Source organism: uncultured Turicibacter sp., assembly GCF_938044715.1.
GTDB lineage: Bacteria > Bacillota_I > Bacilli_A > MOL361 > Turicibacteraceae > Turicibacter > Turicibacter sanguinis.
Genome location: NZ_CALIOS010000079.1, coordinates 1 through 42,754 on the forward strand (window position 1 = coordinate 1; position 42,754 = coordinate 42,754).

Annotated in this window: 37 protein-coding genes and 1 pseudogene; 35 read left to right on the forward strand and 3 right to left on the reverse strand. The window is 33.7% G+C overall.

All coding sequences use genetic code 11. The features are described 5' to 3' along the window. The first annotated feature begins 301 nt into the window (after positions 1 to 301). The 15 genes from QWC74_RS08370 (at position 302) to QWC74_RS08440 (ending at position 17,792) form a co-directional block, all read left to right on the forward strand. Positions 302 to 1,912, forward strand: a complete 1,611-nt coding sequence (locus tag QWC74_RS08370; RefSeq protein WP_006783645.1) for a CTP synthase — start codon at positions 302 to 304, stop codon at positions 1,910 to 1,912. 8 nt (positions 1,913 to 1,920) lie between these two features. Next, positions 1,921 to 2,373, forward strand: coding sequence for a hypothetical protein (locus QWC74_RS08375; RefSeq protein WP_006783646.1), 453 nt, complete (start codon positions 1,921 to 1,923; stop codon positions 2,371 to 2,373). Positions 2,374 to 2,459: 86 nt separating this feature from the next. Next, entirely contained in the window at positions 2,460 to 4,517 is a 2,058-nt protein-coding gene (locus QWC74_RS08380) for a GGDEF domain-containing protein (RefSeq protein ID WP_006783647.1), read from the forward strand. 197 nt (positions 4,518 to 4,714) lie between these two features. After that, a complete protein-coding gene (locus QWC74_RS08385; RefSeq protein ID WP_006783648.1) occupies positions 4,715 to 6,127 on the forward strand; it encodes an NAD(P)/FAD-dependent oxidoreductase in 1,413 nt (470 codons plus the stop codon). Between the two features lie 19 nt (positions 6,128 to 6,146). Beyond that, on the forward strand, positions 6,147 to 7,430 hold the full coding sequence (locus QWC74_RS08390) for an adenylosuccinate synthase (protein ID WP_006783649.1): 1,284 nt from the start codon (positions 6,147 to 6,149) through the stop codon (positions 7,428 to 7,430). 367 nt (positions 7,431 to 7,797) lie between these two features. Continuing rightward, positions 7,798 to 8,076, forward strand: a complete 279-nt coding sequence (locus QWC74_RS08395; RefSeq protein ID WP_229040041.1) for a hypothetical protein — start codon at positions 7,798 to 7,800, stop codon at positions 8,074 to 8,076. A gap of 99 nt (positions 8,077 to 8,175) precedes the next feature. Beyond that, the gene (locus tag QWC74_RS08400; protein WP_006783651.1) at positions 8,176 to 8,760 is read left to right on the forward strand and encodes a thioredoxin domain-containing protein; all 585 of its coding nucleotides are present in this window, start codon (positions 8,176 to 8,178) and stop codon (positions 8,758 to 8,760) included. 69 nt (positions 8,761 to 8,829) lie between these two features. Next, the gene (locus tag QWC74_RS08405) at positions 8,830 to 9,522 is read left to right on the forward strand and encodes a response regulator transcription factor (protein WP_006783652.1); all 693 of its coding nucleotides are present in this window, start codon (positions 8,830 to 8,832) and stop codon (positions 9,520 to 9,522) included. 10 nt (positions 9,523 to 9,532) lie between these two features. Continuing rightward, on the forward strand, positions 9,533 to 10,876 hold the full coding sequence (locus QWC74_RS08410; protein WP_006783653.1) for a cell wall metabolism sensor histidine kinase WalK: 1,344 nt from the start codon (positions 9,533 to 9,535) through the stop codon (positions 10,874 to 10,876). Positions 10,877 to 10,995: 119 nt separating this feature from the next. Continuing rightward, positions 10,996 to 12,288 (forward strand): adenylosuccinate lyase, encoded by a 1,293-nt coding sequence (purB, locus tag QWC74_RS08415; protein WP_009606277.1) that lies wholly within the window; start codon positions 10,996 to 10,998, stop codon positions 12,286 to 12,288. Positions 12,289 to 13,818: 1,530 nt separating this feature from the next. Next, on the forward strand, positions 13,819 to 14,346 hold the full coding sequence (locus QWC74_RS08420; protein ID WP_006785882.1) for a dihydrofolate reductase family protein: 528 nt from the start codon (positions 13,819 to 13,821) through the stop codon (positions 14,344 to 14,346). Between the two features lie 352 nt (positions 14,347 to 14,698). Next, positions 14,699 to 15,277: a helix-turn-helix transcriptional regulator gene (locus QWC74_RS08425; protein WP_006785883.1), complete on the forward strand. Its 579-nt coding sequence runs from the start codon at positions 14,699 to 14,701 to the stop codon at positions 15,275 to 15,277. 159 nt (positions 15,278 to 15,436) lie between these two features. Continuing rightward, positions 15,437 to 16,663 (forward strand): serine hydroxymethyltransferase, encoded by a 1,227-nt coding sequence (glyA, locus tag QWC74_RS08430; protein WP_006785884.1) that lies wholly within the window; start codon positions 15,437 to 15,439, stop codon positions 16,661 to 16,663. 10 nt (positions 16,664 to 16,673) lie between these two features. Beyond that, on the forward strand, positions 16,674 to 17,525 hold the full coding sequence (gene folD, locus QWC74_RS08435; protein WP_006785885.1) for a bifunctional methylenetetrahydrofolate dehydrogenase/methenyltetrahydrofolate cyclohydrolase FolD: 852 nt from the start codon (positions 16,674 to 16,676) through the stop codon (positions 17,523 to 17,525). Positions 17,526 to 17,600: 75 nt separating this feature from the next. After that, positions 17,601 to 17,792: a hypothetical protein gene (locus QWC74_RS08440; RefSeq protein ID WP_006785887.1), complete on the forward strand. Its 192-nt coding sequence runs from the start codon at positions 17,601 to 17,603 to the stop codon at positions 17,790 to 17,792. A gap of 24 nt (positions 17,793 to 17,816) precedes the next feature. Here the strand turns inward: QWC74_RS08440 and QWC74_RS08445 are convergent, their stop codons facing one another. Then, complete coding sequence (locus QWC74_RS08445; RefSeq protein ID WP_006785888.1) at positions 17,817 to 18,065, reverse strand: TIGR03905 family TSCPD domain-containing protein; 249 nt, start codon at positions 18,063 to 18,065, stop codon at positions 17,817 to 17,819. 159 nt (positions 18,066 to 18,224) lie between these two features. On the opposite strand from QWC74_RS08445, the gene QWC74_RS08450 reads away from it, so the two are divergent. The 17 genes and pseudogenes from QWC74_RS08450 to QWC74_RS08535 all read left to right on the forward strand — a co-directional run bounded on the left by QWC74_RS08450 (position 18,225) and on the right by QWC74_RS08535 (position 36,081). Beyond that, positions 18,225 to 20,624, forward strand: coding sequence for a glycoside hydrolase family 31 protein (locus tag QWC74_RS08450; protein ID WP_055164448.1), 2,400 nt, complete (start codon positions 18,225 to 18,227; stop codon positions 20,622 to 20,624). Between the two features lie 334 nt (positions 20,625 to 20,958). After that, positions 20,959 to 22,446, forward strand: coding sequence for a lysine--tRNA ligase (gene lysS, locus QWC74_RS08455; RefSeq protein ID WP_006785890.1), 1,488 nt, complete (start codon positions 20,959 to 20,961; stop codon positions 22,444 to 22,446). 426 nt (positions 22,447 to 22,872) lie between these two features. Then, positions 22,873 to 23,775: pseudogene (locus QWC74_RS14835) on the forward strand (YheC/YheD family protein). 69 nt (positions 23,776 to 23,844) lie between these two features. After that, a complete protein-coding gene (locus QWC74_RS08470) occupies positions 23,845 to 24,753 on the forward strand; it encodes an ATP-grasp domain-containing protein (RefSeq protein ID WP_006785893.1) in 909 nt (302 codons plus the stop codon). Positions 24,754 to 24,768: 15 nt separating this feature from the next. Next, positions 24,769 to 26,148 (forward strand): Mur ligase family protein, encoded by a 1,380-nt coding sequence (locus QWC74_RS08475; RefSeq protein ID WP_006785894.1) that lies wholly within the window; start codon positions 24,769 to 24,771, stop codon positions 26,146 to 26,148. 163 nt (positions 26,149 to 26,311) lie between these two features. Beyond that, positions 26,312 to 26,686, forward strand: coding sequence for a hypothetical protein (locus QWC74_RS08480; protein ID WP_006785896.1), 375 nt, complete (start codon positions 26,312 to 26,314; stop codon positions 26,684 to 26,686). A 242-nt stretch (positions 26,687 to 26,928) separates the two neighbouring features. Then, positions 26,929 to 28,230 carry an alpha-amylase family glycosyl hydrolase gene (locus QWC74_RS08485; RefSeq protein ID WP_006785897.1) on the forward strand — a complete coding sequence of 434 codons (1,302 nt, stop codon included), beginning with the start codon at positions 26,929 to 26,931 and terminating at the stop codon, positions 28,228 to 28,230. Between the two features lie 88 nt (positions 28,231 to 28,318). Continuing rightward, a complete protein-coding gene (locus QWC74_RS08490) occupies positions 28,319 to 29,107 on the forward strand; it encodes a GNAT family N-acetyltransferase (RefSeq protein ID WP_006785899.1) in 789 nt (262 codons plus the stop codon). 114 nt (positions 29,108 to 29,221) lie between these two features. Beyond that, the gene (gene thpR, locus QWC74_RS08495) at positions 29,222 to 29,761 is read left to right on the forward strand and encodes an RNA 2',3'-cyclic phosphodiesterase (RefSeq protein ID WP_006785900.1); all 540 of its coding nucleotides are present in this window, start codon (positions 29,222 to 29,224) and stop codon (positions 29,759 to 29,761) included. Between the two features lie 2 nt (positions 29,762 to 29,763). After that, complete coding sequence (locus tag QWC74_RS08500) at positions 29,764 to 30,477, forward strand: CBS domain-containing protein (protein WP_006785901.1); 714 nt, start codon at positions 29,764 to 29,766, stop codon at positions 30,475 to 30,477. Between the two features lie 123 nt (positions 30,478 to 30,600). Continuing rightward, positions 30,601 to 30,780: a hypothetical protein gene (locus QWC74_RS08505; RefSeq protein WP_229040043.1), complete on the forward strand. Its 180-nt coding sequence runs from the start codon at positions 30,601 to 30,603 to the stop codon at positions 30,778 to 30,780. 12 nt (positions 30,781 to 30,792) lie between these two features. Continuing rightward, positions 30,793 to 31,044 (forward strand): spore coat protein, encoded by a 252-nt coding sequence (locus tag QWC74_RS08510; RefSeq protein ID WP_006785905.1) that lies wholly within the window; start codon positions 30,793 to 30,795, stop codon positions 31,042 to 31,044. Positions 31,045 to 31,361: 317 nt separating this feature from the next. Further along, positions 31,362 to 32,003, forward strand: a complete 642-nt coding sequence (locus QWC74_RS08515) for a lactate utilization protein (RefSeq protein ID WP_006785906.1) — start codon at positions 31,362 to 31,364, stop codon at positions 32,001 to 32,003. 110 nt (positions 32,004 to 32,113) lie between these two features. Then, the gene (locus QWC74_RS08520; protein WP_006785907.1) at positions 32,114 to 34,357 is read left to right on the forward strand and encodes an EAL domain-containing protein; all 2,244 of its coding nucleotides are present in this window, start codon (positions 32,114 to 32,116) and stop codon (positions 34,355 to 34,357) included. Between the two features lie 68 nt (positions 34,358 to 34,425). Beyond that, the gene (locus tag QWC74_RS08525) at positions 34,426 to 34,755 is read left to right on the forward strand and encodes a hypothetical protein (protein WP_006785908.1); all 330 of its coding nucleotides are present in this window, start codon (positions 34,426 to 34,428) and stop codon (positions 34,753 to 34,755) included. A 185-nt stretch (positions 34,756 to 34,940) separates the two neighbouring features. Further along, entirely contained in the window at positions 34,941 to 35,477 is a 537-nt protein-coding gene (locus QWC74_RS08530) for an RNA polymerase sigma factor (RefSeq protein WP_006785909.1), read from the forward strand. Further along, complete coding sequence (locus QWC74_RS08535) at positions 35,467 to 36,081, forward strand: hypothetical protein (protein WP_009606281.1); 615 nt, start codon at positions 35,467 to 35,469, stop codon at positions 36,079 to 36,081. The genes QWC74_RS08530 and QWC74_RS08535 overlap by 11 nt, the downstream gene beginning before the upstream one ends. 23 nt (positions 36,082 to 36,104) lie before the next feature. On the opposite strand, the gene hflX is transcribed toward QWC74_RS08535, so the two are convergent. Continuing rightward, the gene (hflX, locus tag QWC74_RS08540) at positions 36,105 to 37,373 is read right to left on the reverse strand and encodes a GTPase HflX (RefSeq protein ID WP_006785910.1); all 1,269 of its coding nucleotides are present in this window, start codon (positions 37,371 to 37,373) and stop codon (positions 36,105 to 36,107) included. A gap of 563 nt (positions 37,374 to 37,936) precedes the next feature. Here hflX and radA point away from each other — a divergent pair. The 3 genes from radA to QWC74_RS08555 are packed head-to-tail and all read left to right on the forward strand — an operon-like array spanning position 37,937 to position 41,212. Further along, positions 37,937 to 39,325, forward strand: a complete 1,389-nt coding sequence (gene radA / locus QWC74_RS08545) for a DNA repair protein RadA (protein WP_155222972.1) — start codon at positions 37,937 to 37,939, stop codon at positions 39,323 to 39,325. 32 nt (positions 39,326 to 39,357) lie between these two features. Next, positions 39,358 to 40,170, forward strand: a complete 813-nt coding sequence (locus QWC74_RS08550; protein ID WP_006785912.1) for a DUF4349 domain-containing protein — start codon at positions 39,358 to 39,360, stop codon at positions 40,168 to 40,170. 7 nt (positions 40,171 to 40,177) lie between these two features. Further along, complete coding sequence (locus QWC74_RS08555; RefSeq protein ID WP_229059759.1) at positions 40,178 to 41,212, forward strand: DUF3221 domain-containing protein; 1,035 nt, start codon at positions 40,178 to 40,180, stop codon at positions 41,210 to 41,212. A gap of 29 nt (positions 41,213 to 41,241) precedes the next feature. Here the strand turns inward: QWC74_RS08555 and QWC74_RS08560 are convergent, their stop codons facing one another. Beyond that, on the reverse strand, positions 41,242 to 42,462 hold the full coding sequence (locus QWC74_RS08560) for a cation:proton antiporter (RefSeq protein WP_006785914.1): 1,221 nt from the start codon (positions 42,460 to 42,462) through the stop codon (positions 41,242 to 41,244). Positions 42,463 to 42,754: the final 292 nt, after the last annotated feature.

Sequence of the window (42,754 nt, forward strand, 5' to 3'; positions counted from 1 at the left end):
TCTTCACCCGCTCCAATAGCGAATAGTGCACTCGAAAGAGTGCTTTTTTTGTGCGAAAAATCAGGAAATGAAGAACAGGGATTCAGAAGAGTAATGAAGAAAAAACATTTCTTTCAATGATCTTTACGTGAATTTTTATAGTTAGAATATATTATTATTTAGATATATTTTATTTTTAATGTTGTATTATTATTTTTTTTCTGATAATATAGTCAAGAGCCTTAAAAATAGATGCATAGCTCTCCACTAGTGGAGGGCTTATTTTTTTTATGTAGGAAATTGAGTACAGGAGGATTTTAATATGACAAAATATATATTTGTTACAGGAGGAGTTGTTTCATCTTTAGGAAAAGGAATTACGGCATCTTCTCTTGGGCGTTTATTAAAAAATAGAGGTTTAAAAGTTTTTATGCAAAAATTTGATCCGTATATTAATGTTGATCCAGGAACTATGAGTCCATACCAACATGGTGAAGTATTTGTAACGGATGATGGAGCGGAGACTGATTTAGATTTAGGTCATTATGAGCGTTTTATTGATGAAAATTTATCACAAAACTCAAATATTACTACAGGGCGTGTTTATTCAAACGTAATTGAAAAGGAGCGCCGTGGTGAGTATTTAGGAGCAACTGTGCAAGTAATTCCACATATTACTAATGAAATTAAGTCTAAGCTACTTGCTGCAGCACAGGATAGTGGTGCAGATGTTATTATTACTGAGATTGGTGGAACAGTTGGTGATATTGAATCTTTACCTTTTTTAGAGGCTATTAGACAAGCCCGTAAAGATTTTGGATATCATAATACTTTATATATTCATAATACTCTAGTACCTTTCTTAAAGGTTGCAGGTGAAATTAAAACTAAGCCAACGCAACATAGTGTAAAAGAATTATTATCTTTAGGAATTCAACCTGATGTGATTGTTTTACGTACAGAAGTTGATATTGAAGATCATGTTAAAGAGAAGATTTCTTCATTCTGTAATGTTCCTAAGGAAGCTGTTGTACAGTGTATTGATGCAGAAATTTTATATGAAGTGCCAATGCACTTAAAGGCTCAAGGGTTAGATGATTATGTTTGTAAACATTTCGGAATCGAGGTTCCTGAGGCTGATATGTCTGAATGGGAAGAGTTAATTAATGTTGTGCGTTATTTAGAAGGCGATGTAAATATCGCGTTAGTTGGTAAATATGTAGCATTGCCAGATGCTTATTTATCAGTGGTTGAGGCGTTAAAACATGCCGGATATCATTATGGTAAGAAGGTTAAGATTAAATGGGTAGATTCTGAGAAAGTGACTGAGGAGTCTGTTGCTGAAATCTTTGCTGATGTTGATGGTATTTTAGTTCCTGGTGGATTTGGAAATCGCGGTGTTGAAGGTAAGATTTTAGCATGTCAGTTTGCTCGTGAAAATAATGTACCTTATTTCGGAATTTGTTTAGGGATGCAAATTGCTGCAATTGAGTATGCTCGTCATGTTGCTAAATTAGAAGGAGCTAATTCGACTGAGTTTGATGAGAAAGCTGCTTATGCTTTATTTGATTATTTACCAGATCAATATGAAGGGATTGAGATGGGAGGTACTTTACGTTTAGGGTTATATGATTGTAGAGTAACTGAAGGGACTAAGGCATTTGAGGCTTATCAGTCTGTAAATGTTAAGGAGCGTCACCGTCATCGTTATGAGTTTAATAATCAGTATAAGGCTATTTTAGAGGATGCTGGGTTAGTGTTCTCTGGTATTAATCCTCAAACTGGGTTAGTTGAGATTATTGAGATTCCTGAACATCGTTGGTTTGTTGCTGGACAATTCCATCCGGAATTCTTATCTCGTCCTCAACGTCCACAACCTTTATTCCGTGAGTTTATTAATGCGGCAATTACTTATAGTAATGAACAAAAATAGGTGATATGATGTCTGAGTTTAGCATTAAACCCAATGTAGTTAGTATTGCTAGATCGAAAAGAAAGTTTATTTATTTTGGAATTTTACTTTTAATTGTTAATTTTTATTTTGTTGCCCAGTATGTAAGGTTGATGTTAGATGAGCAGTCTTTTGGATATTATTTATTTGTTCTTGCGTTAGTAAATTTACCTATCTTTGTGGTATCTATTGTTTTGCTATTAGTTCCTACGATTCATAAGCATTATTATTGTGGGGTTTCTTATGTGTTTAAGGAGAATGCTCTAGTTATTCCAAATTGTGTGATTAATAGTTCTGATATTAGTGCTTTTGAGGATGTTGAATTTATTAGAGGTTTTTATAGGTTTTATATTTATTCTTTGGATAAATGCTATGATTTACATGGCATTTGTGAAGAAGATTTAGTGAAAATTAAAGAGTGGTTGGAAAAAAAGAAGGGATAATACCTTCTTTTTTTCATTAGGTCTTGTTGTACTGTATGGAAAATTTTATAATATAATTAAAACGTATTCATAATAGGGGTTATGAGATGAAGAAGGTTATTGTTTTATTTGTTTTGTTATTCTTGGGTTGTATGGATGTTCTAGCAACTGATGTGGTAACATCAGTGAGTTTGTCTGAAAATGAAGAAATTTGGTTGGAAAATTCTACTCAAATTAAATATATTATAGGATATCCAGCTTCGATTACACCTTTGAATTATTCGTATTTTTCTAGTTCTTTAAAGGGTGTGGTGACTGATATTTCCCAGGAATTTAATGTAGCCACGGATAAGTATTTGTATTCGGTACCTGTGACTGAGGTGAAGCAGAATAGGGATGTTATTGATTTTGGAATTGTGGATGTGATGATTTCGGGTAGGTTAGATGATTACGGGAATTTATTTTATAGTAGTCCGATTCATGAGTTTGAGTATACTTTTTTTGTAAATTCATCTAGTGATATAAAGAGTTTAGACGAAATAACGGGGAAAAGGGTCGGGGTTGTTTATAATGATTCTAATATTGGAAAGTATTTAGATTCCTTTGTGGAGTATCCGAATTATATTAGATTGTATGAGGCGCTTGATATGGGTGAGGTTGATTGTATTTTTGTGCCAGGTGATTTGTTTATGTATCAGAGTGCAGTGAATGAGTTGCGTGAGGTGAAGGTGTCTGAGTATAGTGGTTCAGCTTGGTATTTTGTTTCGGATAAACGCAATTTAATTTCGATTTTGAATAAGGTCATGGCACGAATGCAGACGGTTGAGGAGTATGCGGATACATTTATGAATCATCAAAATTCACTGAATAGTAAGTTGTATGATATTGATAAGAAGACGCATGAGTGGTTGTTTTATGATAAGCCTATGATGCGAGTTGGTGTTTATGATGTAGCTCCGTTTATGTATCAAAATGGTGAGTCTGTTGGTGGTTTGCTTGATTATATTGTGAAGCAGATCAAGACGAATTTTGGTATGGAGTTTGAGTTTGTTTTTGGTGAGTATGAGGAGTTAAAGGGTTTATATGATAGTGGTGAGATTGATATTTTACCCGTTTTTAATTTTGATTTTGTTAGTGATGGATATGATGTTTATCAAGGACAGCTTAATGCATATGCGAATTACGATCAGTTGTTGATTCACGATGAAATTAGTAAGAATAGCTCTGTTAAGATTGGGAGTATTTTAGGTCCGATTGTTTATAGTCAGGGTTTTTTGAATTTTAATCATTTAAATTCAAGGGGATTTGTCATTGATAGTACGCTTACTCATTTAATTGAGTCGTTGGATCATGAGATTCAATATTTGGTGATGGATCCTGTTTATTTGGATTATTTTGAGCAGTATGAGTTGTATCAAAAAGGGAAAATGGGCAAATATACGTTTTCTTTATTAGTGCAGGATGATCCATTTTATAAGAATTTATTTGATGCGATTAGCAAGCGCGATTTTTTAGATGATAAGTATTCAACTTTGTTAGCGACTGAGATGTATTTGTATGAGATGTCAAAGCTTCGTGATAACCTTTATTCGATGCAGCAACAACGGCTTCTTTTATTGGGGGTTTTTATTGTAACGATGGGTGTTATTGGTGTGTTATATCGTCAAAGGTATATGGATAAGAAGACGGAGTATTTGAAGTATACAGATTATGCAACAGGTCTTTTAAATCGAGTGGGATATGAAAATGAGATGAATAAGGTTTTGAAGAGGCGTCAACACTTTGCTTTTATCATTTTTGATATTGATTATTTTAAATCGATTAATGATACGTATGGCCATTTGATTGGAGACAAGGTAATTGAGCATGTGGCCTATACGATTAAGAGTTGTACAAGAAAAGGTGATATTATTTGTCGATTAGGTGGAGATGAGTTTGTACTTTGTCTGATGATGGATGATATTGCTAAGGTTTGTACGGTTTTAGAGGCTATTCAAGAGGAGATGTTTGATTATAGTGAGGATTTAAAGGTTACAGCTTCAATTGGTGTTACAATATATGAAGGTCAGGATTGTGGGATGGAGATGTTATATCATGAGGCAGACCAGGCTCTTTATAAAAGTAAGAAGAATGGTCGCAATCAATTTAATATTTTTTCAAAGTAGGGGTTGTGTTGATAGAGTTTTTTGGTATAATGTAAATGTTAAATCCTATTTTCAAAGGTGACTTAAAAATGAAGATGACTAATTTGGAAACTAAATTGATAAATTTAATATATATTTTAAACGTATAGCACTCTATGTTCGCATAGAGTGCTTTTTGTTTGGTATATACCAGATTAGTTAGAAGGAGAGCTGAGAAATTGATGAGTAAGTATGATGTGGTTATTGTTGGTGCAGGGCCTGCAGGAATTTTTGCAGCGTATGAGTTATCTAAGAAAAATGAAAATTTAAAAGTAGCATTAGTCGATAAAGGATTAGATATTTACAAGAGAAGATGTCCAATTCTTGAACATAAAATTAAGAAATGTCCAGTGATTAAGGATCATGTGGGATGTATGCCAGCTTGTTCAATTACGAATGGGTTTGGTGGAGCAGGTGCTTATTCAGATGGAAAGTTTAATATTACACATGAGTTTGGTGGATGGATGACAGATTATTTATCAAATTCAGTGGTTGAAGATTTAATTGATTATGTGGATGGAATTAACTTAGAGCATGGGGCAACGACTGATATTACGGATCCAACGACTGATAAAGTACGTGAGATTGAGAAGCGTGGTTATGCAGTTGGACTGAAGCTATTACGTGCGAAGGTTCGTCATTTAGGAACTGAACAAAACTTAGAAATTTTAAAGAGTATTTATGAGGAATTGAAGGATCGCGTAGATTATCACTTCAAGACCGAAGTTAAAGAGGTTTTAACTGAGGATGGGGAAGTAAAAGGTGTGTTATTAGCCAATGGTGAAGTGATGGAAACGAAATATGTTTTCCTAGCCCCTGGTCGTGATGGATCTGTGTGGTTAAAAGATGTGATGAATAGTCAAGGAATTCCAATGAAGAATTTACAGGTGGATATTGGGGTTCGTGTTGAGACATCTGATATTGTTATGCAAGAGATTAATGAGCATTTGTATGAAGGAAAGTTTATGTATCGTACGAGTGTTGGAACGGTAGTTCGTACGTTCTGTTCAAATCCTTCAGGACATGTTGTAGTTGAAAATCATTCGGGAACGATGTTGGCAAATGGACATGCGTATAAGGATCCAAAGCTTGGAAGTAAGAATACGAACTTTGCTTTATTAGTATCACATACGTTTGAAGAGCCGTTTGATCAACCAAATGAGTTTGCACATGAGGTATCTCATTTAGCAAATAAATTGTCAAATGGATCGATTATTGTTCAAAAATATGGTGATATTTTAAGAGGGCGTCGTACGACTGAGAAACGTTTGAAAGAAGGATTTGTTGATCCAACGTTAAAAGAAGCTGTACCAGGTGACTTAGGATTAGTTCTTCCATATAACACAATGAAGTCATTGATTGAGATGACTGAGGCGTTAGATCATGTAACACCAGGGATTGCATCAGAACATACGTTATTCTACGGAGTAGAGGCAAAGTTCTACTCAGCACGTCCTGAGATTAATGATAAATTTGAAACAAAGGTTAAAGGATTATTCGTTGGTGGAGATGGCGCTGGTGTAACGCGTGGTCTTGCACAAGCTGGAGCAAGTGGTGTTTGGGTAGCTCGTCAAATTTTAGAACGTTATTAATTGAAAGGTGGATATTAAAATGACAAAGACAGTAGTAGTTGTAGGAACTCAATGGGGAGATGAAGGTAAAGGAAAGATTACAGATTATTTAGCACAACGTGCTGATATTGTAGCTCGTTATCAAGGTGGTAATAATGCAGGACATACGATTGAATTTAACGGACAACAGTTTAAGTTACGTTTAATTCCTTCTGGAATTTTTAGTGCTGAGAAAGTTATTTTAGGAAATGGGATGGTTATTAATCCTGAGGCATTACTTGAAGAAATCGCGTATCTAAATGAAGGTGGAGTTTCAACTAATCATATTCGTATTTCTAATAGAGCACATGTGATTTTCCCTTATCATATTGAGTTAGATGGTCTTCAAGAAGAGTTAAAAGGTGATCGTAAGGTTGGAACAACGAAGCGTGGAATCGGACCTTGCTATACAGATAAGTATGCACGTTGTGGAATTCGTATTGGAGATTTAATGGATAAGGAGTTATTTGCTGAGCTTTTACTTGAGCAAGTAACGGCTAAGAATGAGATTTTAGCGAAGTACGGTAAGCCAACATTCTCATTTGAAGAGATTTATACAAAATATTGTGAGTATGCTGAGGTTATTCGTCCTTATGTGACAGATACTTCTTATGAGTTAGATGAGGCGTTAACTGAAGGTAAAAAAGTTTTATTTGAAGGGGCTCAAGGGGTTATGCTTGATGTGGATCATGGAACTTATCCATTTGTTACGTCTTCAAACCCATCAGCTGGAGCAGTTACAACTGGTTTAGGAGTTGGACCTACTAAGATTGATGAAGTTATTGGGGTTGTTAAGGCTTATTCAACTCGTGTTGGAGAAGGTGCATTCCCATCTGAGTTACATTGTGAGATTGGAGCACGTATTCGTGAAATCGGACGTGAGTATGGAACGGTAACTGGTCGTCCTCGTCGTATTGGATGGTTTGATAGTGTAGTTGTTTCTCATACTCGTCGTGTAAGTGGATTAACTGGAATCTCAGTTAACTTATTAGATGTTTTATCAGGTTTAGATACATTAAAAATTTGTACGGCTTATGAGTTAGATGGACAAGTAATCAAATATGTTCCATCAACAATTCGTGAGTTTGAACGCTGTGTACCAGTTTATGAAGAGATGCCAGGATGGCAAGAAGATATTACTGGAGTAACATCATTTGAAGAGTTACCAGTAGCAGCTCAAAATTATTTACGACGTATTGAAGAATTAGTTGGAGCACCAATTGCAATCTTCAGTGTTGGTCCAGACCGTGAACAAACAATCTTAATGAAAGAATTATTAGTCTAACTCGGTGCTTTGCATCGTTAGTTAGACTATATGTCGCAATAAGCGGCGATATCTAGTTAAGTGATAGCAACGAAAGTTGCGAGTAATTAGGGATATGGTTAGAGTTAGAAGTTTGAAGGCATATTCGTTCTAGACATCGCAACAAGCGGTGATATCCTTTCAAGTGATAATTCGTAGCGGGAATTTAGTTATTCGTGGGGAAGCGAATAATTGATGGTACCGGATTATCAGTAATATGTGAGAAATAGAAAATCAAAGTGGGGACTTTTGATATATGAGAAGCAACGTCGTTTTTGAGACGTTGCTTTTTTTTGGAAATATTGTACAATGGTAGTACATGAAAGTTATAGAAGGGATGAATACGTGGATGAATAAGTGGTATTATATTATTTTTATTGTTTGTCTTTATTTTTTTAATGAGGCTTTCAATCAGTATATTGTGATGCATGGTTTGATTCAAGGATTGATTGTGGGGTTAGTTATTGCGTTTTTATGTAAGTTCATTTTTAATATGGTGACGAAGACGATTGTATTTGTGGCGGTTGTTTGTGCATTAATTGCATTTTTAGTTTCGGCAGGTTATATTGAGTTACCAATGGGACTTCAGGAGTTATTTAATTTTGGGATGTTGTTTACTTTGAAATAATTGGTTTTTACATATATTTCACATTTTTTTCAAATATAAGAGGGAGTTTTAAGTTATAATAAATTTAGATATTACTAGATTATATAAGGAGTAATAGTCATGAAGAAGATTTTAATTGCTTTAGTTGCAGTTGTTATTATAGCAGTTGGCGTTAATATGTTTTTTCCTAGTGTCAATTCGATTACTGATTTTAAACATATTAATTATACAGAGGCCTTTGATCAGAAGGATTCTGAGTATTATGTGTACTTTTATCAGGAGACTTGTGGTTTATGTCAGCAGTTTGGTCCTGAACTAGTAGCAGCTCATAATGATGAGAATGTTCCTGTTTATGTGGTTGATATGGCAGCTGATGAAAACTTAGATGCTTGGTATGATTGGGAGGCCCATGATTTAGATTATACAAAAGTCATTGGTAAGATGGAAAATGGTGTTGAAGTTTTAAATGAGGGTGAGAGTCGTGCTCTTTATCCTTCAAATGAAGGATGGACGATTTCAACTAATCAAAGTAATGAGATTGTAGCATATAATAGTCATGCTAATAATAATGTGACTCCACAATCTGCACAACAACTTGAGATTTCAGGAACACCAACTTTATTAAAAGTTAAAGATGGTCAGTTTGCAGGATATGGAGAAGGTATCACTGAAGATCGTGCCTTACTAGCAACTTATGGACAATAAAAGATAAAAAATCTTGCTTTATTGAAGCAAGATTTTTTAAAAGGTTAATACTATAATGAGGTGAAATAGATGAAACACGTATTCGTAATTGATGATGATGCAAATATTAGACAATTAATTTTAAGATATTTAGAGAAGGAAGGATATAAGGTAACAGCTTTTAAGAATGCTGAGCATGTTTTTGAGGCATTTAATATGCTACAACCCGATGCACTCGTACTTGATATTATGATGCCAGGTACGATGGATGGGCTTGATTTATGTAAGAAGATTCGTACTGTAAGCCAAGTTCCAATTATTTTCGTTTCGGCAAAAGATGAGGCGGTGGATCGTATTATTGGTCTTGAGCTTGGAGCAGATGATTATTTATCGAAACCTTTTAGCCCACGTGAGTTATTAGTGCGTTTAAAAATTATTTTTAGACGTATTGAACCGGTGATGGTGAGTGACCACGAGACGACGACTTATCAAATTAAGGATTTAAAGATTGATGACTCTAAACGTGTTTGTTCAGTTAAGGATAAGGAGTTATCTTTAACGAATAATGAGTATATGTTGTTAGCTTATTTAGTTAAAAATAAGAATATTTCGTTTACTCGTGAGAATTTAATTCAGAATATTTGGGGTTATGACTATGTCGGAGAATCTCGAATGATTGATGATTTAGTTAAACGTTTAAGAAAGAAATTAAAGTCTTTCGATGCACAAGTTGAAATTACAACGGTTTGGGGTTATGGATATCGCATTGATGATAATTTTTAGGAGATAGCTTATGAGACTTGATCGAAAGTTGTTTTGGAGTTATATCATTATTATTTTGATTGCGATTATGACATCATTTACGTTGTTTACGGTGTCATCGAATCAATTTTTGACGTATCGAATTACATATGATATGGAGAAAGAGTTAGATGTTATTGCAAAGAATTTAAAGGATAATGAATCTCCATATTGGCCGATAGGTGGATTGATTCGTAATAATTTAATGAAGCTTGTTCAATCGAATATCATTATTATTCAAAATGATTCTTTGACTTATTGGGATAATGATGAGGTGATTCAAGATTTAAATGCACATGAAGGTGATGTTAATTATTTAAATCGTAATTATGTCACAGTTTCTGGTGAGGTTAATGTTGGGCCTTATTCTTATGATATTATTTTGTTAAGTGAGAAGAGTATGATTACGGCACTTAATCAAATGAATTTAAGTATTTTATTTATTACGTCTTTAGTGAGTATGTTGATTGCTGGATTCTTTGGGATCTATGTTCAGAATAATATTTCAAGACCGATTCATTTGTTAAGAAATAAAGTTCGCGGATTTCAGGAGAGTCTTGAAGCACCTGAGGTGACAATTTTTACGGGTGATGAGATTCAAGAGCTTGATGAAGATTTAGTTCATATGGCGGAATCGATTGTTAAAAATGATCGAAAACGTAAGGCGTTCTTTGAGAATACATCGCATGAGTTAAAGACGCCTCTGATGAATATTAAAGGGTATGCTGAAGGACTAAAGGATGGAATTTTCTCGATTGATGAGGCCGCTGAAGTCATTCAACAAGAGAGTGATGCACTTCGAACTCTCGTTGAGTCTATTTTATATTTATCGAAGCTTGAGGATGCAACACATGATCGTTATCAGTTTCAGCTTGTTGATGTGAATGCTTTTTTAGATGGTTTTCATCAGAAGATGTCGAGTATTGTGGCGGATAAGAATCTTCAGTTTTCATTGGAGCTAGATAAGCCGGTTGAAGTTAAGATTGATGATGATAAGATGATTCGTGCTTTATCTAATATTATTACGAATGCGATTCGCTATGCGAAATCGAAGATTGTGATTGAAACTATTGTTGAGGGTTCTACGATTGAGATTCGTTTGTTTAATGATGGGCCTCAAATTGATCAGAAAGATTTACCTTATTTATTTGATCGATTTTATAAGGGGGATCAAGGTCAGTCAGGACTTGGGCTTGCCATTGTTAAAACGATTATTTTAGCTCATAACGGGACAGTTGAGGCTTTAAATGTCGAAAATGGTGTTTGTATGAGTGTTAAGTTACCATGTATAGTACCTCCACAAAAGAAAAAAACACATGAACATAAGAAGGGCTAAATCGTATTTGATTTAGCTCTTTTTTATTAAATTATGAAAGAAAAAATTTATCTTTCATTGTGACTTTGGAAAAATTCAGTTAAAATAAAAGGGTAAGTAGAAAAGGAGAGGTGCGGCATATGATCGAACGTTATTCACGCCCTGAAATGGCGGCTATTTGGACAGAACAAAATAAATTTGAGTCTTATTTAAAAGTTGAGATTTTAGCATGTGAAGCTTGGGCTCATTTAGGACACATTCCAATGGAGGATGTTGAAAAGCTATGGAAAAATGCTTCATTTGATTTAAATCGTATTTATGAAATTGAACAAGAAACTCGTCATGATGTTGTAGCTTTTACACGTGCGGTGAGTGAAACTTGTGGTGAAGAAAAAAAATGGGTACACTATGGCTTAACATCAACTGATGTTGTTGATACTGCAAACGGATATTTATTAAAACAAGCAAATGATATTTTAAGAGCAGATATTCAACGTTTTATTGATGTTTTAGCAGAGAAAGCTAAAAAATATAAACATACTGTGCAAATGGGACGTACTCACGGTGTTCATGCTGAGATTACGACGTTTGGTTTAAAATTAGCATTATGGTATGAAGAGATGAAACGTAACCAGGCTCGTTTTGAACAAGCGGCTCGTGAAGTTGAAGCGGGTAAAATTTCAGGGGCAGTTGGAACTCATGCGAATATTCCTTTCTTCGTACAAGATTATACGTGCGAAAAGTTAGGAATACAGTCAGCAAAAATTTCTACTCAAACTCTTCAACGTGATCGTCACGCTGCTTATATGTCTGCGATTGCATTAGTGGGAGCTTCTATTGAGAAAATGGGAGTTGAAATCCGTCATTTGCAACGTACGGAGGTTCGTGAAGCAGAAGAGTTCTTCCGCAAAGGACAAAAAGGATCTTCAGCAATGCCACATAAACGTAACCCAATTGGTTCAGAAAATATGGCTGGATGTGCTCGTGTGTTACGCGGATACATGGTAACAGCTTATGAAAATATTCCACTTTGGCACGAACGTGATATTTCACATTCATCTGCTGAACGTATTATTTTACCAGATGCAACGATGTTACTTGATTATATGTTAAATCGTTTTACAAATATTATTGATAACTTAACTGTTTATGAAGAAAATATGTTAGAAAACATTAATAAAACTCACGGAGTTATTTTCTCTCAACGTGTAATGTTAAAACTAATCGAAAAAGGATTTGCTCGTGAAAAAGCATATGACTTAGTACAACCTAAAGCGATGCAAGCATGGGAAGAACGACAATCATTCCGTACATTACTTGAGGCTGATGAAACAGTATGCCAGTATTTAGACGCGGCAGACTTAGACGACTGCTTCGACCACACATACCACCTAAAATCAGTAGACGGAATCTTTGAACGATTAGGATTATAATATAAAAGGGTGAATCGAGCGTTTAAAAGCTCGTAAAAGTCGTAGCAAATGCTTTTGCCTCAAGAATTGAGGCAAAGGTCGTTTGGACTTTATAGAGATTTTGCTCGAAACTAGATTACATAAAAGGCTGAGATGAACGTTTAACTCCGAACAAAAGTGCTTAACCACCAAAGTGCTTGAAAAGCACAAGTGGGGTAAAACTTTATGGAGGAGTTGTTCATCGAGGCTAGATTTATTATAAGGTAAAGAGAGGTGTTTAACACACGAAGAAAGTGATGAGAGTCCGATGTGTCGATAAACACGGGTGATTATCGAACTTTACCAGTGTTTTGCATCTCGCAGCTGGATTGTAATCTGACGCAAAATTATAGTTTTTCTCTTAACTGAAATGACTAAAATTCTAGATTTTAATTGCTTAAAAATTAGTCAATCATCTGCTGTTTGAATTTTATAACATCTTTATCTGATACCTTATAAAAAAAGTTCGGCCAAAACTTTTCTATGAGGAAAAATTGAATTGTGGATAACTTTTTGTGTTAAATGTGTAGTTAACAACTAGGATAAATGAGGAATCCTAGTTGTTACCTTTGTTTTAATTTGACATTGTGAAAGTATTTTGCTATGATTATTTTGAGATCAGTAATGGAGTGGCGTGATTCGGCAGCCCACTATATAAAAAAAATAAAGAGTCGAAAAAAAAGATGTGTTTGTCGCATCTTTTTTATTTTTGTCGAATAATCTTTTTTTGATTGAGCATATTATAATTAGGAGTCAAAGTGGCCTATATCGACTAACCCACTGTAATAATTATGTCGATCGTAGAGTGGCGTCTAGATAGCCCACTATAAATAGAAATATCTAAAAGGTTTGACAAGTGTGTCGGACTTCTTGGCTCTGAACGGTTATGAAAGTGACTTATTATAGAAGAGTGCTTCTATGATAGGTCATTTTCTTTTATTTTAAGTATAGTTTTTTGGTTAATTGGAGATATTATAAATGTGGAGTCAAAGTGGTCTTCCTAATCTTCCCACTGTAATAAACAAGATTAGCTTTGGCGTGGCGCATCAGATAGCCCACTGTAAAAAAGTAAGTATCTGAATAAGATATTTGTATCTTATCGACTTCACATCGGGTGTCTTGTTATAGAAAAGTATTTCTATGATAAGACACTTTTTATTTGATTAGAGTATAATATTTAAATTTTTGAAGACACTATGATTGTGGAGTTGAAGTGGTGTTGTCGATAATCCCACTCTAATAATAAGAATCGACCGTTGCGTGGCGTTTGTGGATTTACCACGATAAACAGCTAAAATCTGAAAAAGTTTTTTGATGACAGTTATTAAACTTTTAAACTCCCAAAATAAAATGACTTGTTATAGAAAGTAAATTCTATGGCAAGTCATTTTTTATTAGATCCACGTTTTCTTAATTTCTATAAATAGCTCAAAAAGTAGATGATTTGAACCTGACATAAAATATCGGTTATTATAGGTTATAGTGAAGGTAGTAGAAGGTGAGGATTAATAGATGTCTGGAAAAATAGTATTAAATTTAGCCATTAGTTTAGATGGATACATTGCAGATGAAAATGGTGGTTTTGAATGGATTGTTGGGGATGGAAACTCTGCACTCAATACTGATTTAAAATGGGATTATAAGAAGTTTTTAGAAGAGATTGATATCGTCGTTATGGGAAAAAATTGTTATAATCAAGGATTTCATAAAGATTTTAAAGATAAACCTATCTATGTTGCCACTTCGCAAGATATAACGGATTATGATTATTATCATTTTATAAATGGAGATGTATGTACGCCGATTGTAAATTTAAGAAATGAAGGTAAAAATATCTTCTTATTCGGTGGAGGAGTTTTGGTTGATCATTTTTTAAAAGCCGATATCATAGATGAGTATATAATAGGGATTATTCCAACTATTTTAGGTAAAGGAAGACCTTTGTTTCTTGGAAATAATCCTAAGATAGACTTAAGTTTGCAATACTATACTGTTGAAGATGGCATCGTTATTATGAAATATTCTAAGAGAGAGAAGTAAAAACTGAGTTAACTAAGGTATAAAAAAAGTAGATGTGGATAACATAATAGTGTGAGGTCAAAAGTGGTCTTCGCTTACTTTCCCACATCAAAAAGAAGATGAGCCTCCGCGTGGTGAATCAGATGCTCCACTGTAAAAAAATAATAGTCTGAATAAGATAATTATATCTTATCGACTTCACATCTAAGTGTCTTGTTGTAGAAAAGTGTTTCTACTATAAGGCACTTTTTTTATCTATTTAAATCATTAATAATGGTCATGCTACGGTAAGTAGCGGTTATGTTATATTATTTTGTTAGCCATTTTATATTTAGCATAGTATGATGTGTTCATTATTTAGACAGGAGGTAAGATGACGATGACATTAGGAGAAAAAATAAAAAAATATCGCCAAGCGGGAGGATTATCACAGGAACAATTATCTGAAAAATTAAGTGTTTCAAGACAAGCAGTTACGAAGTGGGAGTCTGATAAAGGAATACCGGATATTCATAATTTGCAGGCAATCGCAAAATTATTTAATGTGAGCTTAGATTCTTTGTTAGCTATGGATGAGAAAATTGGTTCAATTGTTCTAAAGGAAGAGATTGATATTGAGAAGTACAAAAAAACAGGAAAAGCTCGTTCTAAATATGATATGGTGGTAAAAGAAAAGTATCCAAAGGCAATGGTTATTTATCCACTTATACGAAGAAAAAAATTAAATAAGATGGAAGCTATGATTGATTTTTTAACGGAACCTGGCGTTTTAGAAATGGTGGATTCGTTAAATGATATGAGTGCCTACTATTTAGTGGAGCAGAATGGTCAACAATTTTTAGTCAATGTTACGAAGACCTATATTGAAGGACGCAGATTAAAACAGAAATTTGAAGGAAAGAAATGTGTTATTGAAAAGAATATATTTATAAAACTTAATTATACATTATAAAAAGTGTCTGAATTGTCAGATACTTTTTTGACTTTTATAAACATTTTTGTAGTTTTCCATATACTAAAAGTGATAAAATAAAAAAATTGTATTTTAATATTATTATTTGTTGTCATATGTAATAATGACGTTATGAATAGATTAATTGGAGTGATGTGTATGAAAGATACGGCTGTAGAACAAGCCTTAAATTTAGAATTAAAGCGTCAACGTGAAAATGTTGAGTTAATTGCGTCTGAAAATTATGTTTCAGAAGAAGTGATGAAAGTTCAAGGATCAATTTTAACGAATAAATATGCTGAAGGATATCCAAGTAAACGTTACTATGGTGGATGCGAATTTGTTGATACGATTGAGGATATTGCAAGGGATCGCGCTAAGCAGTTATTTGGAGCTAAGTTTGCTAACGTGCAACCTCATTCTGGGTCTTCTGCGAATATGGGGGCATATCGTGCAGTGTTAGAGCCTGGGGCGAAAGTATTAGGTATGAATTTAAGTCACGGTGGACATTTAACTCATGGACATCCACTTAATTTCTCTGGAAAAGATTATGAGTTCTTTGAGTATGGGGTAGATAAAGAGACTGAAATGATTGATTATGAAGAAGTTCGTCGCATTGCGTTAGAAGTTAAGCCGGCATTAATTGTAGCGGGAGCATCGGCTTATCCTCGTGCGATTGATTTTAAAAAGTTCCGTGAAATTGCTGACGAAGTTGGGGCATACTTAATGGTAGATATGGCTCATATCGCAGGACTTGTGGCAGCAGGATTACATGAAAATCCAGTTCCATACGCTCATATTGTAACGACAACAACTCATAAAACGTTACGTGGTCCACGTGGTGGTATGATTTTAACGAATGATGAAGAAATTGCGACAAAACTCGATAAAGTGGTGTTTCCAGGAATTCAAGGTGGACCTTTAATGCACGTTATTGGGGCGAAAGCAGTCGCTTTTGGGGAAGCTTTGACAGAAGAATTTAATGAGTATCAATCTCAAGTCATTAAAAATGCGAAAGTGTTAGCTGAAGAACTTGCAAAACGTGGGCTTCGTATTGTATCAGGTGGAACAGATAATCACTTAATGTTAGTCGATGTTAAATCAACATTTGGATTAACAGGGAAATATGCTGAGCACTTACTTGATCGTGTTGCGATTACATGTAATAAAAATACAATCCCATTTGATACTGAAAAACCATTCATCACAAGCGGTATTCGTTTAGGAACACCAGCTGTGACAACTCGTGGATTTAAGGAAGCTGAGATGGTTGAGTTAGCAGGATATATCGCAGATGCGTTAACATATCATGAAGATGAAGCAAAATTAGATGAAATTCGTCAATCTGTTTTAGGATTAACAGGACGTTTCCCTTTATATGAATAGGAGGCAGTTTATGGCCACAATTATTGATGGAAAAAAGGTATCTGAAGATTTACGTGAGGATTTAAAAGTTCAAACAGAAAAATTTGTTGAAGAAACAGGAATTCAGCCTCATTTAGTGGTTGTGATTGTTGGAAATAATCCTGCTTCGATGACCTATGTTCGCAATAAAAAGCGTTCATGTGAAGCGGTAGGATTTAAGTCGACGGTTATCGAGTTAGCAGATACAATAACAGAAGCAGATTTATTAGCTCAAATCGATGTTTTAAATCAAGATGATTCGGTTCATGGGATTTTAGTGCAGTTGCCATTACCAAAACATATCAATGAAGATCACATCATTTCTGCGATTGATGTGAAGAAAGATGTCGATGGATTCCATCCATATCAAGTCGGATGCCTAGCATCAGGGCTTGATTCATTAAAACCATGTACACCGGCAGGTGTTATCGGATTATTGAAAGCTTATGATATCGAAATAGAAGGTCGCCATGCTGTTATCATTGGACGTAGTCATATTGTTGGAAAGCCACTTGTCCAATTATTACTTGAAGAAAATGCAACGGTAACCGTTTGTCATTCGCGTACTCAAAATTTAAGTATGTTAACGCAGATGGCAGATATTTTAATTGTTGCGATTGGGCGTCCTCATTTTGTCACAGCTGATATGGTGAAAGAAGGAGCCGTTGTTGTCGATGTTGGAATTAATCGACTTGAAACAGGAAAGCTTGTAGGAGATGTTGATTTTGATACAGTTGAACCGAAAGCTTCTTATATTACACCTGTTCCGGGTGGAGTTGGACCGATGACGATTACGATGTTATTATTTAACACATTAAAAGCTGCAAAGGGTTTCACAAAATAAGAAAAAAGGCGATGTTTTGGTGACATCGCCTTTTTAAATTGATAAAATAGAGAAAAAGAAGCGGGGATGATGGTTATGGATTTTAAACGAATTAATATGATTTTAAGTGTTTTTTGGCTATTAGCATCGATTGGAATTATTTATTTAGATGTTAAACAAGTCATTAGTTTGACTCGTAATACAGGGTTATTCTTTGGGGTAGTTATTGTCATGTTTTTATCATTTCAAGTGGTTAAAATTTTTGAAAAAAGAGCATCGCAAAAGTAAAAGCTGTATCGTAAGATACAGCTTTTATTTTTGTTCTAAGTATTGTTCCAACGCTTTTGCAAGCTGATCAGGACATGAAGTTTCTTTTGTACGGCAAGGAATTCCTTTTAGTTTTTGGATAGCTTCTTCTACGTTCATTCCTTTAACTAAAGAAGAGATTCCGATTAAGTTTCCTGGACATCCACCAATGAAATTAACTGATTTAATTTTATTATCTTCAATTTCAAATTGAATTTCTTTTGAACATACGCCACTTGTTTGATAAGTTTCCATAATAATCCCCCTACTTTCCAAATTGTTACAGATATTATAGCAGTCAAGTCTTTCGAAAGCAATATTCAAATCAGGTGAATCGTTTCAAGAAACCCCTTGCAAATTGTTATGAATCGTCTTATAATGAGGACGATTCGAAATACAAGGGGGGCAACACATATGGAAACTTACATTGAAAAACATTTTAAAATGGATTTTAAACCAATGGCAAATGAGGGGGCTGTTTTTCAGGGAGCATGTTATCGAATTGCATTTTTAACATCTCGTATTGTTCGTTTAGAATACTCACTGACAGGTTGCTTTGAGGATCGCCCAAGTCAAACATTTTGGTATCGCGAACAGGAAGTCCCAGCACTTTCTGTTAAAGAAGATGAACATATATTAGAAGTTGTAACGGATCATTTAAGATTAAAATATTTAAAAGAACAACCATTTAGTGGGGATACCCTATCAATTGAATTAAAATATTCTTGTCAAATTTGGCGTTATGGAACTGAAGAACAGACAAACTTAGGTGGAACAGCGAGAACTTTGGATGCTGTTGATGGTGCCTTAAAACTTGAAAAAGGTTTAAATTCACGCGAGGGATATGTCATCATTGATGATTCAAAATCACTTGTGTTTAACGAAGCGTCTTGGTTAGAACCAAGAACAACGAATTCAACGGATCTTTATTTCTTTGGATATGGGACTGCCTACAAAGAATGTATTGCAGATTATTGTAAGTTAACAGGGCGCACTCAATTATTACCACGATATGCACTTGGTAACTGGTGGAGTCGTTATTGGGAATATTCAGATACAGAACTAGAGGGGTTAATGAATCGTTTTGAATCTGAGGGAATCCCATTATCGGTTTGTATTATTGATATGGACTGGCACAATGTAAATATTGATCCGAAGTACGGTAGTGGATGGACGGGCTATACCTGGAATAAAAACTTATTCAAAGACCCTAAAGCATTTATGACTTGGTTACATGATAAGGGGTTAAGAACGTCACTTAATTTACACCCCGCTGATGGAATTCGTGGTCATGAAGATTGTTATGAAAGTGTTGCTAAGTATATGGGAGTTGATGTTTCCTCGGAACAACCTGTGCCATTTGATATTTCAAGTCCTAAGTTTATGAAAGCCTATTTTGAGAAAGTTCATCATCCACTTGAGGACGAAGGCGTTGATTTTTGGTGGATTGACTGGCAACAGGGAACGAATTCTTCGATGAAGGGATTAGATCCATTATATTTCTTAAACCACTTGCATTATTATGATTTAGGTCGTGATGGATCGAAACGTCCATTTACGTTCTCTCGTTGGCCAGGTCTTGGAGGTCATCGTTATCCAATTGGTTTCTCAGGTGATACGGTTGTGACTTGGGATTCGCTTGCGTATCAGCCATACTTTACGTCAACAGCCGCAAATGTTGCGTATGGATGGTGGAGCCACGATATCGGAGGTCATTTTATGGGAATCGATGATTCTGAGTTGTATGCTCGTTGGGTGCAATATGGGGTGTTTAGTCCGATTAATCGACTTCATACATCAAAAGGAATCTTTAATCGACGAGAACCTTGGCGTCATTCTCATGAAGCGTATGAGGTGGCGAAATCGTTCTTAAATCTTCGTCATCAATTAGTACCTTATATTTATACGATGTCATACCGCAATATGACGGAGTCTTTACCGTTTATTACGCCGATGTATTTTGAGCATCCGCATGATGGAAAAGCATATGAGTATAAAGATCAATATTATTATGGTAGTGAGTTAATGGTGGCACCATTTACCGCGCCACGTAGTAAAGTTTTAAATCGTACGTTTAAAGAGGTTTGGTTACCACGCGGTCAGTGGTTTGATTTCTTCACAGGTGAGGCGTACCGTGGAGATAATATTTATGCGATGTACGGTAAACTTGAAGAGATTCCGGTATTCGCCAAGGCAGGAGCCATTGTTCCAATGGCCAAACTAGAACAAACAAATCAGATTGATAATCCAGAGCATTTAGAGTTAGTTGTATTTGGTGGAGCTAGTAATTCATTCACGATGTACGAAGATGATGGTATTAGTCGTGAGTATGAAGCGGGACACAGTGTATTAACGACTTTTGATTTAGAAGCATCAGATACTAAATTGATATTTAAGATTAATGAACCCGTTGGTGATTTAAATGTGATTCCAGTAAATCGTCAGTATACAGTGAAGTTTAGAGGTGTAGCATCAGACTGTGAATGTTTCTTGAATGGTGAAGAATCAGACTTTAATTATGATGTAGTTACAAGAACTTTATCAGTAACGGTTGATTCTGCTGATAGTATTATCGAAGTTCGTCATCAAGATTTATATCATCAAGAAATTGATGTTGATCAATTAATCTTTGAATTAGTTCAAGATGCGACTATTATCATGGATGAAAAGCAACGTTTTGAACACTGGTCATATGGAATTTTAGGCACGAATCTTTCTCTTGAAGAGAAAATGATGAGAGTTCTGGCAATGCCAGTCAATGATGAGGTTCGTCGTGCTGTGTTAGCTATTTTAACGAAAGCTTTGATGAAGTAGTTATATTAGTCTCAATAAGGTTGCAAGAGAAAAAAATTTTCCTGGCTGGTGTGTGTATTCTAGTAATTATTTCTTGGCATTAAAGTATTTGAATTACTAGATTGTGTTTTGTGATAGAGTTAGAGTTTGAAGTTTTATAAATTGAGGAGGAGGTAGTACCAAAGGTACTACCTTTTAAATTTCCGATATTTGGGAAACGATATTCAATGAATTGAATATAATTTTTGAAAAACGTCAATAATTAATACAAAATGTACTTTTTCGTGGAATCGTACACTTTAGCGTGTTATAATGAAATAATGAAAAAATAGCTTATATAGATGGAGTGATTCAGATGTCGACAACTGAAATCAACGATCAATTACAAGTTAGACGTGACAAAATGGAAGACTTACGTCAACACGGAATTGATCCATTTGGACAACGATTCAATCGTACTCATTTATCTTCACAATTAGTTGAAGAGTTTGGAGAATTTTCTAAAGAAGAATTAGAGGAAAAAAATATTGAAGTAGCAATCGCTGGACGTATCCGCACTAAACGTGGAAAAGGAAAAGCTGGTTTTGCACATATTCAAGATATTAAAGGGCAAGTTCAAATTTATGTTCGTCAAGATGCTGTAGGTGAAGAAGCTTATGCATTCTTCGATAAAGCAGACTTAGGTGACATTGTTGGAGTACGCGGTGTTGTATTCAAAACTAAAGTTGGTGAGTTATCAATTAAAGTTAAAGAGTATACGCCATTAACAAAAGCATTACGCCCATTACCAGAAAAATATCATGGATTAACTGACGTTGAAGAGCGTTACCGCCGTCGTTATGTTGATTTAATTATGAATGAAGAAAGTAAACAAACTTTCATCACTCGTACTCGTATTATTACTGCAATGCGCCGTTATTTAGATAATTTAGGATATTTAGAAGTTGAAACTCCAATTTTACACACAACATTAGGTGGAGCAGCAGCTCGCCCATTTGAAACTCATCACAATGCATTAGATATGCCTTTATATTTACGTATTGCAACTGAGTTACACTTAAAACGTTTATTAGTTGGTGGACTTGAAAAAGTTTATGAAATCGGACGTATCTTCCGTAATGAAGGAATCTCTGTTCGCCATAACCCAGAGTTTACATCAATTGAGTTATATGAAGCTTATGGTGATATGGAAACAATGATGGACTTAACTGAGAACATGATTGCCTCTATTGCACAAGAAGTTTTAGGAACAACTACTGTACCTTACGGTGGACATGAAATTAACTTAGCAGTTGGATGGAAACGTTGGCACATGGTTGATGCGATTAAAGAGATTACAGGTGTTGATTTCTTTAAAGAAATGACATTTGAAGAAGCAAAAGCTATCGCAAAAGAACACAATGTTGAAGTACCTACTCACTTTACAGGTGTTGGACATATCATCAATGCATTCTTCGAAGAATTCGTTGAAGATAAAATTGTTCAACCAACGTTTATTTATGGACATCCGGTGGAAGTTTCTCCACTTGCTAAGAAAAATGCAAAAGATCCACGTTTCACTGATCGTTTTGAATTCTTTATTGATGGACGTGAATATGGAAATGCCTTCACTGAGTTAAATGATCCAATTGATCAAAAAGAACGTTTTGAAGCGCAATTAGCTGAAAAAGAATTAGGAAATGATGAAGCATCTGAAATGGATGTTGACTACATCGAAGCATTAGAATATGGTATGCCACCTGCAGGAGGACTTGGAATTGGTATCGATCGCTTAGTTATGTTATTAACTAACTCTCCATCAATCCGTGACGTATTATTATTCCCAACAATGCGTAAAAAATAATAGATTATATAAGACTGCATCGAAATCGATGCAGTCTTTTTTTATTTAATGTAAAACTATGTCTAAAAATAGGATTAAATTAATTGAATTAAAAGTGCTGAGAATCTAAAAGCTCTACTCTTAATAAGAGGCTATAGATTTATATTGAGGTCAAATGTTACTGTGACATAACCACAGGTACTATTTTCTTTATCGACGTGACTAATTGAATCAGATAATCATATGATAAAGAAGATATAAAATAAATACTCTTTATTAAGAGGGGGACATAAAATGATATTAATTGGTTTTTTACACCAGTGTAGAAATCCTAGACATGTTGTAAAGGCATATGCCTTTGCAAGTGTGGCAAAAGCAGAAGGAGTAGAGTTACTATATTTTTCTCCTAAACAAGTCAATTTTAAAAAACATACGATATCTGGATATATGTATGAAAATGGTGATTGGCACAAAGTTGAAAGTAGATTTCCAGATGTAATTTATAATACGGGAAGTCCAGAAAAGCTTGCTAATTATAAAGAAATCATTGAACAATTACAATCTGAAATTCCATTTACGACTTATTCAATTGGAAATAAAATGAGCGTTTATAAACGTTTAAAAGAAGCAGGGGAATTTACTAATCATTTGATTCCATCTGAAATTATTAGTAATACAAATGAGTTTTTTGATTTTTTGAATATGTACTCAAAGGTTGTCTTTAAACCTCAAGATGGTCATAAAGGGGAAGGTATTATCTATATTGAAAAAATGGGAAATTTATATAAAGTTAATCGCGATAAAAGAAACAAAATTGCTAACTACTATGAACTTGAAAATTATATTTCCACCTGTCTAAAAGAATAATCTTATCTAGCACAACCTTATATTAACTCAAAAACTAAAAATGGAATTAATTTTGATTTAAGATTACATGTTCAAAAAAATGGAAGCGGGGAATGGGTGGTTACTACTATTTATCCACGCTTTTCGTTAACTGATAGTATTGTAACAAATATCAACAGTGGTGGTGCAACTAATTATTTGATTCCTTTTTTAAAACAAGAAGATCCAGAGTGCACTTATGATATGGAACGATATCTTGAAGTCTTTGCCTTGCAACTGGCTAGACACCTAGATCAACTCCAAATGGAAAAATATAATGAAACTCTTGATGAAATTGGAATTGATATTGGACTAGATGATATGAAAAAAATATGGATTTATGAAGTGAATTGGCGTCCTGGGTGTCCACCTGCATTCTATTTAGAGCTGGATGTAGTAAAAAATACGATTCATTATGCTATATTTCTAGCAAATAAAAACAAATTAAATTCTACGAGTGATTAGTAGAGGGTAACACAATTATCGCTATAATGGAGATTGATGTTAAAACGTTAATTACTGTAATTATTAGATATGGAAAATAAAATTAAATCAAGAGAAGTTTTAGCAAGGACTTCTTATGTTCCACAATTTATTGAAATAGACAGTAGTAGTACTATAGATGATGAAACCATTACATCTTATTTACCAGCCGTTGTTAAATGTCCAACCTCAACCGGATCTAAAGATGTATTGAAAATTAGCAATCTAGATGATTACAAACAAAAAAGTGAAATGTTATTTTCTAAATATCCAAATGATCCTATTATTTTAGAAGAGTTTCTCGAGGGGCCTCAATACTTAGTCGAATGTTTTGTAAAGGATTCTAGTGTTCATATTGTCGCAATTTTTGAACAAATAGTGACTGATACTCAACGTTTTATAATAACAGCGTATAACTTAATCTTAACGGATGATACTGCTTTTGAAGAAAAATTAAAAAAAGCTGTTGTGGAAATCATTCAAATACATGGTATGACAAATGGAACTTGCCATCTTGAGATGAGACTAGTTAAGGATAACTGGAAGTTGATTGAGATAAATCCTCGTATTTCAGGTGGCGGTATGAATAATATGATAAAAGCAGGATTTGGAATTAACTATGTTGAAGAAACATTAAAATTTGCTCTAGGTTTTCAGCCTAACTTGCATCCAAAATATAGAAAACATGTCTATTGCCAACATATTATCATAAATGAAGAAGGTGTTTTAGTAAAAGTAACTGGGAAAAAAAGAGCACTTAATTCACCACACGTTGAATATGTTTATGTAAAACCTAAAAAAAGTGCTTATCTAATACCACCGCAATCTATGGGGGATCGGTATGCGTATGTTATTGCAACTGGACGAACGGAAATCGAAGCCAAAAAGAATGCTTTACAAGCAGCTTCAGAAATAAAATTTATTATATCAAATTCATCAGATGATGAAAGCAATAATTGATTTAGGGGGAAAAAATTGAAAGCTCATACACTTGGAAAAATATTAACAGTCATTAAAGGAACAATTATTCAAGGAAATTCTGATATCTTAATCAAAGATGTGGCTAGATATTATGAACACATCGAACAGCCCAATACATTATTATTCTTAGTTCAGCATCGAAATATTGATTTTAAACGTATAGCTCAATATTGCCCATGTGCGGTAGTGGTTGACCGTGAAGTCAAAGAATTAAAAAAAATTTCTGGTTGTATAGTCATTAGAGTTTCGGATATTGATGATGCATATGATGCGTTCATCCATTTTTATCGCCAATTATTTGATATTCCTGTTGTTGCGGTAACAGGAACTTCAGGTAAAACGACCACTAAAGATATGATCAAACATATCTTAAGTACTTGGTATAAGGTTGAAGGAACAGTTCGCTCCGCAAATGGAAATCCTAGAAACTTAATTTATCTTTTACGAATTGATGATTCTATTCAGGCAGCTGTTTATGAGTCAGCTGTGGGAGCACCAGGAGATATTACATATACTTGTAGTCATTTTTTGCCTAATATCGGGATTATCACGAATATTGGAATTGACCATTTAGAGAGATGTAAAACTTTACAAGGTTATATTAATGCAAAAGCTGAAATGGTTTCTGTTATTCCTGAAGGTGGAACGCTAATATTAAATGCGGATGATGAAAAAATAAAAACAATAGATACATCAAAATGTAAAGGAAATATCATCTATTTTGGGATTGATACTCCGTGTTTATTCCAAGCGTCTAATATTACTTATGGAAATAATGGAATGAACTTTACTTTAACTTTAAATAAAATGAAGTATCAAATTTTTGTTCCTGGTTATGGAAAGCATCAAGTTTATAATGCTTTAGCAGATTTAGCTGCAACACACGAAATGGGAATTGGAATTACTCAGGCTGCTCAAGCATTGTCTAGTTTTAAATTACTTATGAATCATTGTGAAATCAAAAAAGGATTAAATCAAGCTACAATAATTGATGATACTTGGAATATAAATACAGCTTCTTTGAAGGCAGCAATGAATACTTTATGCGAATTAAATCAACAACATAAAAAAGTTGCATTAATTGGCCATATTAAACAGTTAGGAGAGCACTCAGCGGACTATCATAAAGAAGTTGGAAAAATGATAGCTAAATTTAACATTGATTATCTAATTACAATTGGAGATCTTGCTAATAATATAGCTACTGAATGTTCATTGAATGGATTCCATGGTAAGGTCTTTCAGTTTGAACAAACAGAAGGTGTCTATGAATTATTATCTGATATCCTTAATGAAGAAACAACTTTGCTCATTAAATGTTCTATGTTTGACTACGATATCAAGGAATTAACAGAACAAATTATTAAGGGTTAGTTTTTGTCATCTTTGTTATCCACAGTTTTTAAAAAAAACAAACTATGGATAACTTATATAACCGGTTACCTAGAAAATGTTAGCCCTTCTATTTAATCTGTCGATATGTTATGATTAGACTATATTCAGTATTGTATGGGTTGAGAGAGGATGACATAAGAACATGATTTTTGCATTAGTCGTTTTTCCAATTGTCTTTTTTATTATAGGATTTGTGTTTAAATTATTTAAACCCCATTATCGACCAATTGAGTTTGTTTTAGTGAATACTGTATTATCCGTGTTAGCTTTGATGCTTTCGTTTGGAAGTTCGTTGTTTTACACGATTCCGTATTTCATTAAAATGTCTTTAATTCATATTGCAATTAATTTTGTGTTTGCGTTTATGGGAGTTTTAACATATAAGCTTTATGAGATATTTAAAGAGAAATTCCCAATGCTAGGTGGATTTACTCAAATTATTACAATGCTTGCTTTAATTTCGATTATGGTGACATTTAGTTTTACAATTCAATTTGTTATTACATTAATGTATTAAAAAAATCAGGTTTAGCCTGATTTTTTTTTATGCTATCTATTGCTTTATCCACAGATTTATATAAAGAGTTCTCTTTGTATTAAGTCGAATTTTTTCCGTTAGTTTCATTATTATTGCATGAAAAAGAGTTGTATAACGTAACCCATTACAAGGTGAAAGTTTAGTTCCTTTCGACAGGCTTTTTACTAGTGGCAGTGTATATTAAGGGTGATTAACATTATTTATTTTAGGGGGAATGAGGCATGGCAATAGATACACCGAAATCATTACGACAAATGGTTATTTATCAAGTGTATAATCGAAATCACAATGCAAGTGGAACGTTCAATGAATTAATTGAAGATTTAGATCGCATTAAAAATTTAGGAGTCGATATTTTATATTTATTGCCGATTCATCCGATTGGTCAAAAAGATAAAAAAGGTGAGCTCGGATGTCCTTATTCAATTCAAAATTATCGTGAAGTAAATCCTGAGTATGGAACGTTAGATGATTTTAAACGTCTAATTGAAGCGACTCATGAACATGGAATGAAGTTGATGATTGATGTTGTGTTTAATCATACGTCACGCGATTCCCATTTACTTAACACACATCCAGAGTGGTTTTATAAAAATGAAGATGGGAACTTCGCAAATCGTGTCGGAGATTGGTCCGATATTACAGATTTAGATTATTCAAAAGGTGAAGAGTTATGGGCAGAACTTTTAGATACTCTTGAATACTGGGCTAGTCTTGGTGTAGATGGGTATCGATGTGATGTAGCATCGCTCGTTCCTATTGAATTTTGGGTACGCGCTAGAAAAGAGATTGCAAAGATTAATCCAAACTTTATCTGGCTTGCAGAAAGTGTACATATTGGATTTGTGAACTATATCCGTTCACTTGGATATGAAGCGGCAAGTGATAGCGAGGTTTATCAAGCATTTGATATCTGCTATGACTATGATGTTTTTGAGGAGTATCAAGGTTATTTACGTGGCAAAAATTCATTGAATGCATACATTGATCGTGTTGCGATGCAAGAAGGTATTTATCCGGATAATTATGTGAAGCTTCGTTGTTTAGAAAATCATGATCAAGACCGCGCAGCTACACTGATTCCCAATATCGATCAACTCTTTACTTGGACAGCTTTCACGTATCTTCAAAAAGGAACAACGATGATTTATGCGGGGCAAGAGGCTCTTGATACGAATCGACCAAGTTTATTTGATATCGATAAAGTGAATTGGAGTCGTTACAATGAACACGGCCTTGCTGATTATATGAAGCAGTTAAGTGAGTTAAAGCATGACGCTATTATGGCAGAGGGATTTTATCGAATTCAAACAGGCGATGTAGCTGATACTGTTATCTTATCTTATGAAACAAGTTATAAGACACGTGTTGCAATCTTTAATTTTTCTAGTAAATCAGGTGTCGTATCAATTGAGATTGCAGATGGCATCTATAAAGATTGCTTAACTAATAAAGAGGTTGTTGTGCAAGATGGAAAAGTTCAATTAGATGTACGTGCGATTGTGTTTGATATAGCTAAATAAGTTATGGAATAAAATGTAATTTGATTCTTTCTTATTATGATGAATCCTGTTATAATGCTTTTAATATCTATGAAGGGGATGAAACATAATGATAAGACAATTAACTGAGGGAGATAGAATAAAGACACTTGCTTTTTTAAGTAAAAATCCAGGATTAAATTTATTTCAAATTGGGGATATTGAAAATTTTGGATTTGATTCTGATATTCAAACGGTGTGGGGAAGCTTTAATGAAAATGATGAGTTAAATGGTGTTTTACTTCGTTATCGTGAGAACTTTATTCCATATTTTGAGGATTTAGATTTTAATGTAGAGGGATTTAAGTCGATTATTAAAACTAATGACTGCGCAAAAATTATTTCAGGTGAAAAAGTTATTGCTGATCAATTTACTGATTGTTTTGAACAGGCAGAAGTGCGAGAAATGTATTTTTGTGAGTTAATAGATGATTCGTTTTTAGAAGAGGTTTTAGTTGAGATTAAAGAAGCAAGTTGTGAGGATGCTAGACGTATTTTAGATTTGTTAGTGACGATTGAAGAGTTTTCTGGAACGTTTAGGTCAACAGATGAGATCTGTCGTAAAATCGAAAGTCGTTCAGGACGTGTTTATTTTATTGAAAATGAAGCAAAAGATGTGGTTTGTAATGTGCAAACAGCAGCTGAGAATTCGAAGTCGGCTATGGTTGTAGCCGTTGCTACACACAAAGATTATCGAAAACGTGGATTTATGGCGCAATGTTTATCAAAATTATGCCGTGATTTATTAAATGAGAATAAGACACTTTGTTTATTTTATGATAATCCTGAGGCTGGAGCAGTTTATCATAAATTAGGGTTTAAGACGATTGGAAAATGGAAGATGATTGTTTGTAAATAAATATTGGAAAGGGAACCGTTACTTAAAATTTCAGGTTCCTTTTTCGCTATTTTTTGAAATATTTCTACACGATTTGGTATATCCTATTAGAAAAGAACAATATTAGGTGACGATATGAAGAGATTATTTATAGGTGTAAAGTTTTCAGATGATGTGAATGATTATTTTCAGACGTCTCAGTTGATGGTTGAGAAATATTGTGAACGAGCAAATTATACGAGATATGATAATTTTCATTTAACATTAAGATTTCTAGGGATGATAGAGGAGTCTAAAGTTCCAGAGATTGTTCAGATTATCAAAGATTTAGAGGTTCAACGTATGAAGTTATTTTTCGATCACATTGGTTTTTTTAATAAAAAGGGACGGTATGTGATTTATATGGGATGTCAGCCGGCTGTTGAATTGACGGATTATGTCATGAAATTAAATGATAAATTAGTAAAACATTCGTTGATTGAGAAAGATGAGCAGATTTATACACCACATATTACACTGTGTCGTCATTCTAAACTTTTAGTGCCACTGGTTGATATTTCACGTGGGATAACGATTGAACGACAGGCTGAGATTTTGAATGTGACATTATTTGAAAGTATAAATGTTGATGGGACTTTAATGTATCGTCCACTTTTTAAACGGGAGTTGGTTTAAGTATGGCACAGCAAGCTGGTTATTTAGAGTTTATTGAATCTTTCAATCATATCCATAAGTATTTGAAGAAATATACGAATTCAGATGATAATGTTTCGTTTAGTGATTTACTTTATAAGGCGAAAAGTCATCCGATGATTGAGCGTTATATGGATGAGTTACATTTATTTAGAAAACTTCGAAATATTATTGTTCATCAAACGGATGATTTTGAGTCGGTCATCGCAACGCCATCTGATGAGACAGTCGAAAGAATGAAGTTCATTGAACAACAGTTGGTGGATCCGGCCGATTTAACTGTATTTAAAAGTGAGGTTGTAAAGTTTTTGATGACGGATACACTGCATACGGTTTTAAAGACATCAGCTGAAAAAGAATTTTCAAAATTTCCAATTTATGAAGGAAATGAATTTATGGGATTGGTAACTTCTCGGGCAGTGACGAAATGGTTACAAAAGCATATTGAGAATAATAATATTGAATTGGATGGCACAATGAAAGATATTTTAGATTATGAGAAAAAGTCTCAGTATGAGTTTGTAAAGGAAAGTATGACAGTTTATGATGCGTGGCAGTTATTTCAAAAGTCACCCAAAAAATTAGATGCTTTATTATTAACGACAACAGGAGATAAAAGTGGTGAGATTGAAGCAGTTATTACATATGATGATTTGTTGAAATATATTTATACGAATGATCAATATGTATTTAATTAATAAAATAACTGGCCTCATAAAAATTAAAAGTAATAAAAGTTAATGTTTTGATAATAAAATCTCAGCGTGCATAACCTATCTTCATTGATAAATAATAAATATAAGTTGATTGGAGGTGATATGATGAGTCCAAAAGAACTTTTATATATTCAAGATGCACTGGGGCATGCTCAACATATGGAGAAAAAATGTCGTGAATGTGCATCACAACTTTCAAATGAAGATTTGAAACAGTTAGTTGAAAAAATAGCCAATAAACAAAAAATGATTTTTGATCAATTTTATCAATTATTAAATCAATAAGGAGGGTATAGTATGAACGAAAGAGATCTTATGGAAGATGTTCTTTTAGTGTTAAAAGGTGCGGCAGATTTATACTTACATGGAACAATTGAGTCATCAACATTAAATGTACATACTACTTTTGAGAAGGTTTTAAATGATACACTTTGTATGCAAAATGAAGTTTATGCTGCAATGGCACAAAAAGGCTGGTATCCATCACAGGCAGCTGACCAACAGCAAATTGAACAAGTTAAACAAAAATTTGCTCCAAATGCACAGTAACTTTAAAAAAGTCATGAAGTAAAAAATTTTTCTGATTAGAAGTAATGCGAAGAATTTAAGAAAGTATTAATCCTTCTCATTAGGTTTCAGTTAACTGAAATTTTATTGGGAGAAATTGATTTAAAATATAGTATAGATTAAATTAAGACACTTTTACGGTGTCTTTTTTTATGTGAATCGAATTTTTTATAAAGTATTGATTCAATTAGAAAAGATATGGATTTGTAATGATAATAATTAACATGACTTTTTGCTCTTGCCAAAAATACGTTTTGTGGGTATGTTAAAGGTGTAAAGGTAAACAGGAGGAATTTTATATGAATGAGTTTGTAAATGAAGTGATGATAAAGCGAGTAGAACGGACAATGAAGGCTTTAGAGGCTCATTGTATGAATCCGATGTTTGTTAAGACACGTGAGGAAGCACTAATGTTGGTCAAATCGATGCTAAGTGAAGGTGACAAAATCGGAGTAGGTGGGTCAGTAACGTTGAATGAAGTGGGAATTATGCAAGAACTTCAAAGCGGTAAATATGATTTTATTGCAACTCAAGAAGCTAATTTGACAAATGAAGAGCGTCATTCACGTTATCGTGAATGTTTTATGGCGGATGTTTATTTGAGTAGTGCGAATGCGATTACAGAGGATGGTTTTTTATATAATGTGGATGGACGTAGTAATCGTGTAGCAGCACTACTTTATGGTCCGAATAAGGTGATTATTGTAGCGGGTGTGAATAAGATTGTCCGTGATTTAGACGCGGCGATTAAAAGAAATCGTGAGGTGGCAGCTCCAGCGAATGCCCTTCGTTTAAATAAGAAAACACCGTGTGCTAAAACGTTAAGATGTAGTGATTGTAAAAGTTTAGAACGAATTTGTCGAAATTACGTACTGATGGGACCGCAAGGATTTAAGGATCGTGTTCATGTTATTTTAGTCAATGAGCATTTAGGATTTTAAGGATAGAATATTCGCCGTTATCTCTCAAATTCTCCTATGTATTTGTTTGCGAGAGGTTAGTATAATAATAGCTATGTGGTACGTTGTTGGTGAACAGGAGAGAGTTTAATATGGGGGCTTCAATATCTAGAAAGCAATTGTTAAGTTTTTTTATACAGGCAAGTTATTTATTAGATAAATTTTATTCTATAAAAGAGAGTTTTAATTTTGACTCTATATCGGAAGATTCATTAGAAAAGATAATTGAAGTGGAACGAAGTCATCAAAATTTTGATTACTTGGTTTCTCTTTTAATTTTAAGTGAGCAATACTTTGTTGAACAAAAAGAGTATCATACAGCAATAGTTTATTTAATTGAGTGTCTAAGTCTTTTAGAGGAATTAGATTTTAATAATATTTTGAAGGTATATATTTATCTAGAATTAGGATATATTTTTGAGTCAAATCAATTTTATAAAGAGGCAGAAAATTATTATAAAAGAGCGTTAGAAGTAAGTGTTGAGAAAAAGAATCCCCTTTTAGTGACTTATTCATTTGAAAAACTCTCTCAAATTATTCTCAAATCATGTAATCGAAAAGGTATTATTCGATTTAATTCGTTGGTTCAATTGTATGGAGAAAATTTTGTTCCAGCTTCTATTGTGTTTGTATTTGATTTGTTAAATCTATATGTAAATCAAGACTACGATAAAATTTTAGAAGTTTTATCTTACCATCAAGATTATCAGGATTTAGGTGTGAATCGAGAATTTTTGATGATTATTTATGTGATTCAGACACAATCTTTTTATAAATTGAATAAATTTGAGGAAATTAAGTGGCTAGATTTTAGTCACGATTCTTCTATTTCAAAGCATAATCCGTATTTGATGCTGTATGATTTAACCTATCAGTTGATTTATAAGAAAGATGAAATTGGTCAGTATATAGCGGATGTTACCCAAAAATTGAGTGAAAATCATCAGTATTATTTGTTAAGAGTTTTTTATTATTACTTGCTAGGTGAAGAAAGTATTGTGAAGGATAAAGAGTGTTATTTGAAAATTTATGAGTTACTAGGTCAAAATCGTCAGATTTTATTTTATGAGGAGGGTATTTTGAAAACTAAAATTCAAAATGTTTATCAAACGTATAAACAGTATTATAACCAATTAGATTCTGTTAAGTTTGATGATAAATATCGGATTGTTTCGTGGCAACAGATGGGAGCCCACTACCAACGTGAGTATAATTCACAAACAGTGGTTGGTTTTTTAATGGTTGATGATTGTTTTTGCAGTGAATTTTCACAGGAATTAAAGGAAAGTTTAATTAATAATTTGAATGCAATTATTCAAGGTGAGTTAACGTTTTGTTTCCATGATCATGGATTATGGTTTTATTTTAAGGCGTGTACTGGAGAAGTGAAATTAAAACAAAAATTAAATAGTTTATTAAAGCCCCTATATGATAATTTACAACGAAAATATACGGTAGCATTTTGTTTACCACGCTTTACATCTTCTGATTTTTCTAAAACAATGCGTATTGTGTATACTTCTTTTTATGGGATGGTTGTCCATACTGAACTTGAACAGAATTATAGTGTAAGTTTTTGTCAAGAATCATCGTCGTATTTGGCTCTTTCAGAGGACATTCATAATCTTTTATTAAAAGCATATAAAGAGAAGAATTTTATTATTGATAAAAAGCATTTTTATAATGAAGGTGGCCAACAGTTATTCGGAATTGAGTTTAAAGGGATATTAAGTGATTTAAATTTAGTAATTGATAATCTGGATGGAGATAAAGAAGTTATTAGAGAAAGTTTATTAATGGAAGTTGAAATGGCAACTCTTGAAATTGGCTGTCAATTAATTAAAGAAGCGTATCAGACCATTCATTCAAATCCGTATCTATTTATTAAATTATCACGAGAAACATTAATGAATAAGTTAATTGTAGGACGTATCTTAAATTGTTTAAAACGATATAATTTGAATTATAATCAAATCATTATTAGTATCAATGAAGATGTTTTATTTGAACAAAATGAATTTTTGAAAAAGTTGATTAATCGTTTGCATGAGTTAGGAGTTGGGGTAGCTCTCGATGATTATGGAACGGGTTCCCTAACAGGATCAATTCGAAATTTAAATATTAATTATTTAAAATTAAGTCCTAGTTTAATTCAATATCTAAGTTCAACGTATCATTACTCAGGAATGATGAAATCTTTAATATCGGTTTGCTCTAATTACAATGTGAAGATTTGTTGTTCGGATATTGACAATAAATCTTCTCATGATTTAATTTCGAATTTTGGAATTGATGTTGTGAGTGGAAGCTATTATCAGAGAAAATTGGTTGTTTAATTTTATAAAATAAGTCATAATAAAATGTATGAGTAGAATTAATGTTGTAGTTTCAAGAGGTGAATGAGATGAAACAAGATATCAATATGGATTTAGGACTTGAAGCATTTTTAGAACCAGACTCTGATTTTATCGAAGATTTATGTCAACACTTAGAAGAAGAAGGAATTCATTTAACGAATGAATTACTTGTTCAAATTCTTTCTGTTTATGAAGAAAGAAAATATGGATTCTTTAAAGAGTTAATTGAAAATCTAGTAGGTGGAGAGAATAGTCCACTTTCAGCAGATGGAGGACCAGCTGTTATCCAAGTTGTAATGGATGGTAAAGGTGAATTAAAGAAAAAAGAATCAAAATCAAAGGAATTAAATGATTTAGATTCAAAATTATTATCATAAAAATTAAGAGCTAAATTTATGTGAATGATTAGCATAGTTTAGCTCTTTTTTCGTCTGATTGTAAGAGAATGATGGAAATGAAAAAATTTGATTTTTTTTTGACGGAAATTAGTTATAATTTATTAAGATAGATGGGAACCAATTTAAGAGTTCATACGTCTAATAAGTGAAAGAGGTGGAAATAAGTGAAAAAAGACACCTATCAATCAGCCCAAATGGTCGTTGAACGATTGATTGAGGATTATGGACAAGATGTCTTAAAAATTGCATATTTATATGTTAAAGATCAGCAATTAGCCGAAGATATTTTTCAAGAGGTCTTTTATAAGGTCATGAAGAATTATCATAAATTTGAGCATTTAAGTAGTGAAAAGACATGGTTAATCCGAATCACGATTAATACGTGTAAAGACCTTTTACGAACGAGCTGGTTGCGACGTGTTACTACCTTTGGAACTTTAGAAGAGCAAAATCAGACACAATATGAACAACCATTTGATATGACACAGTCAGAATCAAATAATGAATTATATGAAATGATTATGAAGCTTCCACAAAGATATAAAGAAGTAATCTTACTATTTTATTATGAAGACTTTAGTTATGATGAAATGGCAAAGATTTTAAATATACCAAAGGGAACCGTACAAAGTCGTTTGGCTCGTGGGCGAGAAAAATTGAAAAAAATGATGGAAGAAAGAGGTGAGATTAGTGGAAGATAAAGAAATACGAGAAGCCATTCATAAACAACTAGAAACAATCCAAATCAATCCTCATTTAAAAGCAAGAACACTTGATTATGTGACGAAAAAATCAAGAACTTCAGGGATTAGATATCGTAAAGTTAAAGGTCTGTCTTTAACAGCTATGACTTTTGCAACAATGATGTTAGTTGTATTAGTTCAAAGTAAAGAAGAGGTCTCACAACCACAGTACTTAAATGAAGCAACGCCAATGGCAATTTCGAGTGAAGAGCAAGATGGTGTGATGAGAAATTTGATACCTGAAACAATGTTCTCGCAATTTAAAACACAGTTAACACAAGCTTCGATTGAATTTACAGATGATACTTCATTTGTAACTGATGGAATTACTATTCATTCCTTCATCGTTTATAATCAGCCAAGTTACTTTTTAGAGTTATCCACAGATGTGGATAATGAATCTGTTAGCACTAATTTAGAAGCTATTTTATCAGAAATGAATCAATCGCTAAGCTCATATCAATTGTTTAAGTTGGATGATTTAAATTATTTCTTGTATGGTGGTCAAGATTCTGTCGTACGAGATTTGTTGCATTTAGATAAAGTTGATGCTATTCAATAACATAATAAAAACAACTCACTAAATTAGTGAGTTGTTTTTATTATGTATTCAGATAATCTCTGTGCGTCATGCGCTGAACATTCTACTGTAATTAACGTTCCGTTTTCTTGGTATTCCGTTGAAAATACAGTGGCTACTTCATTTAAATAAGAAACAAGATTTCCACGATCATATGGAATCAAGAAGGTAGCCTTTACGTAGTTTTGGAAAATGTGGTGCTTAATCATATTAATTAATTCATCAATATTTTCTAAGTTTTTAGCAGAAATACGAACAGAATCTTGATCTGTTGGAGGTGCAATTTCATCCGGTGCTAAATCTGATTTATTATAAACATAAACCATTGGTGTTTCTGAAACGCCTAATTCTGCTAATACTTTGTTTGTGATTTCAATTTGTGTTTCAAATTCAGGATGAGATAAATCTACAACATGAAGTAAAAGATCGGCTTCAGTTACTTCCTCAAGTGTTGAACGGAATGCTTTTACTAATTGGTGAGGAAGTTTGCTGACAAATCCTACAGTATCAGTTAATAAAAATTGCTTATTATCTGGTAGTTGAATTTGACGAGTTGATGTTTCAAGTGTTGCAAACAACATATTTTTTTCAAAAACAACTTTATCAAGTTGTGAGTTTGAGATTTTTAATAAAGCATTCATCGTGGTTGATTTACCTGCATTCGTATATCCAACAAGAGCAACAACTGGAGTCGCATTACGTTTACGCAATTTTCGTTGATTTTGGCGTGCAAGTACTAAAGAATCGAGTTCTTTATTTAAACGATGCACTTGCTCTTCAATACGACGACGGTCAAGTTCAAGCTTTTTCTCTCCAGGTCCTTTTGAACCAATTCCACCGGCTTGACGAGATAATGAAGCATTTAATCCAATTAAACGAGGCATCATATAACGAAGTTGTGCAACCTCTACTTGAAGTTGTGCTTCGCGAGTTTTTGCCCGACGAGCAAAGATATCTAGAATTAAAATAGTACGATCAATTACTTTACATTGTAATCCTGCTTCTAGGTTACGAATTTGAGAAGGAGACAGTTCATCATTAAAGATAACTAAGTTAGCATCGTTTTGAGCGACTAATAAAGCGACTTCTTCTACCTTTCCTGTTCCAATATAGCAAGCAGAGTTTACGCGCTCAAGTTTTTGAGTTAATAAACCAACGACTTCAACATTACAAGCTTCTGCTAAGTTTCTTAATTCTTCGACACTGTATTCAAAATTTTTATCACTATTTAAATCAACACCAACTAATATGGCGCGTTGCATGATTTCTTCCATTTGATCACCTCTGTTTAATTGTTGAAAAACTACTATAAGTTTACTATATAAGAAGCAGTAGTTTTTGTCTATTTAAAAAATTTTTACAACTTGTTACGTTAAATCTGTTATAAGTAAAGATAAAAAATATTAAAGAGCTATTTTCTAATTTTAAAAAAGGTAAAATAGAAATATAATCGTATATATAATTGTAGAGTTTGTGTTGTTACCTTTTACTATATAGAAACAGAAATGTATTTCACTATTATAAATTTGTCTCAGTACTGAAGCCCTTTTGGTACAGAGGTATAACTATAGGGGGTTCCTGTGCTAAGTAGTGAGACATCAGTCGAAATCTTAGCTATCCTCTGCTGGGAGGTAATGAGTCACCTAGCGGTGGGCAAAGCGAACCATCCTCAATTGATAGGGTAATAAGTTAAAAGTTTTCCAAGTATGAAAAACTTATCTCGACTTATATATAGTTTATGCGTTTGATTCAAAAAGATTTATACACGGCTAGGATATCTTGCACAGATATGTGATAATGAGATTAGAAGACTATACAATTTATGAGGAGGCACCAAATGGCAAGAGCTAAAACAAAAACATCATTTTTCTGTCAACAATGTGGAATGGAAAGTTTAAAATGGGTTGGACGTTGTACAGGTTGTGGTGAATGGAATTCAATGGTTGAGGAATTAAAGCCAACAAAGGCTGAGGCTCGTCGTGGCTTTGTAGCAAGTGAATCAATGACGAAACCTCAAAAATTACATGAAATTGAAACGAGTGAAGAAGCTCGTATTCACACATTGATGAGTGAATTAAATCGTGTACTTGGTGGTGGAATTGTACGAGGATCGTTAGTTCTTTGTGGGGGAGAACCTGGAATTGGAAAATCGACGTTACTGCTTCAAACTGCACAAGATTTAGCAGCTAAAAACGTTCGAGTTTTATATGTATCAGGTGAGGAATCGGCTCGCCAAATTAAGCTTCGTGCGGAACGTTTAGGTGTTGTAAGTGATAATCTATATATTTATGCTGAAACAGATTTAACGTTGATTGACCGACAAATTCAACAGTTAAAACCTGAATTTGTTATTATTGACTCGATTCAAACGATTCATATGCCTGAGGTTACATCAGCACCAGGTAGTGTGTCACAGGTTCGTGAATGTACGGCACAATTAATGAAGATTGCAAAAATCGGAGGGATTTCTGTCTTTATTGTCGGACACGTGACGAAGGACGGAAATATAGCGGGACCTCGCTTACTTGAACATATGGTCGATACCGTTCTTTATTTTGAGGGAGACCGTCATCATACATATCGTATTTTACGAGCAGTTAAAAACCGTTTTGGTTCAACGAATGAAATCGGAATTTTTGATATGAAGGAAGAAGGGTTAGATGAGGTAACCAATGCATCTGAGGTCTTTTTAGAGGATCGTACGAAAGGGTTACCGGGAACGGCTATTATGGCTTCTATTGAGGGAACGAGACCAATTCTTGTAGAAATTCAATCGCTTTTAACACCAACTTCATTTGGTAATCCGAAGCGTATGGCTTCTGGAGTTGATCATAATCGTGTGTCATTGATTTTAGCAGTCTTAGAAAAACGCATGGGATTTTTTTTACAAAATCAAGATACCTACGTCAAAGTAACAGGTGGTGTTAAACTTGATGAGCCGGCTGTTGACCTAGCAATTGTTGCAAGTATTGTTTCAAGTTATAAAGATAAGATGACACCAAGTGGTGATGTTTATATGGGAGAAGTCGGTTTAACAGGTGAGATTAGACGTGTTTCACGTATTGAAGAACGCATTAAAGAAGCTAAAAAGCTTGGATTTACACGTGCTGTTATACCAAAGAAAAATCTTGGTGGATGGACACCACCCCAAGGCATTGAAGTGATAGGTGTCGATACGATTTCTGATGCATTAAAAGTAATGTTTAAAGAAGATTTAAAATTTTAATTCAAACAAACCGAAGATGAGGGGGAATCTTAGTGGATGTTTGGACAGCTATAAAAAAAGGGATGATTTTTATCATCCTTTCTATTTTTATTTTAATGTTAGTTAGCTTAATTCCTACTCAATTATTAACTAGGACTGAAGAGGTTTCGACTCAAAATCCTAGCACTCTCTTACAGACTGATGCGACAGAACAGTATAAGACTTATCAAAATGTAGAAGTAAATGTTTCGGTTGTAGACCTAGATGAGAGTCTTACACTTTTACAAACTTTGATAGATGAGGCATCGGTCAACTTAGTGTCGTCCTTTATTTGTTCTACTGATACACCATCAAGTAATCCTGTTGCTAGATTCACGATAGCGGTTTCTCATGCGTCGATGACTGACTTTTTAGGTAAGGTTTCGTCAAGTTTGCAAGTTAGTGAAATCAAGACATATACTGATACTGAAATGCTACTAGTAGAGGGGATTGATAGTTGGATTAAGAATTTATCAATTCAAGAAAAACGGTATCAAGAATTGTTGTCAGAGGCTTACGAATTAGAGGAAATTTTGGCAATTGAAACGGAGTTATCTCGTGTTCGAACAGAACTTGATGAATGGCAGTCACTTAAAGAAAAACGAGATATGGTGAAGGTAACGATTTCTTTTTATTTAGTTAAAAATCCGGCAACGTCTTGGCAAGAAGCGATTAGTGAGGAACTAGTCATGCAACTCGGTCAAATGGCATCTTATTCTAAGATTTTAGTGATTAAGCTGATTGGGTGTTTACCGTATTTTGTGGTAGTTCTTTTTGTTGTTATTTTGGCAAGACTGATTTTTAAGCGAAGTAAAAGACGACGCTGATTGGGGGATGACGTTGAACGTGAAGAAGTGGATTTTGAGTGGAATTATTTTAGTTTTTATCTTAATCGGTTGTTCGCAATTATTTAAATTTGAGGAGACGCCCAACTTTGTGGTCGAAGGTGTTGTGTTATCGGTTAGTGATGATACAGCGTTGATGTCTTTGCGACTTGATTTAACAGAACAGGATTTAAATAAAAGTTATGAAGAGTGGATGAATGGTTCATACGATTTGATGGAAGTTAGTTATTTGCAAGATGTTAAGGTAGGGATGAAGTTAAAGGTTGCTTTAAATGGTGAGATTTTAGAAAGTTATCCAAGTCGAGCCAGTGCTAAAAGTTATGAGGTTATTGGAGAAGTGGAAGCAAGTGAAGATGAAGCGGGAAATGAGCTAGTGATGGAATCAGTGGAACCCTATCATGCTCAACTGTTAAGTATTTTTCCAAAAACAATCGGCTTAATTCAATCCTATAATGGCTATGCTGAATACGGTCATTCTCAAAAATTGATTAAAGCAGAAGAAAAGGGGAATATTTTTGAATTAAGTTTTGAAGGACAAATGATGGATGGAATCGGAGAATTTGAAAATCGTACGTTCACACTCACATACGAAATTGATAACCAATCTGTGATTGAACATATTAATAATCAAGATCAGTATAATCAACTAAAAAATGAAATGTTGTTAAATTCTATTATCCCGAATAAAGTGATTTTAAAAGCTCCGCTTGAAGTTGGGACAAGTTGGTTTGAAAATTTTGTGTATGAAGGGCAAGATTGTACTGCTCAAACGGTTATCACACGTGTGGAATTGACACAAGAAGGGAAAATGCAGTATGAAACCTTAACGACAGTTGAAGGTATTGAAGGTTATTATATGGATACTTATAAGGAAACCAGAGTTTTCACCGAAGGAAGTGGGATGACTTCTTTTAGTAATTTATTCTCGTTAGAATCCGTTGGCGTTGATTATGAAGAATTAGAACAATCAGAGGATTTATATATTTTTGGATTTAATCTTTCCTATGAAAAATTGAACAAATAAAAAGACCACGAAATTTCGTGGTCTTTTTATTATGCAACAGTTTGTTCTAATGCAACTTGAGAATTTTCTATTGCAGCTTTATTTGAAAATACTAATTTTAATAGAATTGGTGTAATAATAGTCGTAGTGACAACCATGATAACGATTGGACCAAAGAACACCGATCCCATTAATCCAAAGGCAGATCCTTTACTTGCTACGATTAATGCGACTTCTCCCCTTGAAACCATTCCGGTTCCGATTTGAAGAGCTTCAGCATTTGTATATCGGCAAAGTTTTGCTCCAAGCCCACATCCAAGAATTTTCGTTAAAATCGCAACGACGATTAAGATTCCTGAGAAAGTGATTAAAGACGCTGACATTTCTGGAATCACAACTTTAATTCCGATACTTGCGAAGAAAATTGGTGATAATAGCATGTACGCTGTTGTATCAAAACGCGCCATTAAATAATGTTTACGTGGTGCGTTAGATAAAACTAAACCTGCCATAAAGGCACCGGTAATATCAGCAACACCGAAGAAGTGTTCAGCAGTAAATGATAATAATAAACAGAAAACGAATGATAAGATGACGAAACGTCTTAAATCCATATTATGAAGACGCATGCTCTTATTCATGAATTTAGAGAAAATATAGCCACCTATTCCTCCAAGAATGAAGAATAGAACGATTTTGATTAAAACTAATCCGATGCTAACATCGGTGTTTGTCGCACTCGTTACAACTGTTAAAGCAATAACTCCTAAAATATCATCAATAATTGCGGCTCCTAAAATAGCATTTCCAGCACGGGTACTTAGCTTTCCAAGTTCTTTTAATGTTTCAACCGTAATGCTTACTGAAGTAGCAGTTAGGATAATTCCGATGAAGATATTTTGAAGAACAATTGGTGCATTGGCATCTGAAATTCCATTTTTATTAAATACGGATGCGATAATAAATCCTCCGATAAGTGGAACAATCATTCCAAGTAAAGCAATAATAATAGATGCTTTTCCGGTTTTCTTTAATTCTTTCATATCTGTTTCAAGTCCAGCTGTAAACATTAAAACGATAACACCTAGTTCAGATAACTGAAGGATAAAATCTGTTTCATGTAAAACATTTAGACATGCTGGGCCTAAAATTAATCCAGCTAGTAATGCTCCAACAACTTGTGGTAATTGAATTTTTTTTGTTAATAATCCCAAAAGCTTAGTGCTCATTAAGATTAAAGCAATATCAAATAGAAATTCGTAAGACAACATAGTATTTACTCCCCTCTAATTTTCACTTGACAAATTATACATCCAAGTAAAGCATTTTACAACCTAATTTTAGGCAAAAAACGTTTTTATTGGAATGACTTTTTTACCACATTCAATATAATATTTAGACAAATTCAATATAATAAAAAAGTACATTTAAAAAGTAGTATTATGGAATTTCGAGGATTTTATACGATGAAAAGTTTATTCTCTAAACTTCATTGACAAAAATGGATATGGTGCTAGTATAGTTTTATGGACACATTTAAGTTAAGTCGTTAAAATAGACTTA

Excerpts from the sequence above, each read along its gene's own strand:
- QWC74_RS08480 (WP_006785896.1), top strand. The coding sequence starts at position 26,312 with ATGATTTTTGCATTAGTCGTTTTTCCAATTGTCTTTTTTATTATAGGA.
- folD (WP_006785885.1), top strand. The coding sequence starts at position 16,674 with ATGGCCACAATTATTGATGGAAAAAAGGTATCTGAAGATTTACGTGAG.
- QWC74_RS08555 (WP_229059759.1), top strand. The coding sequence starts at position 40,178 with ATGACGTTGAACGTGAAGAAGTGGATTTTGAGTGGAATTATTTTAGTT.
- QWC74_RS08440 (WP_006785887.1), top strand. The coding sequence starts at position 17,601 with ATGGATTTTAAACGAATTAATATGATTTTAAGTGTTTTTTGGCTATTA.
- QWC74_RS08400 (WP_006783651.1), top strand. The coding sequence starts at position 8,176 with ATGAAGAAGATTTTAATTGCTTTAGTTGCAGTTGTTATTATAGCAGTT.
- thpR (WP_006785900.1), top strand. The coding sequence starts at position 29,222 with ATGAAGAGATTATTTATAGGTGTAAAGTTTTCAGATGATGTGAATGAT.
- hflX (WP_006785910.1), bottom strand. The coding sequence starts at position 37,373 with ATGGAAGAAATCATGCAACGCGCCATATTAGTTGGTGTTGATTTAAAT.
- QWC74_RS08525 (WP_006785908.1), top strand. The coding sequence starts at position 34,426 with ATGAAACAAGATATCAATATGGATTTAGGACTTGAAGCATTTTTAGAA.
- QWC74_RS08375 (WP_006783646.1), top strand. The coding sequence starts at position 1,921 with ATGTCTGAGTTTAGCATTAAACCCAATGTAGTTAGTATTGCTAGATCG.
- QWC74_RS08410 (WP_006783653.1), top strand. The coding sequence starts at position 9,533 with ATGAGACTTGATCGAAAGTTGTTTTGGAGTTATATCATTATTATTTTG.
- lysS (WP_006785890.1), top strand. The coding sequence starts at position 20,959 with ATGTCGACAACTGAAATCAACGATCAATTACAAGTTAGACGTGACAAA.
- QWC74_RS08395 (WP_229040041.1), top strand. The coding sequence starts at position 7,798 with ATGAATAAGTGGTATTATATTATTTTTATTGTTTGTCTTTATTTTTTT.
- QWC74_RS08380 (WP_006783647.1), top strand. The coding sequence starts at position 2,460 with ATGAAGAAGGTTATTGTTTTATTTGTTTTGTTATTCTTGGGTTGTATG.
- QWC74_RS08470 (WP_006785893.1), top strand. The coding sequence starts at position 23,845 with ATGGAAAATAAAATTAAATCAAGAGAAGTTTTAGCAAGGACTTCTTAT.
- QWC74_RS08500 (WP_006785901.1), top strand. The coding sequence starts at position 29,764 with ATGGCACAGCAAGCTGGTTATTTAGAGTTTATTGAATCTTTCAATCAT.
- QWC74_RS08485 (WP_006785897.1), top strand. The coding sequence starts at position 26,929 with ATGGCAATAGATACACCGAAATCATTACGACAAATGGTTATTTATCAA.
- QWC74_RS08420 (WP_006785882.1), top strand. The coding sequence starts at position 13,819 with ATGTCTGGAAAAATAGTATTAAATTTAGCCATTAGTTTAGATGGATAC.
- QWC74_RS08450 (WP_055164448.1), top strand. The coding sequence starts at position 18,225 with ATGGAAACTTACATTGAAAAACATTTTAAAATGGATTTTAAACCAATG.
- QWC74_RS08520 (WP_006785907.1), top strand. The coding sequence starts at position 32,114 with ATGGGGGCTTCAATATCTAGAAAGCAATTGTTAAGTTTTTTTATACAG.
- radA (WP_155222972.1), top strand. The coding sequence starts at position 37,937 with ATGGCAAGAGCTAAAACAAAAACATCATTTTTCTGTCAACAATGTGGA.
- QWC74_RS08510 (WP_006785905.1), top strand. The coding sequence starts at position 30,793 with ATGAACGAAAGAGATCTTATGGAAGATGTTCTTTTAGTGTTAAAAGGT.
- QWC74_RS08560 (WP_006785914.1), bottom strand. The coding sequence starts at position 42,462 with ATGTTGTCTTACGAATTTCTATTTGATATTGCTTTAATCTTAATGAGC.
- QWC74_RS08445 (WP_006785888.1), bottom strand. The coding sequence starts at position 18,065 with ATGGAAACTTATCAAACAAGTGGCGTATGTTCAAAAGAAATTCAATTT.
- QWC74_RS08405 (WP_006783652.1), top strand. The coding sequence starts at position 8,830 with ATGAAACACGTATTCGTAATTGATGATGATGCAAATATTAGACAATTA.
- purB (WP_009606277.1), top strand. The coding sequence starts at position 10,996 with ATGATCGAACGTTATTCACGCCCTGAAATGGCGGCTATTTGGACAGAA.
- QWC74_RS08370 (WP_006783645.1), top strand. The coding sequence starts at position 302 with ATGACAAAATATATATTTGTTACAGGAGGAGTTGTTTCATCTTTAGGA.
- QWC74_RS08490 (WP_006785899.1), top strand. The coding sequence starts at position 28,319 with ATGATAAGACAATTAACTGAGGGAGATAGAATAAAGACACTTGCTTTT.
- QWC74_RS08515 (WP_006785906.1), top strand. The coding sequence starts at position 31,362 with ATGAATGAGTTTGTAAATGAAGTGATGATAAAGCGAGTAGAACGGACA.
- QWC74_RS08505 (WP_229040043.1), top strand. The coding sequence starts at position 30,601 with ATGAGTCCAAAAGAACTTTTATATATTCAAGATGCACTGGGGCATGCT.
- QWC74_RS08425 (WP_006785883.1), top strand. The coding sequence starts at position 14,699 with ATGACGATGACATTAGGAGAAAAAATAAAAAAATATCGCCAAGCGGGA.
- glyA (WP_006785884.1), top strand. The coding sequence starts at position 15,437 with ATGAAAGATACGGCTGTAGAACAAGCCTTAAATTTAGAATTAAAGCGT.
- QWC74_RS08390 (WP_006783649.1), top strand. The coding sequence starts at position 6,147 with ATGACAAAGACAGTAGTAGTTGTAGGAACTCAATGGGGAGATGAAGGT.